This is a genomic window from Thermoplasmata archaeon (genome assembly GCA_038874435.1).
GTDB lineage: Archaea > Thermoplasmatota > Thermoplasmata > Lutacidiplasmatales > SKW197 > SKW197.
The window spans coordinates 1-50,081 of sequence record JAVZCK010000014.1; the positions used below are offsets into that span (position 1 = coordinate 1).

At 43.3% G+C, this 50,081-nt stretch carries 44 protein-coding genes and 2 tRNA genes; 24 read left to right on the forward strand and 22 right to left on the reverse strand.

Annotated elements, in window-relative coordinates; all coding sequences use genetic code 11:
- Together QXD64_06300 and QXD64_06305 are read left to right on the forward strand one after the other, a co-directional pair.
- Nucleotides 1-606: DUF835 domain-containing protein (locus QXD64_06300; protein ID MEM3396926.1), on the forward strand; the 606-nt coding region annotated here is incomplete at its 5' end.
- Nucleotides 607-660: 54 nt separating this feature from the next.
- Nucleotides 661-2,409: a DUF835 domain-containing protein gene (locus QXD64_06305; GenBank protein ID MEM3396927.1), complete on the forward strand. Its 1,749-nt coding sequence runs from the start codon at nucleotides 661-663 to the stop codon at nucleotides 2,407-2,409.
- An 8-nt stretch (nucleotides 2,410-2,417) separates the two neighbouring features.
- Here the strand turns inward: QXD64_06305 and QXD64_06310 are convergent, their stop codons facing one another.
- From QXD64_06310 to QXD64_06335, 6 genes are read right to left on the reverse strand one after another with little or no spacing between them, the layout of a single operon-like run.
- The gene (locus tag QXD64_06310) at nucleotides 2,418-2,630 is read right to left on the reverse strand and encodes a HypC/HybG/HupF family hydrogenase formation chaperone (protein MEM3396928.1); all 213 of its coding nucleotides are present in this window, start codon (nucleotides 2,628-2,630) and stop codon (nucleotides 2,418-2,420) included.
- Nucleotides 2,631-3,221, reverse strand: coding sequence for a hypothetical protein (locus tag QXD64_06315; GenBank protein ID MEM3396929.1), 591 nt, complete (start codon nucleotides 3,219-3,221; stop codon nucleotides 2,631-2,633).
- Nucleotides 3,218-4,225 (reverse strand): hypothetical protein, encoded by a 1,008-nt coding sequence (locus QXD64_06320; GenBank protein ID MEM3396930.1) that lies wholly within the window; start codon nucleotides 4,223-4,225, stop codon nucleotides 3,218-3,220. Before QXD64_06320 ends, QXD64_06315 begins: the two co-directional genes overlap by 4 nt.
- A gap of 9 nt (nucleotides 4,226-4,234) precedes the next feature.
- The gene (locus tag QXD64_06325) at nucleotides 4,235-4,981 is read right to left on the reverse strand and encodes a zinc ribbon domain-containing protein (GenBank protein MEM3396931.1); all 747 of its coding nucleotides are present in this window, start codon (nucleotides 4,979-4,981) and stop codon (nucleotides 4,235-4,237) included.
- 12 nt (nucleotides 4,982-4,993) lie between these two features.
- On the reverse strand, nucleotides 4,994-6,178 hold the full coding sequence (locus tag QXD64_06330) for an SPFH domain-containing protein (GenBank protein MEM3396932.1): 1,185 nt from the start codon (nucleotides 6,176-6,178) through the stop codon (nucleotides 4,994-4,996).
- A gap of 2 nt (nucleotides 6,179-6,180) precedes the next feature.
- Nucleotides 6,181-6,708 carry a hypothetical protein gene (locus tag QXD64_06335; protein MEM3396933.1) on the reverse strand — a complete coding sequence of 176 codons (528 nt, stop codon included), beginning with the start codon at nucleotides 6,706-6,708 and terminating at the stop codon, nucleotides 6,181-6,183.
- 798 nt (nucleotides 6,709-7,506) lie between these two features.
- Between QXD64_06335 and QXD64_06340 the strand changes: the two genes are divergently transcribed.
- Nucleotides 7,507-8,229 (forward strand): hypothetical protein, encoded by a 723-nt coding sequence (locus QXD64_06340; protein ID MEM3396934.1) that lies wholly within the window; start codon nucleotides 7,507-7,509, stop codon nucleotides 8,227-8,229.
- Between the two features lie 51 nt (nucleotides 8,230-8,280).
- On the opposite strand, the gene radB is transcribed toward QXD64_06340, so the two are convergent.
- Complete coding sequence (gene radB / locus QXD64_06345; GenBank protein MEM3396935.1) at nucleotides 8,281-9,030, reverse strand: DNA repair and recombination protein RadB; 750 nt, start codon at nucleotides 9,028-9,030, stop codon at nucleotides 8,281-8,283.
- A 19-nt stretch (nucleotides 9,031-9,049) separates the two neighbouring features.
- Between radB and QXD64_06350 the strand changes: the two genes are divergently transcribed.
- On the forward strand, nucleotides 9,050-10,030 hold the full coding sequence (locus QXD64_06350; protein MEM3396936.1) for a bifunctional N(6)-L-threonylcarbamoyladenine synthase/serine/threonine protein kinase: 981 nt from the start codon (nucleotides 9,050-9,052) through the stop codon (nucleotides 10,028-10,030).
- On the forward strand, nucleotides 10,021-11,346 hold the full coding sequence (locus QXD64_06355) for a DUF4147 domain-containing protein (GenBank protein MEM3396937.1): 1,326 nt from the start codon (nucleotides 10,021-10,023) through the stop codon (nucleotides 11,344-11,346). The genes QXD64_06350 and QXD64_06355 overlap by 10 nt, the downstream gene beginning before the upstream one ends.
- Before the next feature lie 46 nt (nucleotides 11,347-11,392).
- Here the strand turns inward: QXD64_06355 and QXD64_06360 are convergent, their stop codons facing one another.
- The gene (locus QXD64_06360) at nucleotides 11,393-11,575 is read right to left on the reverse strand and encodes a hypothetical protein (protein ID MEM3396938.1); all 183 of its coding nucleotides are present in this window, start codon (nucleotides 11,573-11,575) and stop codon (nucleotides 11,393-11,395) included.
- 218 nt (nucleotides 11,576-11,793) lie between these two features.
- On the opposite strand from QXD64_06360, the gene QXD64_06365 reads away from it, so the two are divergent.
- From QXD64_06365 to QXD64_06385, 5 genes are read left to right on the forward strand one after another with little or no spacing between them, the layout of a single operon-like run.
- Nucleotides 11,794-12,930, forward strand: a complete 1,137-nt coding sequence (locus tag QXD64_06365; protein ID MEM3396939.1) for a saccharopine dehydrogenase C-terminal domain-containing protein — start codon at nucleotides 11,794-11,796, stop codon at nucleotides 12,928-12,930.
- 29 nt (nucleotides 12,931-12,959) lie between these two features.
- The gene (locus QXD64_06370; protein ID MEM3396940.1) at nucleotides 12,960-14,459 is read left to right on the forward strand and encodes a phenylalanine--tRNA ligase subunit alpha; all 1,500 of its coding nucleotides are present in this window, start codon (nucleotides 12,960-12,962) and stop codon (nucleotides 14,457-14,459) included.
- A gap of 4 nt (nucleotides 14,460-14,463) precedes the next feature.
- Entirely contained in the window at nucleotides 14,464-14,742 is a 279-nt protein-coding gene (locus tag QXD64_06375; protein MEM3396941.1) for an acylphosphatase, read from the forward strand.
- Nucleotides 14,743-14,794: 52 nt separating this feature from the next.
- Nucleotides 14,795-16,144, forward strand: a complete 1,350-nt coding sequence (locus QXD64_06380; GenBank protein MEM3396942.1) for an Ig-like domain-containing protein — start codon at nucleotides 14,795-14,797, stop codon at nucleotides 16,142-16,144.
- 6 nt (nucleotides 16,145-16,150) lie between these two features.
- A complete protein-coding gene (locus QXD64_06385; GenBank protein MEM3396943.1) occupies nucleotides 16,151-17,377 on the forward strand; it encodes a glycosyltransferase family 4 protein in 1,227 nt (408 codons plus the stop codon).
- On the opposite strand, the gene QXD64_06390 is transcribed toward QXD64_06385, so the two are convergent.
- Nucleotides 17,328-18,065, reverse strand: coding sequence for a WecB/TagA/CpsF family glycosyltransferase (locus tag QXD64_06390; GenBank protein ID MEM3396944.1), 738 nt, complete (start codon nucleotides 18,063-18,065; stop codon nucleotides 17,328-17,330). The genes QXD64_06385 and QXD64_06390 overlap by 50 nt on opposite strands.
- A gap of 5 nt (nucleotides 18,066-18,070) precedes the next feature.
- The gene (gene purC, locus QXD64_06395; GenBank protein MEM3396945.1) at nucleotides 18,071-18,976 is read right to left on the reverse strand and encodes a phosphoribosylaminoimidazolesuccinocarboxamide synthase; all 906 of its coding nucleotides are present in this window, start codon (nucleotides 18,974-18,976) and stop codon (nucleotides 18,071-18,073) included.
- Nucleotides 18,977-19,087: 111 nt separating this feature from the next.
- Here purC and QXD64_06400 point away from each other — a divergent pair, with 111 nt between their 5' ends.
- Complete coding sequence (locus QXD64_06400) at nucleotides 19,088-19,612, forward strand: DUF835 domain-containing protein (GenBank protein MEM3396946.1); 525 nt, start codon at nucleotides 19,088-19,090, stop codon at nucleotides 19,610-19,612.
- On the opposite strand, the gene QXD64_06405 is transcribed toward QXD64_06400, so the two are convergent.
- A complete protein-coding gene (locus tag QXD64_06405) occupies nucleotides 19,530-20,030 on the reverse strand; it encodes a DUF835 domain-containing protein (GenBank protein ID MEM3396947.1) in 501 nt (166 codons plus the stop codon). The genes QXD64_06400 and QXD64_06405 overlap by 83 nt on opposite strands.
- Nucleotides 20,031-20,169: 139 nt before the next feature.
- Here QXD64_06405 and QXD64_06410 point away from each other — a divergent pair, with 139 nt between their 5' ends.
- A complete protein-coding gene (locus QXD64_06410; protein ID MEM3396948.1) occupies nucleotides 20,170-22,716 on the forward strand; it encodes a hypothetical protein in 2,547 nt (848 codons plus the stop codon).
- Nucleotides 22,717-22,919: 203 nt separating this feature from the next.
- On the opposite strand, the gene QXD64_06415 is transcribed toward QXD64_06410, so the two are convergent.
- The 5 genes from QXD64_06415 to QXD64_06435 form a co-directional block, all read right to left on the reverse strand.
- Nucleotides 22,920-23,822 carry a ribonuclease Z gene (locus QXD64_06415; GenBank protein ID MEM3396949.1) on the reverse strand — a complete coding sequence of 301 codons (903 nt, stop codon included), beginning with the start codon at nucleotides 23,820-23,822 and terminating at the stop codon, nucleotides 22,920-22,922.
- A 46-nt stretch (nucleotides 23,823-23,868) separates the two neighbouring features.
- Nucleotides 23,869-26,094, reverse strand: coding sequence for an amino acid permease (locus QXD64_06420; GenBank protein ID MEM3396950.1), 2,226 nt, complete (start codon nucleotides 26,092-26,094; stop codon nucleotides 23,869-23,871).
- Nucleotides 26,095-26,147: 53 nt separating this feature from the next.
- Nucleotides 26,148-26,966, reverse strand: a complete 819-nt coding sequence (locus tag QXD64_06425) for a D-aminoacyl-tRNA deacylase (GenBank protein ID MEM3396951.1) — start codon at nucleotides 26,964-26,966, stop codon at nucleotides 26,148-26,150.
- A 17-nt stretch (nucleotides 26,967-26,983) separates the two neighbouring features.
- Nucleotides 26,984-27,541: a hypothetical protein gene (locus QXD64_06430; protein MEM3396952.1), complete on the reverse strand. Its 558-nt coding sequence runs from the start codon at nucleotides 27,539-27,541 to the stop codon at nucleotides 26,984-26,986.
- Between the two features lie 143 nt (nucleotides 27,542-27,684).
- A complete protein-coding gene (locus QXD64_06435; protein ID MEM3396953.1) occupies nucleotides 27,685-30,288 on the reverse strand; it encodes a tetratricopeptide repeat protein in 2,604 nt (867 codons plus the stop codon).
- A gap of 156 nt (nucleotides 30,289-30,444) precedes the next feature.
- Between QXD64_06435 and QXD64_06440 the strand changes: the two genes are divergently transcribed.
- Nucleotides 30,445-30,918, forward strand: coding sequence for a zinc ribbon domain-containing protein (locus tag QXD64_06440; GenBank protein ID MEM3396954.1), 474 nt, complete (start codon nucleotides 30,445-30,447; stop codon nucleotides 30,916-30,918).
- 71 nt (nucleotides 30,919-30,989) lie between these two features.
- Here QXD64_06440 and glmM read toward each other — a convergent pair whose 3' ends face one another.
- Complete coding sequence (gene glmM, locus QXD64_06445; GenBank protein MEM3396955.1) at nucleotides 30,990-32,351, reverse strand: phosphoglucosamine mutase; 1,362 nt, start codon at nucleotides 32,349-32,351, stop codon at nucleotides 30,990-30,992.
- A gap of 45 nt (nucleotides 32,352-32,396) precedes the next feature.
- Nucleotides 32,397-33,743 (reverse strand): FAD-dependent oxidoreductase, encoded by a 1,347-nt coding sequence (locus QXD64_06450; GenBank protein MEM3396956.1) that lies wholly within the window; start codon nucleotides 33,741-33,743, stop codon nucleotides 32,397-32,399.
- Nucleotides 33,744-33,859: 116 nt separating this feature from the next.
- On the opposite strand from QXD64_06450, the gene QXD64_06455 reads away from it, so the two are divergent.
- The 7 genes from QXD64_06455 (at nucleotide 33,860) to QXD64_06485 (ending at nucleotide 41,689) form a co-directional block, all read left to right on the forward strand.
- A tRNA-Val gene (locus QXD64_06455) sits at nucleotides 33,860-33,932 on the forward strand.
- 66 nt (nucleotides 33,933-33,998) lie between these two features.
- Nucleotides 33,999-35,120, forward strand: a complete 1,122-nt coding sequence (locus QXD64_06460; protein MEM3396957.1) for an NAD/NADP octopine/nopaline dehydrogenase family protein — start codon at nucleotides 33,999-34,001, stop codon at nucleotides 35,118-35,120.
- Between the two features lies 1 nt (nucleotide 35,121).
- Nucleotides 35,122-36,741, forward strand: a complete 1,620-nt coding sequence (locus QXD64_06465) for a cobalamin B12-binding domain-containing protein (protein MEM3396958.1) — start codon at nucleotides 35,122-35,124, stop codon at nucleotides 36,739-36,741.
- Between the two features lie 5 nt (nucleotides 36,742-36,746).
- Nucleotides 36,747-38,129 (forward strand): asparagine synthase-related protein, encoded by a 1,383-nt coding sequence (locus tag QXD64_06470; protein ID MEM3396959.1) that lies wholly within the window; start codon nucleotides 36,747-36,749, stop codon nucleotides 38,127-38,129.
- A 59-nt stretch (nucleotides 38,130-38,188) separates the two neighbouring features.
- Nucleotides 38,189-40,891, forward strand: a complete 2,703-nt coding sequence (locus QXD64_06475; GenBank protein ID MEM3396960.1) for an HAD-IC family P-type ATPase — start codon at nucleotides 38,189-38,191, stop codon at nucleotides 40,889-40,891.
- 26 nt (nucleotides 40,892-40,917) lie between these two features.
- Nucleotides 40,918-41,535 (forward strand): helix-turn-helix domain-containing protein, encoded by a 618-nt coding sequence (locus QXD64_06480; GenBank protein ID MEM3396961.1) that lies wholly within the window; start codon nucleotides 40,918-40,920, stop codon nucleotides 41,533-41,535.
- Nucleotides 41,513-41,689 carry a DNA-directed RNA polymerase subunit K gene (locus QXD64_06485; GenBank protein MEM3396962.1) on the forward strand — a complete coding sequence of 59 codons (177 nt, stop codon included), beginning with the start codon at nucleotides 41,513-41,515 and terminating at the stop codon, nucleotides 41,687-41,689. The genes QXD64_06480 and QXD64_06485 overlap by 23 nt, the downstream gene beginning before the upstream one ends.
- Before the next feature lie 3 nt (nucleotides 41,690-41,692).
- Here the strand turns inward: QXD64_06485 and QXD64_06490 are convergent, their stop codons facing one another.
- Nucleotides 41,693-41,917 carry a hypothetical protein gene (locus QXD64_06490; GenBank protein MEM3396963.1) on the reverse strand — a complete coding sequence of 75 codons (225 nt, stop codon included), beginning with the start codon at nucleotides 41,915-41,917 and terminating at the stop codon, nucleotides 41,693-41,695.
- A 107-nt stretch (nucleotides 41,918-42,024) separates the two neighbouring features.
- Here QXD64_06490 and QXD64_06495 point away from each other — a divergent pair, with 107 nt between their 5' ends.
- Together QXD64_06495 and QXD64_06500 are read left to right on the forward strand one after the other, a co-directional pair.
- Nucleotides 42,025-42,903 (forward strand): zinc metalloprotease HtpX, encoded by an 879-nt coding sequence (locus tag QXD64_06495; protein ID MEM3396964.1) that lies wholly within the window; start codon nucleotides 42,025-42,027, stop codon nucleotides 42,901-42,903.
- Nucleotides 42,904-42,936: 33 nt separating this feature from the next.
- On the forward strand, nucleotides 42,937-43,512 hold the full coding sequence (locus tag QXD64_06500) for a hypothetical protein (protein MEM3396965.1): 576 nt from the start codon (nucleotides 42,937-42,939) through the stop codon (nucleotides 43,510-43,512).
- Nucleotides 43,513-43,519: 7 nt separating this feature from the next.
- Here QXD64_06500 and QXD64_06505 read toward each other — a convergent pair.
- Nucleotides 43,520-43,592 (reverse strand) — tRNA-Asp (locus QXD64_06505).
- An 88-nt stretch (nucleotides 43,593-43,680) separates the two neighbouring features.
- Between QXD64_06505 and QXD64_06510 the strand changes: the two genes are divergently transcribed.
- Nucleotides 43,681-44,670, forward strand: a complete 990-nt coding sequence (locus QXD64_06510) for an isocitrate/isopropylmalate dehydrogenase family protein (GenBank protein MEM3396966.1) — start codon at nucleotides 43,681-43,683, stop codon at nucleotides 44,668-44,670.
- On the opposite strand, the gene QXD64_06515 is transcribed toward QXD64_06510, so the two are convergent.
- Nucleotides 44,667-45,806, reverse strand: a complete 1,140-nt coding sequence (locus QXD64_06515; protein ID MEM3396967.1) for an SPFH domain-containing protein — start codon at nucleotides 45,804-45,806, stop codon at nucleotides 44,667-44,669. The genes QXD64_06510 and QXD64_06515 overlap by 4 nt on opposite strands.
- A gap of 42 nt (nucleotides 45,807-45,848) precedes the next feature.
- Nucleotides 45,849-46,793, reverse strand: a complete 945-nt coding sequence (locus tag QXD64_06520) for a cation diffusion facilitator family transporter (GenBank protein ID MEM3396968.1) — start codon at nucleotides 46,791-46,793, stop codon at nucleotides 45,849-45,851.
- Nucleotides 46,794-46,904: 111 nt separating this feature from the next.
- Here QXD64_06520 and QXD64_06525 point away from each other — a divergent pair, with 111 nt between their 5' ends.
- The gene (locus QXD64_06525; protein ID MEM3396969.1) at nucleotides 46,905-49,817 is read left to right on the forward strand and encodes a DNRLRE domain-containing protein; all 2,913 of its coding nucleotides are present in this window, start codon (nucleotides 46,905-46,907) and stop codon (nucleotides 49,815-49,817) included.
- Nucleotides 49,818-50,081 lie beyond the last annotated feature (264 nt).

A 50,081-nucleotide genomic window follows, 5' to 3' on the forward strand; every position in this document is an offset into this window, starting at 1 on the left:
GCGGCTAGCAGAAATTCTGTCCTTATTTTCTCAGTTACAATGGCTCCATACGACGCTGCCCAGCAGAGCACTATTCGCAGTATTGCAAGCCGAGAAGTACATCAGGAGAATGCTCCTACCAGAAAACCGAGAAACGAGTTCAACCTAAAAGATGGCGATGCGATTCTTGTGGAGGCACTGAGCGAACATCGAGAATTTATAAAGTCCCAGATTTCTGGTTACAAAGTGCTTGGTGTGAGTGCTCACTTCCCAAAAAAATTCAAGAAGGGATTTCCTGAGGGTACTGAGATAGACTGTGTTTGGATAACGGATACATCGGGGTATGAAAAAGCAATCTCCTCGAGAAGAATGGAGTTCGAGGTAAGCCAGGAAATAATTTCGTTTATCAAAACCAATCGTGAGAAAGCCCTAGTGTACATTGATGCAATTCCTGCGTTTCTCATTACAAACGAATTCCTCAGTGTGTTGAAGTTCATCAAGGACATTGTGGATATTGCACATGAACATAATGCAAAAGTGGTGTTCGAAGTGCCACCAGAACTTTTCAAACCATCTGAAAAAGCAATGGTCGAGCGTAGAATGGATGTGGTGTTCTCTACAGAATGAGAATTTAAAACAGAATCAATAACTTTTAATTATCCGGAGTTATCTACCAACATAATGGAATTCAATCCGTACGCAATCCCTCCAATTCTTTCGATGGTAATCCACATATTCCTCCTGATCTATCTTATGGTTTACACTAAATCTAGAAATATAAAGAAGGCATTTGCACCCTTGTTTTTCTCGGTTGCAGTGTGGGCAGGTGCAGAATCAGTGATGCGATGGTTCGTGGTTACTGAAGAAAATTACAGAACGCTTTGGTGCTACCCATATGCCCTGCTCATGGCAAAAATTATGGCTCTTGGTGTGCTTGCTATTTCACTTTCAGGTGCCTACATTTCATTTATGTATCCATTGCCAAGAATTACCAAAAAGGAGGAAAAAGTGTTGAGATACACATTCATCATTTCTTTTATGATATATATTCCAATTGTCTTGTTCACAGATGCCATGGTCGAGGACGTGCTATATTACTGGGCTGGCTATGGCACTGATTTTGGTGACCTCTTGCTGTACATCCTCCCAATCATGGTAGTTTTCCTTGCTGTCGTATTTTACAATTTTTCTTCTTCCTACATTCACGCAAAAACAAAGATTGAGAAGAAACAGATTCAGCTTATGGCAGTCGGTGCCGCACTATTTGTGTTTCCTGGGATTATTACTGGCATGCTTCCCCAGTATATGCCCAACAAACAGTTTATTGTTGCTGGTGTGCCCGCAGGCAATTTCTACATAATCTTCCTTGACATCTTCCTGCTTTATGGAGCTGCAAAATACAAATTGTTCACAGTTGAGGCAGTTGTGGAAAATGGTGTCAAGGATATGCCAATGCCAGAAACTGCGAAAACCATAGAGCCAGGCGATGTAGTGCTCGTTGTTTCACCAGATGGAAGAAAAGGGTTCGAGACCTTCAGATACCTTGCAAGCAAGATGCCAGGGCTCTGTATAACCACGAAACATCCTAAAACTGTCCGTTCTGAATTTCAATTTACTAAACTGCCAGTAATTTGGATTTCTGAAATCACAACAAAGGAGAATGCAATTGAACCCACAAAGCTAGAATTTGAGATTTCCTATCACATCTATTCGTTCCTGCGCGAGGGAGAAAAACGGGTAGTTTACATTGACGACATTGATTACATCACCGCAGTCAACGGTTTCAAGAACATGCACGATTTCCTCAAATCTGTGGCTGATGATGCGGCTAGCAGAAATTCTGTCCTTATTTTCTCAGTTACAATGGCTCCATACGACGCTGCCCAGCAGAGCACTATTCGCAGTATTGCAAGCCGAGAAGTACATCAGGAGAATGCTCCTACCAGAAAACCGAGAAACGAGTTCAACCTAAAAGATGGCGATGCGATTCTTGTGGAGGCACTGAGCGAGCATCGAGAATTTATAAAGTCCCAGATTTCTGGTTACAAAGTGCTTGGTGTGAGTGCTCACTTCCCAAAAAAATTCAAGAAGGGATTTCCTAATGGCACAGAGGTGGATTGTATCTGGATTACCGATACTTCTGGCTATGAAAAAGCAATCTCATCGAGAAGAATGGAATTCGAGGCAATCCAGGAAATAATTTCGTTTATTAAAAACAATGGAGATAAGGCACTTGTGTACATTGATGCAATTCCTGCGTTTCTCATTACAAACGAATTCCTAAGTGTGTTGAAATTCATTAAGGACATAGTGGATATTGCACATGAGTATAATGCAAAGATTGTGTTTGAGATTCCACCGGAACTTTTCAAGCCGGCGGAAAAATCACTAATTGAACGCAGAATGGATGTGGTGTTTCTTCAGTATTAAAACAAAAACTAATTGGACAAAATCTCTTCCCAAAGTTTAAGTGTCTCCTCTGCGGTTTCTCGGTCCATGACCTCAATTGCATACCCCGCATGGACAATGACATAATCTCCGATTTTTGCATTTACAAGCGAGATGTCCACTTCCCTGAATACGCCGCCAAAATCCACCTTCGCCTTTTTCCCGTGAATCTCAAGCACCTTTGCAGGTACTGCTAGACACATTTACACACCTGGATAATACCTGTTCTGGTAATAATAGACAGGGAAATATATCAGTTTTGTGTTGTTGACACGAAGATCATAGCGGATATCCTGCAATACACCTGGTTTTTCAGCTTCGTAGGTGAGAATGAGAAAGTCAGCAAGCTTCATTGCTTCTGCTTCTCCAATTTTCACTGCCAATTTAGGCACATTCTTATCCACCTTCAAAGCTACATTTGCCCTCGGAGGAGTAAACGTGAGCAAGTTTGACCAGTATTTGAATTCTTCAGGCGAGAATTCGATTGCAGGCACATAAATAAAGATGTTGCCAGAGCTTCCACCACCCGCGAGCAGATTTGCAAGTTTTACAAGGGCTCCTCCAGCCACCTGCATATGATGAATTGTTACTGTAGTATAAAGCCGCCAGAATGGCATGTAATATCTCTCGCCTTGATAACTCTGTGCAAACTCCCAGAATTCATAATCGATTATCTTGAGTTCTGGCTCTCTCACATGCATTGCCCCACAATGCTCACAGAGGAAGACTGTGTCTGTTGCCTTAGAATAAAATGGATTCTGACACTTTGGACATTTAATATGGACAACTTTCATATTTTCAATCCTCCCATAGCTGAAGAAATTTCACCAGCTTTCTTCAAACTGAAACCCTTGTATTTGGCCTCAATATCTCCTTCAACAACTTCACTACCGTGGCGGAAGAAAAGGTAACTAGCGATGAGCAAGACCACACCACCAACAATCGCAAGAATTCCTAGCTCATCTGAGATTCCCGTAAGTGCCAGATATACACCTGCTGCAGCTGCAAGTCCACCACCTACTGAGCCACCAGTCATTATCAAACTCTGATAAAGTGGGTCGCCAGGTGCTCTACCTGCAATCACCTTTCCAAGCACCCCATCAATTGTTGCAAAGTAGACTCTCTCTTGGTACTTATACCTCACAAGCCAGACAGGGTAATAGACAAGCATGAACTGCCTTGGAATCACATGAATTTTCTGGAATGTGATGTGCTGCACATTTGCACTCTGCAATGCCATCTGCTGCACATTTTGGATTCCCATGTTCAGGGCATCTGTTTTAGATGTAGTCACCTCAAATGTAGGCACCTCAGTAACATTTGCAGGGATCACCTGTCCATACAAGTTCCGGAGTCGCTTCACGCCAATGTCGCCAGGGTCACAAGCGAGATAGGTCCAGTCAAAATCCCTGAATACCATCCGCTCCATGTACTCCCTTTCCACACCTGCGGGTCTCCCTTGACTATCATACTTCTGTCTCTCTCTATATCCACAAACCCATCCAGCAGCTCTTGCATTTAGGCGCCAGAAGGGGAGATAAAGTGGGAAAATTTCAGTTATAGCTCCTGCTGTTTTGAGGTCCCTTGCTTTCAACCCCTTCCGGAACCATTCCTGAACAAGCCAAATCGCCTTGTTTCTATCCACCATGTTAGCAAACATTATCGTGTGGATACCTTCATCACCCTCAAGCCAGATAAGAGCATTGCAATAGTTGCATGAAACTGACTTTGCACCTTCCTCAACCTTCAGTGCACCACCACAAGAAGGACATGAGATTCCCAGTGAAATGTCACCCATTTTTTCACCTCACCATTTCTTCGCTACAAGGTAACCAGTACCAAAAATAACTGGCACTGTGATTCCCATCGCAATCAACCCGACCATCAAGTTCCACCATGCAACCAGGCCATAGATTGCATAGAGAACAAATCCTGCAACTGCAACCACCATGTATGGCGCACTGCCTCTGGTTGGAAAACGATCTGCAAAAACTTCTCCCGATGAGGCATCAATCACCACATTGTAGATCTGGCCCTGATAGTTATACTCCATGTACCATATTGGGAAATAAACAAGCGCCTGTTCCTTTGGTTTTCCGGGTAATGAGTTGAAGTAAGCAAGCATGTCAAGCTCTGGCTGAATTACCTGAATGTGTTGAGGAATTTTATAGTGCTGGTCAAAAATTTTTATATCTCCTGGTGGAATTTTTAAACTGTGCATACCCGGTAAACTAGTGGATTTTGCTGGCTCAACATAGACCACTTCTCTTCCATCCACATCTCTCTTGAACATGTAGACAGGGAAATACTGTGGTATGGCTTTAAATATTTTCGCCTCCTTATCAAGATTCTTTGCCATCACTGAACCAGCAGCCCAGCGTCTAAATACACCCGTGGCAGAAGTTTCGTCAAGCTTGAAATCAAGTATGTAGAAGAACCCAGCACCACTCTTGTCAATGTACATTTGAGAGTCACAATATGTACATTTCACGAATTTAGCACCGGGCTCAATCTCAACTGGGGCACCACATTTAGTACATTTTATAGTTGCCATAGGCCCATCCCCTTACTGCAATTTTTCGCCACAATTTGCGCAGAATTTAGCACCAGGTTGATTCTCTGCACTACACTTTGGGCACTTTACTGTAGCTTTCACTGGCTGGCCACAATTCGGACAGAATTTAGCGTTTGCACTTACTTCTGCCTTACAGTTAGGACAGTTTAGGGTCTCCTCCTGTTTTGCACCGCAACTCGGACAGAATTTAGCGCCTGGTGGAACATTGGCACCACATTTAATGCATGGTTTGCCTTGGGGCTGTGGAGTCTGTGCAGGCGTTGCCTGTCCTGGTGGTGGCTGTTGCATGCTCTGTGCCATCGTGCCCATCATTACATAACCTGCACCGAATCCGGCACCAACGCCAACACCTGCCCCTGCGGCACCCCCTGATGGGTTCTGAGCTGCATCTCGCATTGCTTGTCCTGTCTGGTACTGCATGTAATTTACACCTAGCACTTGCATGCTCGCTCTAGCATCCACCGCTTTTTGCACTTCTTCGGGGAGATTTATATAGAGTCCAGATACCTTATTAATCTCTACACCATACATTCCAAAGTGGTCCTTTGACTTTTCCAGCACAACGTGTTCAATTGTGGTGAGGTTAGCGGCAAGGTCTGTCACACCCATTCCCTTCTCCTTCAGATGTCCAAGAGCATCGTAAACCAGCACAACCATCTGCTCCTTGATTCTCTCTTCAACCTCAGCACTCGTCTGGTAGTTGAGCGTGCCCACAAACTGATTTATGAAGTTTGCAGGGTCGTTCACTCTGTATCTGAACTCACCAAAGACCCTTAGGTTAACGAAGCCAAATTCCTTATCTCTAAACTGGTATGGTTGTTTGCTTCCAAATTTGCCATCAAAAACCTTTTTCTGGATATAAAAAACTTCCGCCTGTTGTTTTACCCCAGACAATGCTTGAATCAAGCCGCCAAGAATCGGAGCATTCTGGCTTGTTAAGGCATACCTGTCAGGCCTATCTATGTATGCGAGAACTTTGCCATCTCTGTAAAATACGGCAATTTCATCTTCACGGACAACAATGTTGTCGTTCATCCTTATGTTTCGTGGCACCTTCCACATTATAACATTACGTTTGTAAACATCATCCCAGGCAATTGTCATTGCCCCAACTAAACCCTCTTTATTTGTTGCAGTCACATCACTTCTTTTGTTTCCACCGAACAGAAAAACCATTTTCACACCTCCGTCCCAGTTATGAACTTGATCCTCCGTTTGAAGGTTTGGTCAAAATTGTCAAGCATCTGCCTGATTTTTGATACGTTCTCGGGAATCTTTTCTGGTTGTGTGTTTACCACTGTCTTTAGCGCATTTACCTCCTCCCTAATTCCCTCTATCAAAGTCACCATGGAATAGTCAAATTCATAGAGCTTGTTCAATTCTTCCTCCTTTATTTGAAGTGCTGGAGAAATTCCAGAGTAGCCCTGTTCTGCATGCCTTAAATCTCCCTCTATCTTTTGGAACTGTGCACTTAAACTGCCAATCTTTTCTAGATGCTTGGTTTCATAGTTTTCCACAAGCACTCTTCTGCAACCCTCCACATCCTGTCTTGCTTGCTTCAACTTATCTGCGAGCTGGATGCGCAGAAGGTTATCTGCAATTCGTATGTCTTCCCTCCTTCGATATCCTGCGTAGCCAGGTATCAGAAGTTGGATTTTCTTCAGAATCCCTCTATCTTCCTCAACCTTTTCTCTTATGTCTACCATGTTAATCCCGTTACTTTGTATAATGTTCAAGTATTAAATTTTTTGTGTATAGCAGTATCTCCGAAGAAGTTGGAAAAGCTAGATACTCACTACTACCCAAAAAACCATTAGAAAGGGAATTGATGTGGACATACTACAGGGAAACCTACTGATTTTTTCCCGGCCTACACCCCTATGGCTCCTGTGCCATAGAAGTGGCCATCAACCCTTTCCCAGTGTATTTTCATTTCACTCTCTTACTTCATAGAGAGCGAGAAGAAATTCCTTGAATCTCACCTCCTTCTCTATATAGATCTGCCCACTTGGCGCTGGTGCCGAAAGGCGTCACCTTACGAATATAGAATCCCCGTATGTTCCTGATAGTCAGTTCAGTTGCGGGTGTTATAGGTATTCGTTTCATGAGATATCTATAAGATATCTTAAATATTTAACACTTTCGGTGCATCGGTGGAATTTTGAATGACCCGTTTGAAAATTTATAAGAAAAATGTATCAGGAGCTTTGCATACTGGCATCAATTTTTAAATTTTAGCCAGTATCTTTCGGAGATACTGATAGTGGTGGATACTCGCGCTACCCTATATCGTTTGTTGTTGTGTTCGTAAATTAAATATTCTATTACATTATCGCAATTTTTGCAGGTCTGAGATTTTTTTATGATTTTATAATGATAAAAAAAAGATGCACTTCTAATTACTGGTAAATATTAATGTCTAAACTGTTGCTGCGGAAATGTATATATATCTCCTCATCCATATGGTTATACAGGTTTCCTTCATGGGAAAAGGAGGTAAAAAAATGCAAATATGGAAAAAAGCACTTGTGGTGCTTGTGCTGGCATCGACGGTGATGGGTTTAGCAGCGACACAGTATGCGAAACTGGGTGTCTCAGTATCTGCGAATATAAGCACGCCTACCTCTCTCATCCAGCTGATGGCTGGTGACGGGGCAGTAGTTGGAGGTGGATATATCCTCGATGGTGCTACTGGGACATATACTGTATCTCTAGGAACATTTGCACAAGGATTTAACAAAACTTACACGGCCGCATTTGCAATTGTAAACGCTGAAGCGAATGTGAAACTGAGAATAACAAGGATAGATGTTACAGTGACCAGCGGACAAAATAAACTAGTTATCGCACTGCATAAGACTATGAACACAAACGTGTTTACTACACCTGCAGATGGGATAATATATCATGACAAGGGCACGGCATATGATTATACTTCTGGAGGATATGTGCTTGCGAATGGTACAGGGACATATGACACAAGCGGAAGCAATAACCTCAAGTATGCTACTAAAGCGTCATGGCCACCAAATACTGGTGAATGGACAGAGGCATCATGGTCTAGCTCAAATGGTGTGTGGATACCAGGTGCTGTAACAGATGCTACAAATCTAGGTACAGATGGCAGCTCAGGTGCAAATTTTGTCTGGGTACAGATAACCATCGATGAAAGCATGCCGACTGGTACATTCCAAGGAACAATCTACATTGAGGTCAAGAGCATATAAGCACCAAAACTTTTTTCCCTTTTTTGTTTTTGTTGTTTTTTGTGGTGTTTTTTATTCTAACCCGTTCTGTGTGATTGTAAACAAAGCTTCTCTTCCTTCTGCCAATGAACGGTGTTTTAGAAGCACAGCCCTCCTTTTCCCTTCTGCAAGTTTCTCAAGCCGTATAATGATTTTGGCATTATGCTGGAGCATTGCACCGCCTATGGGTTCAAAGCTTCCTTTCTTCACATCCATGTAAACCTGATTTGTTATCACGACTGGGATTTTTTCTACTCTTGCGAGTTTTGAGAGCGCATTAATCATGCCGGCTAACGATTGTCTTTCACCTGCCTCCTCCTCCATCCCAATGTTGATTCTGTAGAAAACAGTGCCTGAATCTAAAATAACAAGACCGACATTCTCCTTTTTCGCCTTCTTAGCTGCCTCCTCCACCATTGCCTGCTGTTCTTCAAGCGAATAACACCTTGCGATAAGAATCTCCCTTACGATTTTTTCTGTATCCTTTCCGCAAATCTGTTCTAATCGTTCGGCAGAAATCCCCTCAGTATCAATATACATCACCCTTTTACCAGAAAGGACCACATTTTTGGCAAGCATTAGGCAGATGTTAGTTTTCCCGCTACCTGCTTCACCAAAAATCTCAGTTATGGTATCTGTTTCAATGCCACCTGAAAGCATCTCATCCAGTGACTTGCAGCCTATTGGAATTCGCAGGACCTTTTGCATTGCAGCACCAAATACCACATTCCATATAAGTTTACCTTCGCCTATTCTCTCGCATGTAGAAAAGGTTATTTCCATTTGGTGTTTTTGTGTACTGATGCTCTGTCTCGGAATAGAAAGCACAGCCCACACATTCGGCGTAGGCATTGTGAATGAAAAGGCCGGTGTGATTGGAAACCAGATAAGGGTGTACTCTCCTCCATCTGGTGGTATCCATCCAAGAGAGGCAGCAAATCATCATTGTGAGGTTGCGATTGACACTATAAAGGCAACTCTTGCAGAGGCAAAGATTTCGTTGAACGAGATTGACCTCATAGCCTTCTCGCAAGGGCCAGGGCTAGGACCATGTCTTCGCACAGGTGCAACTGTGGCTAGAGCCCTTTCTCTTTCCAACAACAAACCAATAATCGGTGTCAACCACTGCATCGCCCATCTGGAAATCGGGAGAGGCACAACTGACTGCAAAGACCCTGTGCTGCTCTATGTTTCTGGTGGAAACACCCAGGTGATTGCATTTGCAAGTTCTCGCTATAGAGTGTTTGGCGAGACGCTGGATACAGGCATAGGCAATTTTATTGATAAACTGGCAAGGGAACTCGGATTTCCATTTCCTGGTGGACCAAAAATCGAGGCGATGGCAACGAAAGGGAAGAATCTCCTCGAACTACCGTATTCTGTGAAAGGAATGGATGTTTCCTTCTCGGGCATGCTCACTGCAGCCATTTCCTTGTTGAAAAAGGGAGTGGGAGTTGAGGACCTGTGCTATTCTGTGCAGGAGTATGCTTTTGCAATGCTTGTGGAAGTGACAGAGCGGGCAATGGCACATGTGGGCAAGGAGGAGGTATTGCTTGGTGGTGGTGTGGCAAGAAATAAGAGGTTGCAGGAAATGGTGAAAAAAATGGCTGAGGAGAGAGGTGCTAAAATGTTTATTCCAAAGCCAGAGCTTTGTGTTGATAATGGAGCGATGATTGCATACCTTGGCATCTTAATGTACAATTCAGGTGTGAGACAGGAAATCAAAGAAACCCAGATTCGACAAAGATTCAGAACAGATGAGGTGGTTGTCACATGGAGATAGTGAATGAGGATGCTTTGTGTAGTGTGAAGCAGAATGGTTTAGCCAGAAAAGATTTTTTGAGCGTTGTAAAGGCGGGAGTTGCCAGTGTTGATGCTTACATGCTCGTGCGAAAAAAGCTGAGTTTTGATGGCGAACACCTGAAAGTCGCAAATAACATTTTCAGAAAAAAAGGCAGGGTTTTTGTAGTGGGTGCTGGTAAGGTTGCACATCTGATGGCTGCTGCCTGTGCTGATGAAATTGAGGAGTGTGCTGGCTGTGTGCTCTGCCCCGAGGAAGGAGAACATGAGGGTGTTAAATTCCTCAAGTCAGACCATCCTTTAGCCAGTGAACAAAATCTAAGAAACACTGAAAAGGTACTAGATGTTCTAAGGGAGGCAAAGAAAGAGGATTTTGTGGTTTTCTTGGTCTCTGGTGGTGCTAGCGCGATGCTTGTGAAACCAATCGAGGGTTTGGCTCTTGAGGAAAAGAATGCTGTGATAAAGCAGTTGATTCTCAGTGGTGCAAACATAAAGGAGTTGAACACAGTTAGAAAGCATCTTTCAGGTGTAAAGGGAGGCAGGGCTGCATTGCATACAGAGGCAATGGTGATAGGGCTCGTTCTCTCGGATGTGCCTGAAGGGTGTGTTGGTGATGTTGGTTCTGGTCCCACGGTGCCTGACTGGAGCACAAAGGAAGATGCCTTGCGAATTTTGAAAAAGTATAAAATTCTTGAGATGATGAGTGAAAGGGCTAAAAAGGCGCTGCTGGATGCAGAAGAAACTCCAAAGTCCTCACATCCGAAATTCAGGAATGTGCGGAATTTTGTCATCGGAGATATGGAGACCGCTCTCGCTGCATGTGTGCAGAGAGCTGAAGAACTGGGTTACGATGTTAAGGTGCTAACGCCCGCACTGGATGCAGAGGCAAGAGAGGCAGGAAAATTGTTTGCTGAAATTTTGAATTACGAAGCAGGCAAGGTAAAGAAGAGATTGTATGTTGCAGTGGGCGAAACCTATGTTAGAGTGAGTGGAAAAGGGAAAGGCGGGAGAAACCTCGAGGTTGTGCTGGGATTTCTGAAAAAGCTGAATGTGAAGGAAGGGTTGATGCTTTCCTTCGCAACTGATGGCAAGGACGGCACTACCAGCTGGGCTGGAGCTTTAGGTGATGTAAATACCATTGAGAAGGCGAGGACGCAAGGACTGATGATTGACGAGTTTCTGTCAGAGAACAACTCAATGGCTTTCTTTGAGAAAACTGGCGACTATGTGGTCGCAAAAAACACAAGAACAAATGTGGGCGATATTGTGCTCTGGGGCTGGAGAGAGGAGAGGAAGTAGGGTGTTTATTCACGGAAAACCGTTTTTGGGCCTCTTGCCATACTCTCTAAGAGTCGTTTATCTCTGCCATTATCTCAGATATTTCTGTCAAAACCCATTCCCGTCCGCAGGCACACTTACTCCGATATTCTTCTGGGTACTGGCCACCAACACACTCCGATGTTATCTCTCTACCACATGGGCATCTTATCTGCATTTTGTCTGGATTTTTCGGCAATTCGTCTTTCATGACTTTTCCCCCGATATTTTCTTCTTGACCACAACCAGTTCATGAAATTATACAGGTCCTCTAGCATGCTCCTAACATTGTTTCATGAGCCAGAACCTTAAGACCCATATACTCTTCTTCCGTATAAGAATTTTTATTATCCTCTTAACGGTTTCCCAGACACAGGCGAGGGTATTCAAGAAGCAACTATTATCTACCGCCAATTATTTCTCCTCTCCATGAAAGTCCTTGTCCTTGGTGCAGGAATGATGGGCTCTGCAGCTGCCTATGACTTGGTGAAACACGGGAATCTGGATAAAGTGTTTGTCTGCGATGTTGATAAAGAGCGGGTTAAAACAGTGAGCCAGAAAACAGGTGCTGAACCACTGGTCGCAAATGTGGAAAATACCGAGAGTGTAAAGCGTGCATTCAAGAAAGCGGATGTTGTTTTAAGCGCCGTGCCTTACTTTTATAACCTGAAACTCACAAAAATTGCAATTTCTATGGGTAAAAGTTTATGCGACTTGGGAGGAAACATTGATGTGGTGCAGCAGCAACTGGCATTGAATGAAAAGGCAAAAGCAAAGAATGTGACAATAATTCCAGATTGTGGTCTTGCACCCGGTATGGTGAATGTTCTCGCTGCAAAATTGATTTCAATGCTGGATTTAGCAGAGGAGGTAAAATTGCGTGTGGGTGGACTTCCACAGAACCCGAAGCCACCGCTCAACTACTCGCTTGTGTTCTCAGCCCATGGCTTGATTAATGAGTATTATGAAAAGTGCATTGTACTCAGAGACGGCAAAATCCATTACAGAGAGCCGCTGGAGGACCTTGAAAAACTGGAATTCAAAGGTTTTCCAGAACTTGAGGCATTCAACACCTCGGGTGGTTCCTCAACACTTCCATTTACATTTCAAGGGAAGGTGAAGAATCTGGATTACAAAACGATAAGGTATGCTGGCCACTGCGAAAAAATCAAACTCTTGTTTGCACTTGGGCTTGCTTCAAAAGAGCCGGTGGTCGTTGATGGAAAGAAGGTCGTGCCCAGAAACCTGTTTGCGAAATTGCTTGAAACCAATTTGCCAAAGAGCAAAGACCTTGTGCTACTCCGGGTAACTGCAAAAGGTGTTTCTCAGGGCAGCAAAAAAACCATGGTTTATGAACTGGTTGATTATCAGGATGAAAAAACCGGGCATACTGCAATGATGCGCACCACTGCCTACCCTGCGAGTGTGGTTGCTAAAATGATTGCTGAAGGCAAAGTTCGGACTGGTGTCTATACAAATGAAGTCGCAGTTAATCCAGATGCTTTTGTTGACGAGCTGGACAGGAGGGGCCTGAAGCTTCAATTCAGGGAAGAAAGGAGCATGTAGGTAAAGAGCTACATCAGGTGGTGTGAAAGTTGGAGGAGCTAAGCACCCTTGAGAAAAAGTTGCTTGTTGCACTCCGCAACTCAGATAATAGTTCAGGTGTTGAGGTTGACGCATTAATTGATGGAAAAAATTTCACAACAATCCAGGAAGTGATGAATGCTGCCTCCTGGCTGAAGACACGAGATCTTGTGGATATCAGTGAAAGTGTAGTTAGAACTGTTGCTCTGGGTGAGGAGGGAAGAAAATATTTGGATGCAGGATTACCAGAAAGGAAACTTTTCGAGATGTGCAAGGTAAAGGGAGAGCTCGGAATGGCTGAGGCAAAAGAGTTGCTGGGAGAGAGTTTCGGAATTGCGTTAATGCATCTCAAGAATATTGGCGTCGTTGTTGATGCAGGGACAATAAAGATTTCAGAACCGGAAAAAATTGAGGCGAAGCTGAGAGAAAGAGAGGAGTTTTTAAAGACGCTGAGTGAACCAAAACCTGAAACGGAACTTGACAGATCTCTCTTAGCTTATTTTCTCAAACGAAAGAATGTGCTGGTGGTGAAGGAGAGGGCTCTGAGAAAGGTGAAGATCACCGAGAAAGGTATTTCTGTCGCCTCTGGAATTTCTGAAATCGAGGAGGAAGTTTCCCAGTTAACGCCTGAAATAATCCAGACAGGAAAATGGAGAGAGGTAAAGCTGAGGAAGTATGATGTGACCAGGTTCGTCCCGAAGGTTTTCGGAGGAAGAGTGCATCCTCTGAACCAGATTGCGAATCAAGTGAGGAAAATCTTTTTAAGCATGGGTTTCACAGAAATTGACTATGGTGTTGTGCAGAATGCGTTCTGGAACATGGACGCCCTTTTTGTGCCCCAAGACCATCCTGCAAGGGATATGCAAGACACTTTTTATCTCGCTCTCCCTGAAAAAATAGGGGTGAGTGCAGAGAAATGGCTTGAGGCAGTGAAGCAAGTGCATGAAAATGGTGGAAATACTGGCTCTGAGGGTTGGGGCTATTGCTGGAGCAGGGATGAGGCTGAGAAGGCACTGCTCAGGACGCACACGACAGTAAACACAATCAGGTATCTTGCAGAGCATCCAGATGAAGATGCTAAGGTTTTCTCAATCGCAAGGGTGTTTAGAAATGAGAATGTGGATGCCACTCATTTACCAGAGTTCATGCAGATAGAGGGAATTATTGTGGAAGAGAAGGCCTCACTCGCAATGCTGATTGGAGTTCTGAGGGAGTTCTACAAACGCATTGGGTTCTCAAATGTCAGATTTCATCCCTCCTATTTTCCATTTACAGAACCAAGCTTAGAGGTTTACACTGTTGTGAATGGGAGAACTTTAGAGCTAGGTGGTGCAGGGATTTTCAGGCCAGAAGTCACCCTACCCTTTGGGGTCAAGAAGAGAGTGCTCGCCTGGGGCCTCGGTTTGGAGCGCCTCGCAATGCTCAAATACGGATTCGAAAGCTTGCCAGATATTTACACAAACAAACTTGATGTGCTCAGAAAACCCTATGCTGCAAAGTTCTGGAGGTGAGAGCTTGCCAGTTAGAGCCATTGTAAGATTTTTCGGACTTGTGCAAGGGGTGAATTTTCGGTATTACACGAGAATGAAAGCGAGGGAGCTTGGACTGACAGGAATCGTGAGAAATGAACCAGATGGAAGTGTCTATGCGGAGTTTGAGGGAGAAAGAGAAAAAGTGATGGAGTGCATTGAATGGTGTGCCCATCATCAGCCCCATGCAGAAGTTGAGGACTATGAAGTAAAGATTGAGGAAACGACAGAGCAAAAATACAGAAGTTTTGAGATAGTGAGGTAGTGAATTTTCCATTTCCCAAACACTTAAATAGATGCCAGCACTTCCTTTTCCTGTGAAACTAAGGTTGCTGTACATACTCGCTGTTCTTCTCATCATGCTGTGCCAGGGATTTTCAAATCTTGCCGCAGCATGGGGCAATGGCTCTGGTTCAAACCCCACCTACCCTTATTATGGTGTGCACGATGTGATTGCAGACATGGCTTACAAAAACCTGAAAAACTACAATGCCACAATGGCTGAATGGATAACCAACTGGTACATTCAAAACGGTGGAGATTTTCAGAGTTCTTTCAGCCAGAGTACAAATTCTCCAAATAGCCACGACAATTATCTCGCTTACACAGACGACCCAGACGCTGCCATCCAGGACTGGGACAATCATCTGTATTATGTGCATGTGGGTGGAAGTCAAGGTGCTCCAGGGAGAGTAGCACAGCTATACCAGAACCTTGTCTCCTATCTTACTGCCTACATCAAAAACGGGAGCCAGAAATGGAGCAAGGAGGAGCATTATGCAGCTTACTATGCTGGCTTACTCACCCATTACTTTTCAGACATCACACAGTATGGACACACTGAACATACACTGAAGGACCATTCCCACCCCTCTTACGACCCCGATGGCGAGACTTACCACGGTTACTATGAATCCGCTGATTGGGGCACCGCAGGAATCTCCGCACTCATTTCCACCCTCAACAGCCAGAGCTACACAATAAAAAATGTGTCTGATGTTTCCGCCTTAACCGTAAATCTGGCAAAGTGGGTGAATGCACACGATGGAACCACAACCGCATTTACAGATACGGATGGAAGCAATTATGCTCTCGGCTCCACCTATGTTTACATGCTCAACCGCTTCACATCGCAGTACAATACGGGTATCACCTACAACGGGATGCGGGGCTATGATTCTATACTCTGGGATATGACAGTGCAGCATATCCATGCTGCTGTTGAAAATCTCACCTCGATTTTCTACACGGCTTACCTTACAGCTTTGGTCTCTGCGGACTCGGTGAAGCCCACAATAACCATAACCTCTCCAGCGAACCAAAGCCAGATTTCAACAAGCATAATCACTGTCTATGGAACCGCTTGGGATAACATTGGCATCCAGAAGGTAGAGATAAGCAGAGATGGGACAACATGGGTTCTCTGCAATGGCACATTTTCATGGAGCGGGAGCATCACCCTTACCGCTGGAAACAACACAATTTATGCAAGGGTGACCGATACAGCAGGTAATACAAACATCACATGGATCGTGGTCACAGTGGTTCCACAAACTGAGAATTTTTTGTGGGGTGAGACAGGGCAGGCACTATCTCTCTGGGTTTTTACACTTGTTGTTTTAGTTATTCTTACGAGGAAAAACTTAATTAGAAAGAAGATTGTTTAACTCTGAATGAAGATTGCTTTTATCACATCACTGGACAGAGGCATCCCTCTATTCCTCCTGAACGAAATCAACTATTATCTGGATCATGGGGTGAACGGCAGGGTTTTCTTTGTGATGAAACGAAAGGGAACATACATGCCTCCGCCAGATTGGACGCAGCACTACATGCACCCTCTTAAAACGCTCCTTGCTCAACTTCCAGCATTTCTGAAAAATCCTGCTCGCTACATTTCCCTCTTGCCCACGGCTCTGCGAACCAGAACACTCTTTGAGTTCATGATTGCCTGGGAATTTGCAGAGAAAATGCACGATTGCGAAAGAATTCATGCTTTCTTTGCAGACCACAAGCTGGTCATTGGTTATTACTGCAAACAGATTCTCGGTAGAAAACTCTCCTGTTCGGTCTATGGCTACGATGTTTATATCCCAAAGAACAGGGCGTTGATAAAGCAGATTTACAAAGAGATTGATTTCGTGGTGGCAACCAATTTGCTGTTTGCTAAGATGCTCCAGAATGAGTTTGAAGTTCCACCAGAAAAGATCGTTCTTGCAAGAACTGTAGTTGATCTGGAAAAATATTCAAATGCAAGAAAGTACACCGCACCTCTGCAAAAAGTGAATGCAGCCATAGCATCAGCAGGAAACAAATTCAAAATTCTTGTTGTAGCTCGGCTCGTTTACCGCAAAGGGATTCATGTGCTTATAAGGGCTGTCTCAAAGATAAATGAGAGGGCTGACATTGTGCTCTGGATTGTTGGAGATGGCGTTGAGCGTAGAAAACTAGAACAGCTTGCGGAAAAACTCGGGATTGCAAAAAATGTGGTTTTTTTCGGTAGCTTGAGTGTGGAAAATCTTCTCCCGCTCTACCAGAACTGCGACCTTTACTGCCAGCCCTCAATCACAGACCCTTCTGGAGATAAGGAGGGGCTACCTGTGGCAATGACTGAAGCAATGGCATTTGAGAAGCCAGTGATAGCAACTGACCATGCGGACATTCCAAATGTGCTTGATGAAATTATTGTCCCAGAAAATGACGCTGATGCCCTTGCCCTTGCAATTCGGAAAGTTATGGAGATGCCAGCGGAGAAAAGATTGGTGCTCGGAAGGAGAAACAGGGAGATTGTGGAACGGGAATTTTCAGAAAGAAATTATGAGATTGTGCTCGAGAGGTTCCGCGAAAACCCTACCTCTTCTCTCTCACCGTCTCCCTCAAAAATTCATAGTAAAATTTGAGCTCTGCCAAATATCTTTGAGCCATCTTGCCGGGATTTCCAAAGAGGCGGCCCATCCATTCTATACCCGTTTTCTGCATCCACACTGGTGCTCTTTTCTGCATTCCTGCATAAAAATCAAGCCCTGCACCAATTGAAACAAGAACATTTACCGAAAGTTTCCTGTAATTTTTCCAAATCCAGAGTTCCTGTTTCGGGCATCCAAGAGCCACAAAGAGCACATTGGGTGAGGCAGAATTAATTTGCTCTATAATTTTTTCTGATGTGTTGGCAACTTCCTCTGGCATTGGAGAGTATGTGAAAACGACTTTTGCTCCTGTCTCTTTCTGAATTCGGGTTTTTGCTTTCTCCGCACTTCCAAAACCACCAAAGATGCCAATTTTGATCCCATGCTCTGCTGCAAATGCAGGAAAATTAGCAAAAAGGTCTGCACCAGTAACTCTTTCCACAAATTCAAATTTTCGCAGCTTTACAAGATAACAAATCTGTTTGCTATCTGGTGTGTTTATGTCTGATTGCTTGAGCATTTCAAAAAGTTCCCTGTCCTTCTGTGCTTCCATCACAACTCTTATGTTCACCGGTGTGATTATCAATTTTCTATTTTCTTCAATTGCCTGCTTTATTTCCCTAAACATATGTTCCATGGTCACATTGTCTATTCTCACACCGAGCACTGTATGACTTTCCATAGAAATCAGAACTTTTCTCCGGTAAGCTTTTCAAACATCTGGATATAAAGGTTTCGCACCTGCTGCACAACATCAGCTGGTAAGCCGGGAATCTCGGGTTCTTTCTGATGCAACTCTCTTGCCTTCATCAACTCATCGTAGTAGCCAATTTTTCGATAGTACTGTCGCACGAATTCCTTACTCAACTCCACAAATTTTCCGTTTTCATACTCCTTTGCATCCCAGAATCTGTCCTCGTCGGCAGTGCCGAAAGTGTCTACGACAATTATTTCACCCTCACTATCCACACCAAACTCTTTTTTTCCATCCACATGGATGAGCCCGCCTGCTCTGGCATTCTTTGCAATAATTTCATCAATTTTGAGAATTTTCTCCTTTATTTCCTCTAGTTCCTTTTTCCCGAGTCCTGAGATTTCCATTGCTTCATGCATGTCTACAGGCCTATCGTGCGCTTCAAACTTTGTCGTCATCTCAAAGAAAGGTTCTGGGAGTTTGGTGCCATATTCAATGTTCTTCTTTGTAACGCCAATTGTCTCCAGCTTGATTTCTCCTTTCTTAATTCTATCGAGCAGAGAGCCAGCAACGTAATATCTTACAATGAACTCAAGAGGGATAAGATAGTTCTTTTCTCCCGGTTTTACTTTGGAGAGAATCCTAAGCCGTCTGCCTAAAAACTCTCTATTACTCCGCAGTTCTATAAAGTGGCTCTTGATGCCGTGTTTCTCTGCCTCTCTAAACCAGTGCACACTTGTTCTGCAAAGTGTCTCTCCTTTCTGGGGAATCATTGTAGGAATAATCTTGTCAAAAACTGAAATTTGGTCGGTAAAGACGAATAACAGGCAGTCCTCATCAATCGCATATACCTCCTTTACCTTGCCCTTCCTTATCAATTCTAAATGTGTTGCTGCCATGAAAGGAATAAAGAAATTGCTGATAAATAATTTACGGGAGCAGATATAAAAAGTTTTAAGTGCTGTCTGTGTTATATAGGTTACATGCTGAAAGAATGTGGTGATTTTTCCATGGGTGACAAAATTTCAGAAGAAAAAAAAATCCAGGTGAAGATTAACGATGATGTTGTCGATTTTTACCTTGGCATAAAATATTTTCTTCATACTGAAAGAATAGATGGAACAATCCATTTTTTCCTGGCCAATAAACTTGCGGAGAAGGGTTTTGTCCCTGTGATTTTTACCCGAGAGAAAGAGGAAGTAGCAAAAACAAAATACCCCGAAAATTCAACCCTTTATTTCTTTAGCACGACTGTGAAAAAACCCAATATTTTTTCCCCAAAAAGTTTAGATTACTTGGTTAGGATAGTATATGAAACAAACCCTAGGAACTTCTTTGTGCTCTTTGATTGTCTTGACTATCTCTTCCTCTACAATGAAAAAAAGGAGGTCCTGAGGTTTGCAGAGCGCTTATTTGATGCCATTTCTGGAAAGCAAGCGATTCTAATTTTCCTCATCTGTCTACCACTGTTTGAACCACGGGATTTGGCTCTACTTGAAAGGTTTGGCGAAGTGCTTCCTCTTGTTGAGGAGTGAAATAGGGCGCAAAAATCTCATAGAGTTCCACACTTGCACCCAAAACATCTGGGTCTAGATGGATCATGACTGTGAAGTGCATGTTCGAACTTAATTGCTCGAGTTTCTTTAGAAACTCAGAAATGTTCTGGCATCCATTGTAAAGGAGTAGGTACTCTATGCCATCAAATAGCACCTTTGCATCGTTATGTCGCTTTGCAAATCTAGACACTATGTTTAGAACTTTTTCTAGTTCATCTGGCCTAATCGTGTTTTCTCCCTCTAACTCGGAGAGCCAGTGTAATTCAACATTATCCATATTGTATCTTTCCCTGAGATAAACTGGATGGAAACGGGAGATACAGAGCCCACTTCCTTGTTCAGCGATTTTTCTGAATCCCTCTTTTGGTTTTTTTTCAATGATTAACATAATGCTCATTTCCTATCACCAATTTGAAAATAGGTTTTCTTAGTATATATATTTAAATCGTGATTTCACGGTTTGAAATTATCCTAAAAATCTATGGCTAATGCACAGGTTGAAATTTTATATACCTTTACTTCAATCTAGGTTTTAGATGCATAAGCTTCTGATCAACCGTAGAATGGTGGTTCTCTACTATCTTCTGAAGTTTGGTAAATTTGAGTATACAGAGGGCATTGTATCTTTGAGAGACACTACACCAGAAGCAATCGCAAGAAATCTAGGTCTCAACCTCAACCATGTCAGTACATCACTTAAGGAGTTGCTAGATGCAGGACTTGTGGAACGACGAAAACTGCATGTGCCAGGTGAAAAACTAAAAAAATATGTCTATAGAGTGACTGAAAAGGGTGCAATTGCAGGCAAGGATTTTGAAACAATAATCGGAAAAACCCGTTTTTTCTACATTGATCAAAACGAGGAAGGTACTGCAACAATCCCAGAGCTTGCTGAGAAAACAGGACTAAAGATTCTTGACATCTTGGTCTCCGCAAGAGATGATAAAATCCATCTAGAGAGGGCGAGATTCCATGCGAGTGTGGCCCTTACCATGCCAAAATACTTCAACCTACCACTTTATGGACGTGAGAAAGAACTGAATATCTTATCTCAGTTTGAAAACGATGCAGCAAGAATCTGCATTATCAATGGAATAGAGGGCACGGGAAAAACCAGCATTTTAAGACGTGCAATTGCGGGCTACCAGAAACGGTGTTTTATTTTTGAGGTAAAAAGACATTATTCCGCAACCCTTCAAATGTTTTTCCAGCAGTTCTACAAATTCCTAAATGATAAAAGAATAGCCGCGCGCCTACCTGATGTATGGGACCTTGAAAAGTTGAAAGCGGAGGTAATAGAGAACGCTAAAAAACTGAAAATTGTTGTTGCAGTGGACAATTTTGAGGAGGCGGAGGCACCATTGAAGGCGTTTTTGCTGCAACTTGCGGATGCTCTCATTTCACTTGATGATGGAATGAAATTGATGATTGCTTCCAGCAAAAGAGTTGCGGTGAACCCACTTACAATTGGTCAAGGCAAAGTGGTTCTGATTGAACTTGAGCCTCTTAAATATCCAGATGCTGCGAAAATGCTGGTGAATAAGGGGTTTTCACAAGAAGATGCAAAGAAGCTCTATGAATTGACACATGGATTACCTGCGCTCCTCGAAATCGCCACGCCTGGTGATATATCTAGGCCAGAGTTGACACGTGATTACCTTGTCGAACAGATAATTGGGAAGTTGGGAGAGGTTGGAAAAACTGTGCTAGAAGCGGGGTCGCTCTTCAACGTCCCATTTGAGCCAGAAGCTGTATTCACTGTCATCGGAAAAGAGTCGGAAATTGACTATGATTTGATAGACAATCTTCACGAGATTTTTCTGTTGAAGAAGGATATTGCAGGAAGGTACGCGGTCAACGAATTTGTGGCGTCTGTAATCAAAAGTAAAATGCCAGAACAGAAAAAAGCAGAGTTCCACATCAGAATCGGAAAATACTATGAACGCACGGGCCGCAGGGAAAAACTGCCACTTGCGCTCTACCATATGGTCTCATCCTCTAACTTAAAAGAAATTGAGGATTTCATTGTTAGAAACAGATACTTGCTCTTGAACTCACAAAATCTGGCAGCCATCGAAGAAACCATAGAAGGACTGCTGGCAAAATTGAGAGAAAGAAACATCATTTCCCAGCCCATTTTGCTGTTCTATGGAGAAGTACTTGAGGCGATGGGACTGTGGCGAAAAGCGGAACCCATCTATGAACGATTGAGTGAACATAATCCTGCTGCCTGCTTAAAACTTGCTGCTCTGCTTGTTCGTGAGAATGCCACCATCCAGAAAACAAGGAAGTTTATTGAAAAAGCGAGGACAATGTGCAAAATGCATGAGAACCAGGAATTACTTGCTGAATATCATTACATAGAAGGACTCCATGCAGAGCATCAGAACAACCTTGCTGATGCTATGGAGCATTACAATACTACAATTGAGATTTGCAAGACGCTACATCTGCCTGTAGTAGAGACCTATGCCTGGGTTGGTTTAACCCGTGTGAGCTTATTTGCAGGGAGAATAGGTGAAGCAATGGAATACTTAGAAAGAGCTAAAACACTCATGCTGCTAACAGATGGAAGCATCGAACGTGCCCTCCTTCAGCTGGCGATAGCAGGTGCCTATAGAATTGTTGGTGAGAACGGTAAGGATGTTGAGGAATACAAAGAGGCATTGAAACATGCAGTAAATGCTGGAGAGAAAAGGTTGATGGCTGCAGCATACCTGGGACTGTCTGGGAGTTTGATAGGGCTTGGGGATTATCCAGCAGCAAAGGAGTATTTTTTGAAGGCTGTAGAGTTGAGAACTGAGATCAACGACTGGCACATGGAGTTCACCCTCGAGGCCCAAAGGTTATGTTTTGTAGATGGAGAGAAGGAAGCGGTAGCGTCAATTAAACAACTTGCTGATTTGTTGAAAAACCCTGTTGACCATAACTTTGCTGTGAGAATGACCCAATGGTGCATTAAGGTGCTTGAATGGAAATTCGGCGATAGAATGCCAGCTGAGGCAAAACTACTGTTTGGCTTTCTTGGTAAAAAAAATAAAAATGGGGAGAAAGGAGAAAAAATTTTCATAGGGAATATTTAAATACTCCATCAGTATCCCGGTATCCAAGGCGGTGGTGCACCTGGTCCATTCATTTTGCATACCTCCCATGGACATATGTGCACCCCGTCTCATAAATGTAAAATGTGATTTCACGAATTAGTTTTATATAGGAGAAGAGAGGCCAGAGCTGTTATGATACTTAGAACAATTTTCAAACAAGTTTTTCCAATTTTACTAAACACTTAATCTTCATATTTCAATTCAAGTGTCTCCAAGTCCTGAGGAGCAAGAGTATTTTGAAAAATCGCCTTTGCCTCTTCAACCAACAGTCCCACATCCTTGTACCTCTGGCTGTAATGGATTAATGCCAACATCCTCGCATTGCACTTCATTGCAATTTCTGCCGCCTGTCTTGCAGTGCTATGCCCAAATGTGTTGAGTTTCTCCTCGAGGTCTGCAGTACCTGTAGCATCGTGAATCAGCAATGAGCAATCTCTTACCATTTCAAAATCCCAATCCGGGGTGGTATCTGTACAATAAGCCACAGAAATGCCCAGTCTGGGCGGTCCCATTACCATCTCAGGAACTATCTCTCTTCCACCTATCTTTATTCTCTCCCCGTGCTGCAGTTTTCCATAGAACCTTTTTGGAATCCTAAGTTTTTCCGCTTTTTCTGGGTAGAATTTGCCTGGGCGTTCCTTTTCAATGAAAATGTAGCCGTTTGTTGGTACCTGATGGTCTAGTTTTATGGCCCTAACACTGAAATTCTCACTTGCTACAATTTCACCCGGCCTCAACTCTTTTGTTCTGACCTCAAACTCAAGACCATAGTAGCCAGTTTCAAGCATGCGCTTAATTGTTTCTTCAGTCCCAGACGGCCCATAAATCTCAAGTGGCTCAGTCCTTCCAAGCAATCCCATAGTCTGTAACAGGCCTGGCAATCCAAGAAAATGGTCACCATGAAAGTGCGTTATAAATATCTTCTTTATCTTCATGAAACTAACTGTGCTTTTCATTATCTGTTTCTGGCAACCTTCACAACAATCAAAGAGCACAACTTCGTTTCCTCGTCTCACTGCGACCGAGACAGTATTTCGCTCTGGTGTTGGCACAGTGCCTCCAGTGCCTAGGAATATTACTTCCATCACTCCAAAAAAGGGATGGGTCTATATTTTACTTCGCAAACTTTTCTTAGTGGTGCATCATTGCAATTTGCTCACCACTCAGTTTTTCTTCCTCCTTGTACTTGTGCACGAAGAAAACACCAAACTTTGCTTTCTCAATTGAATAAACTTTTGTTCCGAGCAGATATTCAACTACATCCCAGATGTCATCAGAATTCATTATCAAGAAACCTGTGTTTATACTCTGGAGTTTGTGCTTGACTTCACTGAGCACCAGATAAGAACTTCGCACGGGGATTGACGCACGTTTGAAACTACCCTCTATACTTGCAAACATCTCCATTGCTACATCTATTCGTTTTCGTTCAGGCACCACATTCAAGATTTCCACTTCTGCACTGTATTCTTTAGCAACTAAGTGTGCAATCTTGATGGCAATGCTCAAATCTGAACCGAGTTTATTCACAAGCGTCACTTTGTTTGGTACTTTGCCACGTGGCGGCTTGTAGATTATTGTATCTGTCTTTATTTTCTTTAGGAGCGCTGGTAGATGCGTTCCTAAAATAAAGCCCTTCTTAAATCTGCCTCTCCACCCAAGCATCACAAGGTTTGCTTCAACCTCTTCCGCAAAATCAGCAATGGCATCTACAAAAGAGTGGGAGACACCTATAAAGTAATCTGATGAGATATCATACTTTCTAGTAATTGTCCTTAGCTTTTCAAGCTTCTTTACGGTGTCCTCTGCGTCTCTGTAACCGATGCTTTTGATTGAAACTTGCCTTGGAACCTCAATTACTGAGTAGAGAAGAACATCTCCCTTGTTGTTCCTTGCAATTTTGGAGGCCATGTGAACCATCGGCTCCACCCTGTTTTCTGGGGGCACACAGACAACGACACTGTATTTTTTCCTGTCTATCCTAATCATCTCTCCTAGCACACTCCGTTCCTCCCTCTCCTCTACCCTCTTCTGCCCGCCCCCAAAATAATGCACTATTGCTCCGATCTCAATCCAAATAATTGCGAGATACCAAGCTACCTGGCTAAAGGAGTATATCATTACCGCTATGATGAACATAGATATTATCGCAAGGATTGGAATAAGCGGGAAAAAAGGCACCCTGAAGGGCTTTTTCACATTTGGCTCCCCGTATCTTAGCAAAATCCAGGAAATATTTGTAAGGATGAATAGCAACAAGAACATAATGTCCGCTGCAGCCACAATATCCCTAATTGGAAGGACAATTGCAATGAATCCTATCAGGCACGCGGAAATCAATGTAGAGATGTAAGGAGTTCGTAATTTGGGATGCACTTTTCCGAAGAGCTTTGGGAATGTACCATCCCTTCCCATTGCGAACGAAACCCTTGCTGAGGAATAGATTGTGGCATTCAAAGTGGCAGTTGTTCCAATTAACAACCCTATAATCATTATGCCAGCACCGTATTTAGGAAGTACTTGCGAGAACCCACCAATTACAGCAAACTCACCCATTGCAGCAATTTCATTAACAGGACTTATTGCTAGAAGTGCAAAAAGGAGCCCAACATAAAGGAGCATTACAATTCCTACCGAAAGTAAAATGGCTCTGGGAATGTTTTTCTCAGGGTTCTTTACTTCCTCTGCGGACTGGGCAATTATTTCATAACCTTCAAAGGCAATGAAGAGGACGCCCATGGCAACAAAGATGCCGTTTACATCAGGAAGAAATGGCGTGAAATGGCTCCATGCGTCGGGATTGCGAAAGAGAGCAAAAACACCCGCAACGACAAAGAAAATGATTATCGAAATCTGGGAAAGGGTGATTATAGTTTCTGTTCTACCAGTGGTTTTTGAGCCCAGAATGTTGATTGTGGTGAACACAGTTAGCACAACGAGGATGAGCAATTGTTTGAAAAACGGAAAATCAATTCCCACGCCATAAATAGTGATGAGCCAGTCAATTCCCATTGCAAAGACCACTGTGTAAAATGCGCAAGCGATTGTATGGCCAAACCATGATATCCAGCCACTAACAAAATCAAAGGGCTTGGGTAAGCTCTTTTTAATCCAAAGGTAGCCCCCTCCTGCTTCGGGATAACTCGCACCCATTTCTGCATAGCCCAGGGCAGTAAGCAAGGTAACAAGGGCATTAAGGAAAATCACAATAATTGCAGCAGGGCCCGCCAACTCTATTGCTGTCCCTGCTAGAATAAAAATGCTTGCTCCTGTCATCGCTCCCACACCTATCATTGTTGCTTCTAGGAGCCCGAGGTCCCTACGAAAAGAAAGCTTTGGTGTGAGTTGACTTGGCATCCAAGTAAAGATAGGATGGAGGTATTAAAATGCTGTGCAACCTCCATCTCAGTTTAAATGGGTTCAAAGTCGTTGCTGGAACAACAAGGAATAGAAAATGAGCGAAGTAATTCTTCAACTTTTCGTAGGTTCTCCTTTTTCAACCCTTTTTCATGAATGTAAACATAATCTGGTTTCGGCTTTGACAGCACCCTCTCAAGTGTCTCTGTTGTAAGTGTAGGTATTGCGTATTCTGGCACCATATGGGCGAAGTTGAGCTTTTTTCCGTGAACCATTTCTGTAAATCTCGGTGCGTAATGTCCGCCACCGAATCCCACAATCACGGGATACTTTGTCTCTTCCAGTGCAAGAACAGTTCTTGCGATAACCTCTGCAGCTTTCTGGTCTCTCCATCTCTCCTCATTACTCCCTATTTCTATGAACATTATTGGAGTTTCCACAAATGGACCATGGTGTGTTACCTCGAGCGAAATTTTGTAGTCCATTCCAGCCCCGAGCAAAAACAGCTTTCGCAGAGCATTGCCCATAAGTTCTGGTGCTGCAGGAGCAAAATCAAAGTCCCGACCTCCAAACTCTGCCTTTGAGAAATTCCCGATAGGATGTACTGTCAATGTAGGAATTCCTGTCTCACTCTTATGCCTTGAAAGAACAATGATTTTCTCAAACTCAAGTCCAGAATTTCTGACTGCAATGTCAAACTGCTCTGCATATATGTGTAGGTTTTTCATCGTGACCAAGAAAAGGTGTTTATGCTTCCAAACGGGATTACCGTCAAATTGCTCGCCTAGAACTTCCCAGTCAACAAGGGAAAGGACTGCATCGCGAATAGTCATACTTGCTCTATCTGGTTCTGACGCTACTAGAAGAAACATTCTCTCACAGTTCTGAATTACTGCTTTTTCTTTCCATTGGCAGATTTTTTTGTTTCTGGCTTCTTTTTCTGTTTAACTGCTTTTTCTTTGGTCTTTGTGACACATTTTTCAAGCATTGCCTCAAACTCACCAGACACATAAAGTAGGAAAAGCATTGACTTCATTAGCTTCTCAAACTCTTGCTCTAGATTTTCCTCGTCAGTTAAATCCAGAAAACCATGGTCCACTAGCTTTTCAAGGGTAACATAACCAACTGCTTCCATCAGACGAATCTCATCTGCACTCACAATGTCATCAGAGACCACTTCAATTTCTCCACCATCCACCTCACTCATTTTCTCGTAGACTGCATTTTTGAAGTCTGAAGAAAAAAGGTCTGTCTCCATTTCTTCCGGTTGGAGAATGCCACATCTTGTAAATTTCTCAAAATGTTGCCCTATGGTGTCAATATCTGTGCCAAATTCCTCAGCCATCTCTGCCAGTTCTCTGAAAGCTTCAAATTCGCCCTCATCTTCCTTTTCAACATTCTTTTTTGTCTCCTTCTTTTTCTGCGGATTCGATGTTTTTTTCCTCATAATTGGGCAAGGAGCATGATGTATATAATTCTTTTTTTATGTGTGATGTGTGGGAGGTTGTCATATTCGCCAAGGAAGTGTACTGAATCATGTATTTGTCCGTGTGTGAAAAAGAGTCCTATTCTGATCTACTCCAACCACCTTCAGGTCCCTACAGTATCACAGTTTTTCTTCTTACCTCCCTCATTCCCATCTAACTTCTGAAGTTCCTCTTCTATAATTTTTACAACCCCAACTGCACCCATCTTTCTGTAAAATTCCAGGGTGCTGCTAAAGTATTTTTTTGCCTCTTCAGCCCTACCCATTGCTGCATACAACCTCCCAAGAGTGAATTCCACATCTTTCACATAACTGGGATTTCGTAGTGAGCGATAGATCTCTATTACCTTCAGCAACAGTTTCTCGGCCTCTCCATAGTTCCTAGAAGCAAGATGCACCTCAGCTAAACACCACATTGCTTCCCCGATATTGACCTTGCTTTCTATAGATTCAGCCACTTTTAAACTTTCCTCTGCATACCAATATGCTTTATCCAGTATCTCAAGATTTGTATAGGCCTCCGCTATTCTATTCAAAATCTGCGATATATTGTTTTTGTCTCCAATTTTACTAGCAATTTCTAAGGCCTTCTCATAAAATTCAATTGCCTTTTTAAATTCCTTCTCAAAACTGTATGCCCAACCAATGTTACGGTAGGCATACATCATAATAGAAAGGTCACCAGTTCTCTGGGAAATTTCTATGTTTTTTTGATAGAGTGCCAGCGCCTTCTGGATCTCTCCCCTTTGCACATGAAGAACTGCAAGATTATTGTTAATCCTGGTAATGCCCACGAGGTCCCCAAGCTCTTCGTAAATTTTTCTAGAAGCCTCATAATACTGGAGAGTTCTCTCTATCTCTCCCATATCATGGGAAATTATCGCTAGGGCATTGTAGGCATCAGCAATTCCATTCTTGTGATTATACTTTTCCCTAATTGCAAGCGACCTGTAAAGGTATGCTTCACCACTGTCTAACTCACCGAGATCAATGTACAGCCGCCCCATCTTGTAAAAGCAATCACCAAGTATCTTCTCATTCCTCAATTTCTGGCAAATCTCTAAGCACTCCCTGAACCTATTCTTTGCCATCTCCAAATCGCCCATCTCATGGTAAACCCTCCCCAAACTCATCAATGCAGATGCCAAGCCCTCTATAGAACCCACACTTTCCATCATCTTCTTTGCATCTTCCAGGAGTCTGAGTGCCTTCTCGCAATGGCCAATTGCATGGCACGGTTCACCAATTTTTATGTAAAGCTCAGCTCTCTCTTCACATCTTTCTGTGTATTTCAAAGCCTCTTCGTAGTACAAAATCGCATCTTTTAATTCCCCAAGTAGGATATGACAATCACCCTGCATTCTATATACCTTTCTAAGGGCACTTCGTTTTACCTTGTCATCATTATTCCTCTCTAGAACTTCGAGGATTTGGTTGCAGTAAATAAGGCATTCCTTAGATGCAAAATTTTTCAGGGAGTATTCTGCTACACTCATAAGGTATTTCACGCTTTTCTCAATCTCACCAGCAATTTTATAATGTGTTCCAATTTCTCCATGTAGTTTCACATTCTCTCCGTACCTCTTTTCTAGGATTTCGCCAGCTCGCCTATGAAGAACGCGCTTTCTTGAAGTTGTCAGTCCTGAGTAAACTATATCACGAACAGGAGTATGCAAAAATCTAAATGTTTCCTGGCTTCCAGGAATTCTTTCGAAAAAACCCAGACGCACAAGTTTTTCAAGGAGTTGGTGCAATTTCCCTTCTTCCATGCTCAGAACTTCTTTTAACGTCAGATATTCAAAGATTCTGCCAATTACCGCTGCAGCTCCTAAAACCTTCCTTTCTTCCTCATTAAGCAATTTTATCCTAAACTCAATTATTGCCTTCATGGAGGTGGGCAACCCTATCTTTTCTAACCGGGTTGTTAAGGTCCGTGTGTTAACATCAAAAAGCTGTCGTTCCTTTATTGCTCTACCGAGTTCTTCAATAAAAAGGGGATTCCCACCAGTTTTTTCATGAACAAATTGAACAAGCTCCAAAGGTATTTTCCATGTGCCTAAAATTGAACTAAGAATTTTTGATGTGCATTCTTCCACAAGTGGGCTGAGATGGAGGAGAGTAACCCCCTCCGCAGCTAAAATCTGCGACAGTATCTCTTCAAAATACGAATTTGGAGTTGTTTTTAAATGCTCATCTGGATATGCACACATTAGCACAATACTTAGATTATTTACATTTCTAGCAAGATATATGAATAAGCTTAAGCTGCTGCTATCTGCCCAGTGGATATCGTCGAGGATGAACAATACTGGCTGCATCTCGGTAATTTCTCCTAATCTAGCTCTAATTACCTCCATCATCCTAATTTTTTCTCTCGCAAGGTCCGTAAGCTCAAAATACTCCTCTTCGCCGGGAATTAAGCCCAATGGCGAATATTTTGGTACATGTGTAGTTTTCGTAAAATATCCTTCAAATGCTTCTATTATTGGCAAAAAAGGAAGTGCCTTTTCATCTAGACACTGACTGTGTAAGATGGCATAACCCATACCCTCAGCGAGTTTTGAAGATTCCCGAATCAACCTTGTTTTGCCTATACCAGTATCTCCCGAAATTAGGACCACGCACCCTTTTTTCGTCTTTATTGTTTGCTGAAATACCTCTTTCAGAACTGCAATTTCTTTTTCCCTTCCCACAAAGGGTGTTTCCATCCTTTCTCTCTATCCCTTCCACCTAAATTAAATTAACTGTATTTCAAAAAAGTCGGCAACATCTATGAATCCGCGTGCTACCCTGGAATACAAATTCACAATACTGTAGCATAATCTTAAATACCCGAACGCTATCCCTAGCAACAGAGGTTTACCATGTTCGGAAAGAAAAGTGCCTTGATCGCAGGACTGGCAGGGATTACAGCGATACTAGGACTGAGCATGAATGCGAGCGCACAATACGAGTATCTTGGATGCATGACAGGAGCTCTATGTTTCCTACCGATTATCTGGCTGGTAATCTGGATCCTCATTGCGATCTGGGTTTACAAGGACGCAGAGAAGAGAGGCATGAGTGGAATACTCTGGCTGATAATTGTAGTGCTTCTCGGACTTATCGGTCTGATAATTTACATTGTGGTCAGGAAGCCAGAGCAACCACAGATGCCAGCAGCACCTCCGCCGCCACCACCCGCATACCAGCAACCCCCACCTCCGCCACCGCCCGCCTACGGAGCACCTCCGCCACCGCCGCCAGCAGCACCAGGCATGGCACCATGCCCGTACTGCGGCACACCGAACCCAACAACAGCAACAATCTGTCAGAAATGCGGTGCAAGGCTAAGGTAAATAAAAAGAAATTTTTTACCTTATTTTTTATTTTGATTCTTGTTTTGAATTAGGATTTAAACGAATTAGGTTTAAACACTCTTTATTATTTCCTCAATCAGCTTTTTATTTTCTTCGCTCAACTTTTTTGCCCTCTCCATGGTTTCAGCTTCTGCATACACTCTGTAAATAGGTTCGGTGCCAGAAGGTCGCACAAGCACCCAGGCCTTGTCAAACATAATTTTTACACCATCTGTAGTGTCAACCTTCTCATCTCTGTAATATTCCACGAGCTTTTTTAATGCTACCTCCTTTTTTGCATCAGGGCACTCAACCTTTGTCTTCACTTGAGCATACTTTGGCAAGGAATCGATGAGTTCAGAGAGTTTCATGCCTGTTTTTGCTAGCACTTCCACCATTTTTGCGGCAGCCATACCTCCATCTCTACAATACTGAAACTCTGGGAATATCATCCCCCCATTTTCCTCTCCACCAAATACTGCATTGTGCTCTATCATTGCCCTAGCTACAATTGGTGCTCCTACCCGAGTGTACAGCACTTTGCCTCCATATGGTTTAACTGCATCTTCAAAACAGAGAGAAGTTGCCACTGGCGTAACAACAAGTCCACCGTTTCTAGCTTTCACCATTTCCCTCGCCATCAGTGCCAAGCTTTTGTCCCCATAAATGTACTGCCCTTTTTCATCAATGAATATTGTTCTATCTGCATCTCCGTCGTGCACCACTGTGAGGTCTGCACCCAATGCGGATGCAATCTTGATTGTATCTTTTAAATTATCGGGTGTTGGCTCGGACTCATGGCCCGGAAATGTACCCTGAGGATGAGAATTGAGCGAGATTACTCTGCACCCAAGTTTCTCGAGCAAGTAAGGAGAAGTAAAACTTGAGGCCCCGTTTGAGCAATCCAATAAAACACTCAACTTTGCTTTTTTTATCGCCTCCAGATCGCATTTGCTTATAATTCCATCTATGTAGTTCTGGTTAGCACCGTTACTCGTCAAAAGTTTGCCAATTTCGTTCCAGGGTTTTGCAACAAATTTCTTTTCAAAGTAAATCTTCTCTATTGCCTCCTCCTTATCTCTCCCCAACTCTGTTCCATCTGCATCAATACATTTTATTCCGTTGAACTGGGGAGGGTTATGTGATGCTGTGATTATCACACCAAAAGTTCCGAAGCCAGTTTTCACAGCATACTGGATTGCAGGAGATGGTGCAATTCCCACATCTACTGTATCACAGCCTGTTGATAGTATACCTGAGATCAGAGCATCCTTCAGCATCTCATTTGAGGTTCGTGTGTCAGTGCCCACAACAACTTTTCCACTTCCACCGAGGAAGCTACCAACAGACCTACCAATCCCTGATGCTAACTCAATGTTCATGTCTGCGTTTACCACGCCTCGAATTCCGTTCGTACCAAATAATCGCGGCATTGCAATCCCTCATGCCTAACCTTTTTTCAGATTAAAAACTTTTCTCTACGCTTTCTTTAACGCAAGTTCTGCAGCTATGCAAACAGGATTCCAGACATCAGAAACTGGTGGAGAGTAGCAAGTGTCCAAATGTACTAAATCACTTGCACCTAACCCCTTATCTATTGCCAATGAAAGCAAGTTCACATAGCCAGTCGCACCCTCATTTGTAACAACTTCTCCCCCTATCAGCCTCAGATTCTCCTTTAGAAACACGAGCTTAAGTTTGATCTCGCTAGCACCAGGAAAATACTCGGCGCGTGTTTTCCAGGGGACAGCAACAGAAATTGTTTCCATCCCTATGTTTCTTGCTTGCCATTCAGTAATCCCCACAAATCCTATCTCTGTATCAAAAACCTTGCTCACCGTTGCATTCAGTGTTCCACGGTAGCACACATTTCCTCCAGCTGCGTTCACTCCTGCAACCTTCCCCTGTCTTACCGCTGCGGTGCCTAGCATTGATAGCACTGGTTTACCAGTAACCCTGTGCAGTGTTTCAACACAATCTCCGGCCGCATAGATGCCTTTCTTATTTGTTTCCATTCTCTCGTTAACTTTTATGCCTCCCGTCTCCCCAATCTCAATGCCCGCATTTTTTGCCAGTTCTACATCAGGCTTTACTCCTGTAGCAAAGACAAGAATGTCACATGGAAACTCTTCAGTTCCCACTATTACTTTGCTCACATTTTCTTCGCCTTCTACTGCTGTAACCTTCTTGCCTAAATGAAACTTAATTCCATGTTTCTCAATTTTTTCCTTGACAAGTTTTCCCATGTCTTCATCGAGTATGGGCTTGAGAACACTCTCGAGTAATTCTATCACACACACATTAATTCCAGCTTTCTTCAATGCATATGCAGTTTCCAGTCCTATTAAGCCAGCACCCACTACAACAGCTCTTTTCGCCTGTTTTACTCTCGCATTTATATTGATTGCATCTTCTATCGTTCGAAGTGCAAAAACCCCTTTTTTATCAATACCGGGAATTTTTGGCAGTACCGGTTTCGCACCTGTGCAAAGAATAAGTGCATCATAATTCTCAGAATTTTCCTTTTGGCTTTCATCAATAAATATAATTTTTCTTGCCTCTGGGTCTATGCTAGTTACTCTACATCTCAATCTCGTACTCACCTTAATGATTTTGAAAAAGTTATCCTTCTGGGTAATGAGGTTTTTTGCATCTGCAATTTCACCATCTATTGTAAATGGAAGGCCGCATCGCGAATAAGGAAGCACTTTTTCGTCTGAAAACATTGTAATCTGGATTTCACGATTTTCTTTCCTTGCATTCATGGCCGCAGAGAGAGCTGCTGCACCTCCTCCTACGATAGCTAATTTCTTGGATTGGTTCATGAACATGAATAATGGGAGGAGGTAAATAAGGATAGTGCGGGAATGTGAAAAAGCATGAGAAGACAGGAGAAGAGAGTAAATAATAAATCTAACCAAGTATTTGGTCGTCTGCCCTCGGGCCGGTAGTCTAGTGGTTATGATGTCACGCTTACAACGTGGAGGTCGGCGGTTCGAATCCGCCCCGGCCCACTGAAGCAAGATTTCCTGCGAAGTTTTATATAAAATGAGGTTATGATGTAGAGGAAGGTGTTGTTGATGAAGGGAAAGAGAAGGAGGAAATCTAATGCAGAGAAACCAAAGGTTGCTGTGCTTGGTGCAGGACATGGTGGGCTTGCAATGGCTGCCCACATTTCAATGATGGGTTTTGAAACAAGAATTTATACGAGAAACGAAGAAAGAATAAGGGCTATTCAGGAGCGGGGCGGAAAAATCGAACTCCAGGGAGTATTACAGGGCTTTGGAGATGTGTACGCAACGCACAATCTAAAAGAATGTCTGGAAGGTGTAGATCTGATAATGGTTGTGGTGCCTGCACCTGGTCATGCCTACTATGCAGAGCACTGTGCCCCTTTTCTTGAAGATGGGCAAATTGTTATTCTCAACCCTGGTCGAACAGGTGGTGCCCTTGAATTTGTAAACATTTTGAAGGCGAAGAAGTGCACTGCAGATGTGATTGTGGGCGAAGCTCAAACACTGATTTATGTTTCCAGGCATACAGATGTAGCACAAGCCCACATATTCCAGATTAAAAACACAGTGGCGTGTGCGACACTCCCGAGTTACAGAACACCTGAGGCATTGAGGATAATCAACAAAATTTTTCCACAATTTGTGCCATCCAGCAATGTGCTGGAGACAAGTTTTGATAACATTGGTGCTATTTTTCATCCAGGCATCACATTACTCAATGCCTCCAGAATAGAAGATGAGAAATCTGACTTTGAGTTTTACATAGAAGGTGTAGGCCCTACAACATCCAGAATCCTTGAGGGAATGGACAACGAGAGGGTGAAGATTGCAAGGGCACTTGGAATCAGAGTCCACACCGCAAGGGAATGGCTCTATCTTTCGTATGACAGTGCGGGAAGAACACTGTATGAGGCAATAATTGGAAATCCGGCCTACCGCGGTGTCCAAGCACCAAGAACCCTTCATCATAGATATCTCTACGAAGATGTGCCATACAGCCTTGTGCCTATGGAGGAATTTGGAAAACTCACAGGTATTGAGACACCTGTTATCAGTGCAATGATCACCCTTGCCTCTGAACTCCTTGGCACAGATTTCAGGAAGGAGGGGAGAACACTGGAAAAGATGGGTGTTAAAAACATGAGTGTGAAAAAGATGAGAATGTACATCACAACTGGAAGGTATTGAGATGCGGAGAATTGTTGGTGCCACGCTTGGAAACTGCATCCATGTGATGGGCTTGCATAGGTTTCTTGAACTTGCTGCCTCGGTTGGCTATAAAACCGAGTTTCTTGGTCAGTGCATCCCTGTGGAAAAGATAATTGATTACTGTAAAAGAGAAAAGCCAGATATCGTGGCATTGAGTTATCGTCTCACACCAGAATCTGCTGAACTAATTTTCAGGGAGATTAAGGATGCAAGGGAAAGGATGCAATTACCATGCATGTTCATTTTTGGCGGCACACCTTCAGTTGCAGAAATGGCAAAAGCATCAGGTGCATTTGATAAGGTATTTTCAAAAGAAAGCCCGATCGACATAATTGCCTTTCTTAAAGGTGTGGCTCAAGGTATGGCTAAAAAACCCAGAGCCCAGACACTCGCTGAACGAATCTCAGAGAGCTATCCCATGCCCCTTATCAGGCACCATTTTGGAAGACCCACACTTGAGGAAACTGTGGAGGGTGCTGGGAAAATTGCTGAAGCGGAGGTGCTGGACATTCTTTCAATTGGCCCAGATCAGAATGCACAGGAATTTTTCTTTGAACCAGAAAAAATGGATAAAACCCATGATGGTGCAGGCGGTGTGCCGTTGAGGAAGCCAGAGGACTTGAGTGCAATTTATGAGGCAAGCAGAAAGGGGAATTTTCCACTTGTGCGCTGTTACAGTGGAACCACACATCTTATGGACTGGGCAAAGTTGTTGAAGGAAAGAATCAATAATGCTTGGGGTGCAATTCCGATTTGCTGGTATAGCGAACTGGATGGAAGGAGTAAGAGAAGGTTGAGAGAAGCAATTGTTGAGAATATGGCTGTGATTAAGTGGCATGCTGAGAACGGAATCCCAGTTGAGGTAAACGAATCCCATCAATGGGCATTGAGGTATTGTTCTGATGTGATTGAGGTTGCAACTGGCTACATCGCAAGCTATATTGCTAAAAAGCTGGGAGTGAAGCACTATGTGATGCAATATATGTTTAACACACCACCTGGAATTTCTCCCGCTATGGATCTGGCAAAGATGCTTGCGAAGCTTGAACTTGTGGAGTCGCTTGCTGATGAGAATTTTGTAGTCTTCAGGATGGTACGCACTGGACTTGCAAGCCTTTCAGCAGATTTTGCAGTTGCCAAAGGACAAATGGCTTCCTCTGTTTTCTTTGCAATGACACTCAAGCCCCACATAGTGCATGTTGTAGGTTTCTCTGAAGGAGACCACGCAGCGATTGCAGATGAGGTTATAGAGAGTTGCAAAATTGCCAGAGGCGCGATAGAAAATGCATTGCTTGGATTACCCGACTTTAGCACTGATAGGAATGTCAAGGAGCGAAAGGAGAAGATTAAGAGTGAGGTAGCTGTGTTGCTTGATGCAATAAAAACCCTGGGTGATGGGAGCGAAGTCTCACTTACGAATCCAGATGTTATTGTAAAGGCAGTGAAGTTTGGATATCTGGATGCACCACAGTTAAAGGGAAGAGAATGTGTTCCTGGCAGGGATGTGACCAGAATAATCAATGGTGCCTGTGTTTCCGTTGACCCTGAAACAGGGGTACCAGTTTCGGAAAGAGACAGGATTAGAAGGATTACGGGGTGAGAAGCTTGACAGGCATTACTGGTGTTGTTGGCTCGCAGGATGAAGAGGTAGTTAAGGGAATGCTGCAGAAAATTAACCACAGGGGAAAAAAACAGACGGTTTTTTCAGACAAAAACCTGGTTGTGGGTATTTGCAGGCATGAATCTGCAGATGCGCCTTTTTTTGAAAAATCTGGCATTTTGTGCGGTGTTGATGGCACCGCAAAACCAGAAGAACTTGCAATGGCTTTGAGGAATAAGTGTTTGAGGAATATTCCAGGCAGTTTTGCCGGGTTTTTTGCAGGCGAGAGATTCATTCTTTTCAGAGACCATTTTGGAGTTAAGCCAATGTATTTTGCTCTGAGCGAGGGAAAGCTATATTTTGGTTCCGAAATAAAGTGCTTCCAGGGGCTGGACGCAGAAAGGGTTGAGTTTGTGAAGCCAGGAGAAATTATTCTCTGGGAGAACGGAAAAATCCAGAGAGAAAGGTATTATGTGCTGAGGACAGGAGAAAAGAAAATAAGTGCCGAGGAATGCATCTCTGGAATTCTGAGGTTGCTGAATGAGGGAGTCGCTTACAATCTTTCCGAGGACACAGGAGCTTTGCTCAGTGCGGGCCTCGATTCTGCCGCAATTGTGTTTTTAGCATCTAAGCGAATAAAGAAACTCAACACATTCGTGGCTGCGTTCGAAGCTGGAAGTGAAGATGCCTTGCTCTCTGAAAAACTTGCGTCAGAACTCGGGCTTGAGCACACTGTGGTGGAATACGGGCTCAAAGAGATGCTGGATGTGCTCCCTGAGGTAATTTATCATCTTGAATCCTTTGATTTTGCTCTCGTGAGAAGTGCAATTCCAAACTACATTGTGGTGCGGGAGGCAGCGAAGCATGTTCGAACCTTGCTTTCTGGTGAGGGCGGAGATGAACTCTTTGCTGGCTACTCCTACCTTGAGAACATTCCTGGAAACCTCAACTCTGAACTCAGGAAACTGCTTCACACTGCCCACAACAATGCCTTCCAGCGTGATGACAGGATGTTTGCTGCTCATGGTGTTGATTGCAGAGTGCCTTTCCTCCATCTCCCGCTTGTTGAATTCGCCTTTGGAATTCCATCAGAATATAAAATCCAGAATGGTGTGAGGAAATGGATTTTGAGGAGGGCGATTGAAAAAGCAGGGTTGCCAGATTACATCGTAAACAGGGAGAAACGGAAATTTTCAGATGGTGCTGGCTCAATGTTTGCAATTGAGGAGTATGTGGAAAACCAGATTTCAGACAGGGAATTTGAGATTGCGAGAAAAGAGCTGAGATTTGTGAGAAACAAGGAGGAGCTTTTCTATTACAGGATTTTTTGCAGTCATTTTGATGGGATGGAACATCTGGTGGGAATTACTGAAAGACCAGAAAGATGAGCACCTGAAAAATTTTTTGTTGACATTACTATTATATATTCTAACTGATTTCAGATTTGATGGCTGTACAAAAATGGTATGCGTTAAATGCAGAGACAGTTGTAAAGAGTTTAGACTCCTCTGAAAAAGGCCTCACATCGGAAGAAGTAAAGAAGAGACTAGCTAAGTTTGGTCCAAATGCACTACCAGAAGAAGAAAGGACTAGCATGTTCAAAATTTTTCTGCATCAGTTTGCAAGCCCTCTTATCTATCTCCTCCTCGTAGGGGGTGCAATCGCTCTTATTCTCTCTGAGTTTGTGGACGCTTTTGTGATTTTTCTTGTTGTAGTATTGAATGCAGTCATTGGATATATCCAGGAATCGAAGGCAGAGCAGAGCATAAGGACCTTGCAGAAAATGGTGGTTCCAAAAGCTAGAGTAATAAGAAACGGGCGAGAGATTGTGATTTCAAGCGAGGAAGTTGTTCCTGGGGACATCGTTATCATTTCTTCTGGCAGCAAAGTTCCGGCAGATATGCGGCTGGTTGAGGCATTAGAATTGAAAATTAATGAAGCGATGCTCACTGGTGAATCCTACCCGGTGGAGAAAAAAACAGAGCCAATTATTGTAGAAAATTTAGCTCTGGGAGACCAGAAGAACATGGCCTTCATGGGCACGGTAGTGGTACATGGGAGAGGGAAGGGCGTTGTGGTCGCCACAGGGAGTGCTACGGTGCTCGGAGGCATTGCTAGAAGTTTAAAGGAGGTAAGAACTGGAGATATTCCGTTGCAGAAAAAAATCTCAGATTTTACCAAGAAGCTTGGGATCCTAGTCATGGGGGCAGTCACTATTCTCTTTGTATATGGGATTCTCACTGGGAGAACATTTAAGGAAATGCTCCTCACTTCAATTGCCACAATTGTAGCTACAATCCCTGAGGGTTTGCCTGTAGTGGTAACAATAGCTCTAGCAATAGGTGTGGCAAAGATGGCAAAAAGAAATGCAATTATCAGAAAACTTCCATCTGTGGAAACTCTCGGGAGCACTACGGTGATTTGTTCTGACAAAACAGGCACATTAACGAAAAATGAGATGACGGTGAAAAAAGTGTATGCGGGCGGTAAAATCTATGATATCACTGGAAGCGGGTATAATCTTGAGGGAAAAATTTTGAGCGATGGGAAGAGGGTGAATCCAGATAGCGAAGAGTACTTGAGAATCGTTTTGAAAATTGGTATACTCTGCAACGAATCAAATCTGAAGGAGGATAATGGAAACTATACAGTGGATGGAGACCCAACGGAAGGGGCGCTGTTAATCGCAGCTATGAAAGCAGGACTGAAGCTGGATGCAGAAAGACAAAAATCGCCACTGCTCTCTATAGTTCCATTTGAGTCAGAGAGAGGATACATGGCTACCCTTCATAAAGAGGAGAATGAGAATGTGATATACATCAAAGGTGCACCAGAGAAAGTGCTGGCCTTTTGTGAAAGGGATTGTAGCGGAAAGGATGTGGAGGGAGAAAAAATTGTGAGAATAACTGAGGAATTTGCAAGAAATGGATTGAGAGTGCTAGCATTCGCATATGCACATGTACCTGGGACAGTAACGAAGATTTCAGACGAGTTGCTCAGTTCTTTACTGAGAAAGAACTTCGTGTTTGCTGGACTACAGGGAATGATCGACCCTCCAAGACCTGAAGCAATCGAGGCGGTAAAAGGATGCAGAAGAGCAGGGATTAGAGTAGTGATGATTACTGGTGACCATGCAATCACAGCCAAAGCAATTGCAGAGATGCTAGAGATTGGAGGTAAGGAGGCAAAGGTACTCACTGGGGCCGAGCTGGATAAAATGAGTGATGATGAACTGTTCAGAGTAGTAGAAGAAGTGTCAGTTTATGCAAGGGTTTCTCCACATCACAAATTGAGAATAACTGAGCAACTCAAGAAGCATGGACACATAGTGGCGATGACTGGTGATGGTGTGAATGATGCACCTGCTTTGAAAGCCGCTCATGTAGGAGTAGCTATGGGCAAATCTGGCACGGATGCTGCTAGAGAGGCAGCCGACATTGTGCTCACAGACGACAATTTTGCAACCATTTTCAATGCCGTAAGGGAGGGAAGAGTCGTGTTCGACAACATAAGAAAGGTTGTGTTTTTCCTGATTCCCACAGGCTTAGCGGCCGTGCTCTCAATCCTTTTTGCAATGATGCTTAACTTACCGATTCCTTATATTGCAGTCCAGTTAATCTGGATAAATATAGTGACAAATGGACTCCAAGATGTTGCTCTGGCTTTCGAGCCGGGGGAAAAGGATGTCGTTGAGAGACCACCCAATAATCCAAAAGAGCCAATAATGAATGATGTGCTAATTGCCAGAACGATTATTGTGGGAACCCTCATTTCAATTGGAGTTATCCTCGTGTTCCAGATTGCTTTAGCTAAGGGTGACAACATAGAGCACGCCAGAACCTTAGCAGTCACAACAATGGTATTCTTCCAGTTTTTCCAGGTGTGGAATTCACGCTCTGAGTGGGAAAGCATTTTCAGAATACCTGTATTAAGCAATAAATTCCTCTTTTTCAGTTTGATGGGTGCTGTGATTGCTCAACTAGCACTAATCTACTTCCAACCATTTCAAGCTGTGTTCAAAACTACTGCTCTTTCGTTAAGTGATTGGCTTATTGTGTTGCTTGTCTCTTCCACTGTGATTGCAGTTGTTGAGATTGATAAAGGTATAAGAAGGATAATGAAACGTAGCAAGGTAGTAACCCTTAAATAGAGGTTATAAATGGGTGGTTAATTACTATGGAACCAAAACAGAAAAAAGAGCTCACAATTGATGACTTTTTAATGCTGATTTACAATCCGCTCCGTAGAAAAATCTTGAGCAAAATAGTCCAAGGGAAACGTTACACTCTTCAACTTGCGAGGGAACTTGGCACAACCCAGCAAGCTGTGATGAAACACATAAAAATTCTAGAAAAGTATGGAATTGTAGAATGCGTAGAAGAGGAGAGTCACGAAGGTCCAAGACGAAAATGTTACTTTCCAACACGTTCCTTTGTGGTATGGATATCGCTCCAGCCCAACCTTTTTGACGAGGTTTATTTTGTGCCAGAATTGGATGAAAATGCAATCTCAGAGAAGCATAAGAAATACCTCAACCGACTTGAGAAAATTGGGCGTGAGGAGGGAGAAGAAAGCATTCGGGAGCTTCGTAAACTTATTCAAGATATTCAGGAAGAAATAAGGGAACTTCAAGAGGAAGAGAAGTCTCTCGTCGCAATTCTAAATACAGCGATGGAGATCGGAAAGAACAAGATCAAGAAGTTGCACGAAAACGAAAGCCAAAAAATGATTTTAATTTCCCTCTACTCTAACTTAAGCGGAGATGATGAAAATGATGAAATATACGAGGTTTGAAAAAGCAAGGATAATAGGGGCGAGGGCTTTGCAGATTTCAATGGGTGCACCAGTGCTGATAGATGTACCAAAAGGCGAGATAGACCCTGTAAAAATTGCAGAGGCAGAATTTGAAAAAGGCGTGATTCCGATCACAGTAAAAAGGATTATGTGAGCCCTATTCTACAGTTTCGATTCTAAAATAAACTTTCTTGCCCTTCAGAGCAGTGTGAATCTTATCTGCAAACCAGAGTGAGTCCTTCACAGTGGCCTTTCTATCCCATTCGTACACAAAATCATAGTAGCCCTTAACTGGCTTGAATCCAAGACCTTCTAACAAGTCGGCTACTTCTGAAAAGGTAGCTCCATCGGAGTGAAGTTGGAGAGTTATGTATGTCCGCATCTTACCACTATTTATCCCGAATTGTGCCATACCAAATAAAAGTTTCGCTCCCGAAGAAGTTTGCAATCTCCAAAAATTTTAAGTAATTCAATTCTAAATTATAAATCATGAACCCTCAATTACGAACTGCTGGTCTTTTCATACTTCTCACAGGGCTGCTCGTTGGTATTGGCTATATAGCAGGGTATTTCCTTGGTAACTCTATCGAATTTGTATTCCTATTCCTTGCTCTGGCAATCTTTATCAACCTGTTTGCCTACTTCTTCAGTGACAAAATAGTACTCTGGTCTTACGGAGCTAGAATCGTGCAAAGACATGAATATCCTAGGTTGTTTTCAATCGTTGAAGATGTGGTAAATCGTGCAGGCATCCCTATGCCCAGGGTGGCAATAGTCCCAGTTCAAACTCCAAATGCATTTGCAACCGGTAGAAACCCTAAAAACGCAACCGTGGCTGTGACAGAAGGCATTCTATATCTGTTAAACGATAAGGAACTTGCAGGTGTGATTGCCCATGAGGTTGCCCACATCAAAAATCGAGACATTCTTGTGATGACAATTGCCTCGGTAATCGCAGCAGCAATATCCATTATTGCGAGGTTTGTGTTCTACTCTATGTTTTATGGGGGAAGAAGAGACAGGGAGGTAAACATAGTTGTGCTCGCCCTTGCGGTACTTGCCGCAATCACTTTGCCAATCGCTGCTATGCTTGTCCAGCTTGCGATTTCTAGGGCTAGAGAATACAAAGCGGATGCTACAGGTGCTAAATTGATAAGAAACCCAATTGCGTTGGCAGATGCTCTGCGAAAACTTGATAAAGGCGTTCACAGGAGACCATTGAGTACTGGAAACCCAGCAACTTCGTCACTTTTTATCGTCAATCCGTTCAGTGCTAGCACCATTGTAAACTTACTATCCACACATCCTCCAATAGAGAAAAGGATTGCTAAACTTGAGGAAATGGCAAGAAAGTATGACTATTTGTGAAGGGTTATATACAAGAACCCTCTAAACGCATTTGTGGAACCTAATTATCACTTGCTTCGCAGAGGAGTGCACATTATTGGATTACAACTCACCTTGATTTATTATCTTATTCCATCAACACTTTTCTTCTCACCACTGGATAAAAATTATGCGATGCTCGTATCTCTCATCTGTGTTTTTGAATTTGAATACATTCGTGTGACCAGAGGTTGGGAGATTCCAGGGATTAGGCCCTATGAGAGATACAGGTTTTCTGCGGTTTTGTGGTCCGCAATCGGACTTTTCATCTGCTATGTTATGTGTCCCTATTTTATTGGGATTCCGGTTGTGGTTGCTACTGCCTGGGTGGACCCTTTGATGGGTGAACTTAGGAGAAATAACTTCAAGTTTGTGCCTGAGATAGGATTCGTTGTGTATTTCCTCATTTTCCTTTCCTTTCTATCATACCTTTCTAATCTTTCCATGATTAACATCCTATTCATAAGCTTGGTTGCTGCAGTTGTTGGCATTCTTTGCGAAACACAAAAAAACTACTATCTAGACGATAATTTTCTCCTCTTAACGTTTCCTGCAATTGCAGCGATGTGCTTGATCACCTTCATGTTCTGAAGAAAAGCGCCCTGGTCGGGATTCGAACCCGAGTCCCAGGCTCGACAGGCCTAGATGATAGACCACTACACTACCAGGGCTTGAAGAGCAGAATACATGTGTGATTTTTAATTCTTTCGGAACAGATTTCAACAACCACTATAAATATGTCCAATCTATCCGAATAACATGCGACAGATCTGCGTCATTCCTGGGGACGGCATTGGACCCGAGGTAATGGAGGCCTGTGTTAAAGTGCTAGAAAGTGTAACCAACAAATTGAAATTTGTTCCTGCGGAGATAGGGATGAATGCTTATAGGAAATGTGGTAAATACTTACCTGAGGAAACAGTCCATCTGCTCCAGCACACAGATGCTTGCCTCTTTGGGGCCATAACTACACCTCCAACACCCGACTATCGCTCTCCATTACTCGCCATTCGCCAGGGCCTGAAACTTTATGCAAATGTGCGTCCCGTGTGCTCATTAATTCCAGATAAACGAAAGATAGACCTAGTAATAATAAGAGAAAACACTGAGGACTTATATGTGGGGCTTGAAGAATTTCATGGCAGTTATGCGGTGGCTGCAAAAATTGTGACAAAAGAGGCATCAGAAAGGATTGTGGACTTTGCCATGGGTTATGCTAGAAAATATGGGAGGAAAAAAATTACCTGCGTGCACAAGAGTAATGTGCTCAGGAAGACGGATGGGCTTTTCGCAGAAATTTTCAGGACAAAAGTTCACGGTACAAATTTAGAGGCAGAGGAGGTGTATGTAGATACATGTGCCCTTAACCTTGTCACTTCTCCTGAGAACTTTGATATTATTCTCACCCTGAATCTCTACGGAGATATTCTTTCAGATCTGGCTGCTGGACTTGTTGGAGGCCTCGGCTTTGCACCTTCTGCAAACCTTGGAGAAAACTATGCCATGTTTGAACCAGTGCATGGGAGCGCTCCCTCTCTTGCTGGTAAAGATGAAGCAAACCCTACTGCTATGATACTCTCAGGGGCAATGATGCTGGATTACCTGGGAATGGAGCACGAGGCAGCACGCATCCGCAAAGCCATCAGCAATGTTTATGCCTCAGGTGTTAAAACAATGGACATTGGTGGGAACATAGGTACTAGAGAATTTACAGAAATAGTGGTGAAAGAGATAGAAAAGGAGATTTAGCCTACCCTTTCTTTCTTAACCACCTTTTTTTCAGTAATGTCTTCATCTGGCGTTCGGAATTTGTCAGCCCCTGTCTTGGTAAGCATATCTGTTTGCTCCGCTTCTTTCTTAAATTCCTTATCAAGTTCACTGATTTCGCTCTCTATCTCGGAGTGCTTCGGAATTGGACCAAGAATGTCGTCAACCTTTCCAACTGTCTTCTCAATTTCCTCAACTTTGAGTGGTTCCCGTTCTGGCACCTTCCTACCCATTCCTAAATATTCTGCGGCCCCTTCCACGAGTTTTGTCACCTCAAATGGAATTATGAACTTTGTAGATGCCCCTTCACCTAGTTTCTTCACTGCCTCAAGGGAAAGCACAGTGAGGGATTTCTGGTCAAGTGGCAGAGCCCCGACAGAAAGAATGCGGAGCCGCTGGGCTTCACCCTGTGCCTCCAGAATAGTCCCAAGACGATTGCCCTCTGCAACCAGAATTCTTGACTGTCTAATACCTTCTGCCTCCAGAATTTTCGCTCTCTTCTTACCTTCAGCCACAAGAATTGCAGAGCGTTTCTCACCATCAGCACGGAGGATTGCTGCCCTTCTCTGTCGTTCTGCAGCGGTCTGCTCTTCCATTGCTGACTTCACTGGTCCAACAGGGTCAACCTCCCTGATTTCAACTGCCTCAACCTTAACGCCCCACTTGTCTGTTTCCTCATCTAAAATGTCTCTCAACCTTGCATTTATTTTTGCTCTATTGTAAAGAATTTCATCCAGCTCCATGTCTCCAATCACAGACCTAAGCGTTGTCTGGGCTAATGCAACTGTGGCAATTCTGTAGTTTGTGACTTCCATGTACGCTTTTTTCGGGTCTATTACCTTTATGTAAATTATTGCGTCCACATTTGTGGGAGAGTTATCTTTAGTAATAACTTCCTGTCTCGGAACATCTAGCACCTGGGTTCTCAAGTCCATTCGAATGACATCAGTAATAAGTGGCACAACAAAATTGACACCTGAGTGCATAATCCCACGATAAGTGCCCAGAACTACCTTTATCCCTTGTTCATAAGGTGCAATTATTTTCACACCGCTTGCTGCAATCGCAAGCACAACCAAAATCAACACCACTGCCAGCAATATTATCAATAGGTCCATTTTACCATCTCCGTGTGGAAATGAGTTTGTAATATATTAACCTTAGCTTTGTGCTTTTTTGCTACACCTCGAAACTTGATTACAACCATTGCATTTGCCGTCACATGGCTCAATGTGGACCATTGCATGGGTACCTGGGATTTCCCTTGCAATCTCTTTCTCAATATGGTCTGCGAGGTCATGAGCAGCCTGAATTGTTTGGTCTTTGGCAACAACGATGTGCATATCAAGGTAAGTTTCACTCCCTGATTTTCTAGAACGGAATTTGTGGTATTCAACAAAGTTGTCTTTGTGCAAGTTGACAATCTCCATCACTTTCTTTTCCTCCGCTCTGCTCAGCCCCGTATCCATAAGCTCCTTGGATGCCTTCAAAACCAATTCTACACCTATCTTTATGATGTAGATTGCCACCAGAATTGCAATGATGGGGTCGAGAATTACATGGCCTGTTATTCTTATCACCAAGAGCCCGAGAAAGACGCCAAGCGAGGTGTAGACATCTGCACTCAGGTGGGCTGCATCTGCTTCCAGAGCGGCCGAAGATGTCTCTCTTGCCACCTTTTTCAGGTTGAGAGAGACGAGGATATTAAGGATTGTGGAAACAAGCATCACGCCAATGCCCAGTTCCATAAAAACTATCTCTCTCGGCAAAATAATACGGTCTATTGCCTCGTGGATTATGAAGACTGCTGCAAAAATTATGAGGGAGGCCTCAAGAAGGGCAGAGACGCTCTCTATTTTCCCGTGTCCATAAGAATGCTCTTTATCTGGAGGTTTTGATGCTTCTCTGACGGCATAGGTGGCTATCAATGCGGCCACAAGGTCATTGAGGGAGTGGAGGGCTTCTGAAATAATACTGATAGAACCAGAAAAGATTCCAACTATGAGCTTAAAGAAAGTTAAAAATGTATTTGACGCAACAGAAAGATAGGCGGCTTTTTTCTTTTTCTTGGCGTTACCAACGTTTTTAAGGGGTATCTTTTCCACAAGGGGGAATGACGCAAAGAATATTTGGGATTTTCTATATGCCAATAAACATATATATACCATTTGGATATTAGGTTTAGAGGATGACTTAATCATAAAAAGGTGAAGAAAATGAATGTGAGAAAATACCAATCAGCACTTCTAATCTGCGCTCTTTTTGTAGCGAATACAATCTCGCTCCTCTCTACAGCGTGCATCTGTCCTACTTCGCTCGAAGAAAACCTATTGTCCGACTCCACCCGAGATTCCATGGTTATCCAGCCCACACCAGCAGATATGTTAGATACCTACATATCTCAATCAAACCCTACCTTAAACTACGGGATTAACAACACATTAAAAGTAAATGGAAGCAATCCAGAAAAAGTTCTTCTGAATTTCCCAATTTCAATGCCCTCTGGAAGTGTAATTACTGCTGCAACGTTGAGATTGTATTGCTATTATGCAGAAAACCCTAGCGAAACTCTTACTATAGGAGCTTACAAAATGCTCCGTTCATGGGAAGAGGGATATGGAAACGGCACTTCCTCAATTGGCGCCACATGGTATGTGAGGGACTCGAGTAATAGCTGGCAGAGTCCTGGCATGGCTGCAGGAATTGACTATGATTCCACTGCAGTATCAACTACAAATGTAGCCGGGGGTTCCATATGGTATTCCTGGAACATCACATCAGTTTTCAGAGAATGGGTCTATGGGACCGCTCAAAATTTTGGACTGGCACTACAAACAAACTGGGGCAGCGGGAAATACTTCTATTCCTCAGATTGCGGAATCCAGCAATACTGGCCAAAGATAGAAGTGACATACTTCATAGACACGACACCACCCGTGACGACTGCAACTGTTGTTGGTACAATGGGAGCAAATGGCTGGTACACAACAGCGGTCTCTGTCAACCTCTCTGCAACTGATTCAGGAATAGGTGTGGACAAAATATATTACAGAATCAACTCGGGAGGCTGGCAAGAATATATTGGCAACATTTCAATATCTAATGAGGGCTGGTATAACATCAGTTATTATGCTAAGGATAAGGTGGGAAATACGGAAACCGCGAAAACAGTCCAAGTTAAGGTGGACCTGGCTGCACCAAGCACTGAAGCGTATCTCACAGGAACACAAGGTGCTAACGAGTGGTATGTCTCGCCCGTGACACTTACCCTCCAAGGAGCAGATACGGCTTCTGGGGTGAACAGAACATACTACAAACTAAACACATCACTCCAATGGCTAGTTTACACTGGACCCATAACCTACACAAACGATTCGTACTACACTGTGGAGTTTTATTCGATTGATTTTGCTGGGAGGCCAGAAACACCCAAAAGTATAACCTTTAAAATTGACAAAACCGCTCCGAATACCACATGCCAACTAACTGGCACATCTGGAGAAGGAGGCTGGTTCGTTTCTGAGGTAACTGTGAAACTCACCAGAAATGATAACAGTTCTGGTGTCTACGAAACTTACTATAGATTGAATTCCTCAGACAATTGGATGCTCTACACCCAGGAATTCGTGGTGTCTGAGGAAGGTATCTATACCCTAGAATACTATTCAATTGACGATGCCGGTAACAACGAGGGCGTAAAACAAACGACAGTTAAAATCGATCTTACACCGCCTGAAGTCACTATAAATATCACTGGAAATCTCACATACTCCAGCTGGTACAACACAAATGCCACAGTTTCCATCACTGGTTTGGACCTTTCAGGCATCTCAGAGATCCAGTACAGTATTGATGGTGGCACCTGGGAGAACTACAGTTCTAGTGTAAAAATTTCTGCAGGGATGCACACATTTGAATGCCGAGTGAAAAATGGAGCAGGTCTGATAACGACAAACACAACCCAGATAAATGTTGATACCCAGAAACCTCTTTCCACTGTGAGATTGACTGGCGACCTCGGAGCATACGGGTGGTACATCTCCAATGTCGTTGTGAACCTCACAGCCGAGGATGATATCTCAGGCATCAGCGAAATTGCATACAGATTCGGCGAGGGCTATGATTGGCAGGTCTACACAAATGAAATCTATTTGAGCACTGAAGGTACCACAATCCTCGAATATCGAGCGGTAGATGTTGCAGGCAACATTGAGGCTGTGCGAACCATTACCATCAAAATAGATTCTACACCCCCAACCACCCAGTACAACATCTCAGGAAAAAATGGAACAAACAACTGGTTTACTGGGAGAGTTGTTCTCAAACTCATGCCTGAGGACTATACGTCCGGCGTTACTGAGACATTTTATAGAATTGGTGCAAGTGGGGACTGGGCAAGATATGTTTCTGAACTCTCTTTCGACGATGGTTCTTACGAAGTTTACTTCTACTCCGTTGACGTGGCTAGAAACAAGGAAACTGTGAAAAATGTATCCTTCAAAATAGACACCATCGCTCCTGATGTAAAACATGGCCAGATTACAGAATGGCTCTACTCAGAAGAAATTCAAGTGAGTATAACGGTTTCAGAGTTTGGGAGTGGAATTGCCGACGCACGTCTTTATTACAAAAACCCGACTTGGGGATCCTATAGGGATGTAAGAATGACAAGTTCTGATGGAAAAACCTACTCTGCCACTATCCCTAAGGACGATGTGACTCTAGATGGAATCCAGTATTACATAGAGGTGCGAGATAATGCAGGCAATAGTGTGAGATTGCCTTCTGGTGGCAGTAATACACCTTACTTCATCTCAACACACATAAATTACTGGTACCTTCTGTTGTTGATTCCTCTAATATTGGTAATTCTTTTTGTGGTCTTGAAATATCTAGACTACTGGGACGACTTTGTTCTCCTCTTCAAACCGAAGAAGAAGGAAAAGCCGAAACAGGAGAGGCCTCAGCCACCACCTGTTGTAAAGTGTGTAAGCTGTAACTATCCAATTCCTCATGAGGTTGTGAACCAGGCATTTGTGTGTCCCACCTGTGGTGCAGTGCTTCACCCTGCATGTGCTTCCAGGTTAACCACCTGTCCTAACTGCGGCACAAACATCCATCCTCTGTGAGAAAAATAGAAGCAAAGAACAAAAAAGTTGCCGCTCTGATCGCCCATCAGTCATCGGGTCATAAAGAATAGCCATTACAAATCTTTATTTGGGAGAGGCATATAAAAACCTCCTTGGGTAGAAAGGAAGCATTCGCGGTGTGTCCCATTTGGAGCAAGATGGGACACCCTCTCTTTTCTAAGTAATGTCTCCATGCATCCATATTCCCAATTGAAGTCTCACCCAGTGCCTCAGTATAATACCTATCATGCTGATGTGTGCCAT

What these genes read in the sequence shown, in the direction of transcription:
- QXD64_06305 (MEM3396927.1), top strand. Translation starts at nt 661, where the DNA reads ATGGAATTCAATCCGTACGCAATCCCTCCAATTCTTTCGATGGTAATC.
- QXD64_06310 (MEM3396928.1), bottom strand. Translation starts at nt 2,630, where the DNA reads ATGTGTCTAGCAGTACCTGCAAAGGTGCTTGAGATTCACGGGAAAAAG.
- QXD64_06315 (MEM3396929.1), bottom strand. Translation starts at nt 3,221, where the DNA reads ATGAAAGTTGTCCATATTAAATGTCCAAAGTGTCAGAATCCATTTTAT.
- QXD64_06320 (MEM3396930.1), bottom strand. Translation starts at nt 4,225, where the DNA reads ATGGGTGACATTTCACTGGGAATCTCATGTCCTTCTTGTGGTGGTGCA.
- QXD64_06325 (MEM3396931.1), bottom strand. Translation starts at nt 4,981, where the DNA reads ATGGCAACTATAAAATGTACTAAATGTGGTGCCCCAGTTGAGATTGAG.
- QXD64_06330 (MEM3396932.1), bottom strand. Translation starts at nt 6,178, where the DNA reads ATGGTTTTTCTGTTCGGTGGAAACAAAAGAAGTGATGTGACTGCAACA.
- QXD64_06335 (MEM3396933.1), bottom strand. Translation starts at nt 6,708, where the DNA reads ATGGTAGACATAAGAGAAAAGGTTGAGGAAGATAGAGGGATTCTGAAG.
- QXD64_06340 (MEM3396934.1), top strand. Translation starts at nt 7,507, where the DNA reads ATGCAAATATGGAAAAAAGCACTTGTGGTGCTTGTGCTGGCATCGACG.
- radB (MEM3396935.1), bottom strand. Translation starts at nt 9,030, where the DNA reads ATGGAAATAACCTTTTCTACATGCGAGAGAATAGGCGAAGGTAAACTT.
- QXD64_06350 (MEM3396936.1), top strand. Translation starts at nt 9,050, where the DNA reads ATGCTCTGTCTCGGAATAGAAAGCACAGCCCACACATTCGGCGTAGGC.
- QXD64_06355 (MEM3396937.1), top strand. Translation starts at nt 10,021, where the DNA reads ATGGAGATAGTGAATGAGGATGCTTTGTGTAGTGTGAAGCAGAATGGT.
- QXD64_06360 (MEM3396938.1), bottom strand. Translation starts at nt 11,575, where the DNA reads ATGAAAGACGAATTGCCGAAAAATCCAGACAAAATGCAGATAAGATGC.
- QXD64_06365 (MEM3396939.1), top strand. Translation starts at nt 11,794, where the DNA reads ATGAAAGTCCTTGTCCTTGGTGCAGGAATGATGGGCTCTGCAGCTGCC.
- QXD64_06385 (MEM3396943.1), top strand. Translation starts at nt 16,151, where the DNA reads ATGAAGATTGCTTTTATCACATCACTGGACAGAGGCATCCCTCTATTC.
- QXD64_06390 (MEM3396944.1), bottom strand. Translation starts at nt 18,065, where the DNA reads ATGGAAAGTCATACAGTGCTCGGTGTGAGAATAGACAATGTGACCATG.
- purC (MEM3396945.1), bottom strand. Translation starts at nt 18,976, where the DNA reads ATGGCAGCAACACATTTAGAATTGATAAGGAAGGGCAAGGTAAAGGAG.
- QXD64_06400 (MEM3396946.1), top strand. Translation starts at nt 19,088, where the DNA reads ATGGGTGACAAAATTTCAGAAGAAAAAAAAATCCAGGTGAAGATTAAC.
- QXD64_06405 (MEM3396947.1), bottom strand. Translation starts at nt 20,030, where the DNA reads ATGAGCATTATGTTAATCATTGAAAAAAAACCAAAAGAGGGATTCAGA.
- QXD64_06410 (MEM3396948.1), top strand. Translation starts at nt 20,170, where the DNA reads ATGCATAAGCTTCTGATCAACCGTAGAATGGTGGTTCTCTACTATCTT.
- QXD64_06415 (MEM3396949.1), bottom strand. Translation starts at nt 23,822, where the DNA reads ATGGAAGTAATATTCCTAGGCACTGGAGGCACTGTGCCAACACCAGAG.
- QXD64_06420 (MEM3396950.1), bottom strand. Translation starts at nt 26,094, where the DNA reads ATGCCAAGTCAACTCACACCAAAGCTTTCTTTTCGTAGGGACCTCGGG.
- QXD64_06425 (MEM3396951.1), bottom strand. Translation starts at nt 26,966, where the DNA reads ATGTTTCTTCTAGTAGCGTCAGAACCAGATAGAGCAAGTATGACTATT.
- QXD64_06430 (MEM3396952.1), bottom strand. Translation starts at nt 27,541, where the DNA reads ATGAGGAAAAAAACATCGAATCCGCAGAAAAAGAAGGAGACAAAAAAG.
- QXD64_06435 (MEM3396953.1), bottom strand. Translation starts at nt 30,288, where the DNA reads ATGGAAACACCCTTTGTGGGAAGGGAAAAAGAAATTGCAGTTCTGAAA.
- QXD64_06440 (MEM3396954.1), top strand. Translation starts at nt 30,445, where the DNA reads ATGTTCGGAAAGAAAAGTGCCTTGATCGCAGGACTGGCAGGGATTACA.
- glmM (MEM3396955.1), bottom strand. Translation starts at nt 32,351, where the DNA reads ATGCCGCGATTATTTGGTACGAACGGAATTCGAGGCGTGGTAAACGCA.
- QXD64_06450 (MEM3396956.1), bottom strand. Translation starts at nt 33,743, where the DNA reads ATGAACCAATCCAAGAAATTAGCTATCGTAGGAGGAGGTGCAGCAGCT.
- QXD64_06460 (MEM3396957.1), top strand. Translation starts at nt 33,999, where the DNA reads ATGAAGGGAAAGAGAAGGAGGAAATCTAATGCAGAGAAACCAAAGGTT.
- QXD64_06465 (MEM3396958.1), top strand. Translation starts at nt 35,122, where the DNA reads ATGCGGAGAATTGTTGGTGCCACGCTTGGAAACTGCATCCATGTGATG.
- QXD64_06475 (MEM3396960.1), top strand. Translation starts at nt 38,189, where the DNA reads ATGGCTGTACAAAAATGGTATGCGTTAAATGCAGAGACAGTTGTAAAG.
- QXD64_06480 (MEM3396961.1), top strand. Translation starts at nt 40,918, where the DNA reads ATGGAACCAAAACAGAAAAAAGAGCTCACAATTGATGACTTTTTAATG.
- QXD64_06485 (MEM3396962.1), top strand. Translation starts at nt 41,513, where the DNA reads ATGATGAAATATACGAGGTTTGAAAAAGCAAGGATAATAGGGGCGAGG.
- QXD64_06490 (MEM3396963.1), bottom strand. Translation starts at nt 41,917, where the DNA reads ATGCGGACATACATAACTCTCCAACTTCACTCCGATGGAGCTACCTTT.
- QXD64_06495 (MEM3396964.1), top strand. Translation starts at nt 42,025, where the DNA reads ATGAACCCTCAATTACGAACTGCTGGTCTTTTCATACTTCTCACAGGG.
- QXD64_06510 (MEM3396966.1), top strand. Translation starts at nt 43,681, where the DNA reads ATGCGACAGATCTGCGTCATTCCTGGGGACGGCATTGGACCCGAGGTA.
- QXD64_06515 (MEM3396967.1), bottom strand. Translation starts at nt 45,806, where the DNA reads ATGGACCTATTGATAATATTGCTGGCAGTGGTGTTGATTTTGGTTGTG.
- QXD64_06525 (MEM3396969.1), top strand. Translation starts at nt 46,905, where the DNA reads ATGAATGTGAGAAAATACCAATCAGCACTTCTAATCTGCGCTCTTTTT.